The sequence below is a fragment of the Ruegeria sp. AP11 genome (genome assembly GCF_056535865.1).
Window position 1 is genome coordinate 3,498,344 of record NZ_JBQFJB010000001.1, and the last position, 54,573, is coordinate 3,552,916.

The following is a 54,573-nucleotide window of genomic DNA, read 5'->3' on the forward strand; positions in this document are numbered from 1 at the left end:
GAAAAGCCCGGCCTCGCAATCATCGACTCGATCCAGACCATGTGGGCCGACAATGTCGACAGCGCACCGGGCTCGGTCAGTCAGGTCCGCGCCGCCGCGCATGAACTGACGACATTTGCAAAACGCCACGGCGTGTCGATCATCATGGTCGGCCACGTCACCAAGGAAGGCCAGATCGCAGGCCCCCGGGTGGTCGAACACATGGTCGACACCGTGCTCTATTTCGAAGGCGAGCGCGGCCACCAGTTCCGTATCCTGCGCGCGGTCAAGAACCGCTTTGGCCCGGCAGATGAGATCGGCGTGTTTGAGATGACCGGCAAGGGCCTGGCGCAGGTCACCAACCCTTCGGCGCTGTTCCTGTCGGAACGTGGCACGCCCAGCCCCGGCTCGGCGGTGTTCGCGGGTATCGAAGGCACGCGGCCCGTTCTGGTGGAATTGCAGGCACTTGTAGCCCCATCGCCCCATTCGCAGCCCCGCCGCACCGTGGTGGGCTGGGACAGCGGCAGGCTGGCGATGATCCTCGCAGTACTCGAGGCGCGCTGCGGCATCCCCTTTGCCGGGCTCGATGTCTACTTGAACGTGGCCGGAGGGCTGAAAGTCTCGGAACCCGCCGCCGATCTGGCCGTTGCCGCCGCGCTGCTGAGCGCCCGCGAAGACACGGCCCTGCCCGCAGATACCGTGGTTTTCGGAGAAATCTCGCTATCCGGGGCACTTAGACCGGCCCCGCAGACCGAAAACAGGTTGAAAGAGGCGCAAAAACTTGGTTTCACGGCGGCAATTGCTCCGGCAGGTGGCAAAACCGGCACTGTGGCAGGTCTGACACTCACCCGACCCTCTGATTTGGTGGGGTTTGTTGGCGAAACCTTCGGAGCAGGTTAAGGTCGCGCCCCGAGGGGCAGAAAAACGAACAGGCGAGGGCCATGGAAGGTTTTACAATAATTGACGGGGTTGTGGCCCTGATCATCGTGCTGTCGGGCTTGCTGGCCTATTCGCGCGGTTTCATGCGCGAGGTTCTGGCCATCGCGGGCTGGGTCGCCGCCGCCGTTCTGGCGTTCATCTTCGCGCCACAGGCGGTGCCTCTGGTCAAAGAGGTTCCGGTGGTCGGAGAGTTCCTGCGCGACAGTTGCGAATTGTCGGTCATTACCGGCTTTGCGGCGGTTTTCGCCATTGCGCTGATCGTGGTCAGCATTTTCACCCCGCTGTTTTCATCGCTGGTGCAACGCTCGGCGATTGGCGGTCTTGATCAGGCGCTTGGTTTCTTCTTCGGCATCGCCCGCGGCATCCTGTTGGTGGCGATCGCGTTCTTTGTCTACGACACCGTGATGACCGGTCAGTCCTACACGATGGTTGACGAAAGCCGCTCGGCCAAAGTGTTCGAACAGTTCAGCGGCAAGATCGAAGAACAAAACCCCGAGGCCGCTCTGGGCTGGGTCACGGCCCAGTACGAACAGCTGGTTGCCAGCTGCACCGCGGACGGTTCTTCGGAAGGTTGAAATCAGCCAGTCAGACCCTGATGAAAGCCCGGCCCCAACCGGGCTTTTTCATGTCTGGCACACCGGAATCAGAGGAACCCTTCGCCCCCGCAAATAGTACAGCGGATGGATTTCAGCCCGAAACAGCCATCGCAGCGGTTGGGAATGGGCTTGCCAAACTGATCGCGGCTTTTGATCACTTCGCCGCTGCCCTTGCAGATCTCACAGGGCGCGCGCCCTGCCCCACGGCAGCGATGACACCGCCGCTTAACCGGTTCTTGTTTTGGCCTGTTCTGCTTGTGTTGCCACATAGCTGTCTTCTACCCGATGCTTCCGAACTGCCTGCAAGGGCGTGTGTCGACATATGACAGCATAGGTCTGCGCAATTGTCACCTGAAACTCACGGTGCGGTGAAATCCCACCTGCGGCAAATCGCAGATGTGATCCTTTGATGACACACGCATCGTTTGGCAGTATGTGGAGGCCGAACCAAGATGGAATCGGAGCTGCCGATCTTGCTGTATCTGCTTTCTTTCGCACAGGCCGCCGTTGCGGCTGTGCCCGCTTTGCGCCCTTCTGGCCCGCATAATCCCGTTCAGATACCCAGCCGCAGCCGCCCCGACCTGACCGTCAGCCTGAACAAGTCATAGAAATTGGAGCCCGTTTATGTGTGGGATTTTGGGGATCGCAAGTCGGACACATGATGTCTTTGCGGAAATCTATGACGGGTTGCTGATGCTGCAGCACCGAGGTCAGGATGCCTCGGGGATCGTCACCTATAACGGCGAATTCTTCCGCGAGAAAAAGGCCAATGGTCTGGTCAAGGACGTGTTCAACGCCAATGACGCCGAAACCCTGCTGGGCAAGGTCGGCATGGGCCATGTCCGCTATCCCACCGCAGGATCGCTCAGCGCGGCCGAGGCGCAGCCCTTCTTCGTGAACGCCCCTTATGGCATCTATCTGGTCCATAACGGCAACATCACCAACACCGAAGAGCAGCGCGAAAAGGTCACCGCGAAATACAGCCGCCACCTGCGCACCACCTCCGACTCCGAGGTCCTGCTGAACGTGCTGGCCGACAAGGTGGCCGATGCGATCAAGGTGAACGGCAACGCCGATCCGATCCGCAACCTGTTCGCGGGCGTCAAGATGACCATGGAACGTATTCAGGGCGCCTATTCGGTGATCTGTCTGGTCGCCGGCGTCGGTATGCTGGCCTTCCGCGACCCCTATGGCATTCGCCCGCTGTCGGTTGCCAAACGTGCGGCGCAAGGCGAAGGCGACGATTATGCTTTTGCCTCCGAAGACGTGGCCTTTGGCATCAACGGCTTCGACAAGCTGCGCGATCTCAACCCCGGCGAGGCGATTCTGATCGACCTTGACGGTAACATGCATGAATTCCAGGCCGTCGAAGGCAAGCTGACGCCGTGTATCTTCGAATATGTTTATCTCGCCCGTCCGGATTCGCTGCTGGATGGCGTGTCGGTCTACAAAACCCAGATGCGCATGGGACAGACGCTGGCAAAACAGATTGAGGATTCGGGACTTCAGATCGACCGGATCATCCCGGTCCCCGACAGCGCCCGGCCTGTGGCGCTGGAAGCGGCCAAGATCACCGGCATCCCCTATCGTGAAGGTCTGGTAAAGAACCGCTATGTCGGGCGCACCTTTATCATGCCCGGTCAGGCCGAACGGCAGAAATCCGTCCGCCGCAAGCTGAACGCCGTTCCGCTGGAATTCGACGGCCATAACGTGCTGCTGATCGACGATTCGATCGTGCGCGGCAACACCATCAAGAAAATCGTACAGATGTGCCGCGAGGCCGGTGCGAAAAAGGTCTATATCGCCAGTGCTTCGCCACCGGTGAAGTATCCCAATGTCTATGGCATCGACATGCCCACCCGGCATGAACTGATTGCCCATGGCAAAGAGATCGAAGAAATCCGCAAGGAACTGGGTGCAGATGCCCTGTTCTATCAGCGGCTTGACGATCTGATCTGGGCGGCCAAGGAGGGCAACCCAGAGATCGAGGCGTTTGACTGTTCCTGCTTTGATGGCAATTACATCACCGGCGTCGATCAGGAGTATCTGGACAGCCTGGAGAACAGCAGCCGGGTCAGCAAAAAGCGCGAGGATATGCAGGTCGTCGGCAGTTCGTGGAACGCGGCGAAACTGGCCTCGGGCTAAACGTTTCCGACAAGCGATTCGGGACGCATTGACGTGGCTGGCCCCGCCAATGGTCAGCCGCGCTAATCGGTCAGAATCCGCCTACTGTTTTTTCTGATTGGGCAGTGACTTGCACAGGTGGAAACTTAAGCCGTCGCAGCACTCTTGCGTGTCTCTTCAGGTCGCCTACATGCCGTGATACGCGAACGCTTCAAACCACTCAAAACACGGGGTTCGGGCACCTGACCCGACCGCAGATCATGCCAAACACAACGGTCACAGGTGCAGCCACGCAGGCGGGTGCGCTGAAAAGAAATTCGGTTTCGGTGTTGGGGGTTTTTGGCCCCAAAGCCGAGCTGCAGGCGCTGGTCCGAACGTCTTCGGGTCGAGTGAAAAAGGTGAAACCCGGCAGCCGCGTGGGGTCAGGCCGTGTGCTGGCCATTGATGAACAGGGCGTCGTGCTGCGACAAAGCGGCCAGAACCTGCGGATCGGCATTCCCGGCGGCTGATCCTGACTTGACGCTTTGCGCGCGCGGGTTCAAACCCTCCCTCATGACCGATCAGAGCAAAATCGCCCTCGTCACCGGGGCCTCACGCGGGTTGGGCGCGGCATTGGCCGAAGCGCTGGCCCCAGAATACCACATCGTCGCCGTTGCCCGCACCACAGGCGGGCTGGAAGAGCTGGACGACCGCATTCAGGCCAAGGGCGGCTCGGCCACATTGGCGCCGATGGACATTGCTGACCCGAATGCGATGGCAACCCTGTGCCGGGGCATTCACGACCGCTGGGGCAAGGTTGATCTGTGGTTGCATACGGCCATCCACACCTCGGCCCTGACGCCCGCGCATTTTGTCGACCCCAAGGAATGGGCCAAGGCCGTCAACATCAACGCGACGGCCACCTCACTGCTGATCTCGTATGTGACGCCCTTGCTGGGGGATGCCGGTCATGCGGTATTCTTCGATGATCCCAAGGCGGGCGAGAAGTTCTATGGCATCTACGGCGCCACCAAAGCGGCGCAGATGGCACTGGCGCGCAGTTGGGCGGCTGAGACCGAACGGACAGGGCCGCGCGTGTCGATTGTCGAGCCTTCGCCGATGCCCACAGCCGTTCGCGCCCGGTTCCACCCCGGCGAGGATCGGGATGCACTGACCAGCCCTGCAGATGAAGCGGCGCGAATACTGGCGCAGCTGTAGCGGATGGCCCTGACGGGCCATGCCTCCGGCGGGGATATTTTTGGCCAGATGAAGCGGGCGGATTACGCGATATGGACGCCGTTGCGCCCGGCGAGATCGACGAAGAACTGCCAAGCCACGCGGCCCGAGCGCGACCCGCGCGTGGCTTGCCATTCGATGGCTTCCGCGCGCAGGGTTTCAGCGTCGACCGTGACGCCATGGGCGGCGCAGTAGCGGTCGATCATCGCCAGATATTCGTCCTGATCGCAGGGGTGGAAGCCGAGCCACAGGCCAAACCGATCGGAGAGTGAAACCTTTTCCTCGACCGCCTCGGACGGGTTGATTGCGCTGGAGCGTTCGTTTTCGATCATGTCGCGCGGCATCAGATGGCGCCGGTTCGAGGTGGCGTAGAATACCACGTTTTCCGGGCGGCCTTCGATACCACCATCCAGCACCGCCTTGAGAGATTTATAGTGCTGGTCATCATGGCTGAACGACAGATCATCGCAGAACAGGATGAACCTATGCGGCGCAGAGCGCAGGTGGTTCAGCAGGCGCGCGACCGAGGCCATATCCTCGCGCTGCAGTTCCACCAGTTTCAGGTCCGGGTGCTCAGCCTGCAAGGTGCCATGGACGGCTTTGACAAGGCTGGATTTCCCCATTCCGCGCGCACCCCACAAAAGCGCGTTGTTGGCCTTGTAGCCAGCGGCAAAGCGGCGCGTGTTGTCCAGCAGCGTGTCGCGGGATCGGTTGATCCCCACCAGCAAATCCAGATCGACCAGGTTGACCTGCGTGACGGGTTCAAGCCGGTCGGGTTCCACATGCCAGACGAAGGCCGGCGCGGCGTTGAAATCGGGCGCAGCCAGCGGTGCGGGCGCGATGCGTTCCAGCGCGTCGGCGATACGGTTCAGGGCTTGGTCGTCCATCGGCTCCTCCGGGGTGGTCCTGCGGCGTTCAACCATGTTCCGTTCGGCACAACAAGGGCCGCACATGAAAAAGGCGCGCCGAAACCGGGCGCGCCTTTTCCGTTGTTTGCTCAGATTACTTGGTCTCTTCGTAATCCTGCATCATGTCCGCATCGGCTTCGGCCTCTTCATCGTCATAATAGCCATCGGCACGCAGCTGTTCTTCGCGTTTCTTCTCAACCCGGGCGACCAGGAAGATCGAAATCTCATAGAGGCCATAAACCACCACAAACAGGATGATCTGAGTGATCACATCCGGCGGTGTCACGATGGCGGCCAATACCAGAATGCCAACCACCGCATATTTACGCACCGCGCCCAGACCTTCGGCACTGACCAGACCCGCCTTGCCCATCAGGGTCAGCAGGACGGGCAGTTGGAAGCACAGGCCAAAGGCCACAATGAACTTGATGGTCAGGTTCAGATATTCCTGTGCCGAGCCCTGGAACACCACGCTCAGCGGGGCGGTAGCGCCTTCGGCGACGGCCTCACCTTCGGCTCCGAATTGCTGGAACCCTAGAAAGAAATCATAGGCCAGCGGTGTGACGACATAAAACGCAAAGCTTGCGCCCAGCAGGAACATGAAGGGCGAGGCCAGCATGAACGGCAAAAATGCGTTTTTTTCCGATTTGTACAGGCCCGGCGCCACGAACCGCCACATCTGCATCCCGATATAGGGAAAGGCCAGAATGAAGCCGCCCAGCAGCGACACCTTGATGGCGACAAAGAACCCTTCCTGCGGAGAGATGAAGATCAGCCCGCAATCCTGCCCACGCTCAGTCAGTACCTCGCACAAAGGCTGCGTGAGGAAGTTGAACAGCGGCGTGGCCACGGTGAAACAGATGATCATGCCGATCAGGAACGCCACAACGCAGTGGATCAGCCGTGTGCGCAGCTCGGCCAGATGCTCGATCAATGGGGCCGAGCTGTCCTCGATCTCGTCGGTCTTGGTCATGTCTTGCTTTCGGTTTTCAACGCGGCTTCGGCCTCTTCCGCCTTGGCCAGCGCATCTGCAGCCTCTTTGGCTTTGCGCTCCGCAGCCGCGCGGGCCGTTGTGGCCTGAATCTTCTTGGCTTGTTCGGCCCGCTCAGCAGCCAGCTTGCCCGTTTCGCTGTCAGGGTCGAACTTGGTCGGATCGAGGGACTTGGCCACATCGCGCGCGGCCTCGTTGATGCCGTCCATCGCGCTGCCCACGGGGTTGGTTGCTGCCTTCAGGCCCTTCTTGATCTCGTTGACGCCAGCCTCATCCGCCGCCTCGTTCATCGCGGTGCTGAACTCGCGCGCCATGCCGCGCGCCTTGCCGACGAACCGTCCGACATTGCGAAACAGCACAGGCAGGTCCTTCGGCCCCACCACGATCAACGCGACGATGCCGATGACCAGAAGCTCGGTCCAGCCCAGATCAAACATCTAGGCTCAGACCTTGTCTTTGTCGGTCTCGGGGGTGACGTCTTTGGCCAGTTCGGACGCGTCCTGTTCCAGTTCCTCCGAGCCGTCCTTGACGCCCTTCTTGAACGCGGTGATGCCTTTGCCCACTTCACCCATCAACGAGCTGATCTTGCCGCGGCCAAACAGCACCAGAACCACAACGGCGATCAGCAGCAGGCCGGGAAGGCCGATATTGTTGAGCATGTCTTGTCTCCTTCTAGGTCAGCGCAGTGCGCCGGAAATATGATCTGGCCCCGTGTCTACGCCTGCACGCGCGGCAGCAAAAGTGCGCCGGCCCCGATCTACGCGCAAATTTGAACAGATCGCGCATTTTTTGCGGGCTGGCTATTTCCAACTGACAGGTTTATGTCAGTTGGAAAGCCCTAGAAAGACGATATCGAAACCAGGTCAACGGAGAACCACATGACCCATGTCGCAGAAATCGTCACCTTTACCCTCACCGACGGCACCACGCCTGAGGAGTATGTGAAACTCAGCCAGGCCTCCGAGGCTTTCGTCCGCGCCGCCCCCGGCTTTGCCCACCGACAACTGAGCCAGGGCGATGACGGTCGCTGGACCGATTATGTCGTCTGGACAGACATGAAATCCGCACAGGACGCTGCGGCTGCCTTCATGCAGCAGGATTGCGCCGCCGCGATGATGGCCGTGATCAACCCAGACAGCGTCCAGATGCGCCACGAGAATGTGCTATGGAACATGACCGCCTAAGACCGGGCAAGGCAGTGTCAGATGCGCCGCACTGACCGCCTGTTCGACATCATCCAGATCCTGCGCGACGGCAAACTGCACCGCGCGCAGGATATCGCGGACCGGCTCGAAGTGTCGGTCCGCACGATCTATCGCGATATGGATACGCTGGTTGCCTCGGGCGTCCCGGTCGAGGGCGAACGCGGCGTAGGTTACATGGTGCGCGAGCAGATCACCCTGCCCCCGCTGAACCTGACACCGGCAGAACTCGAAGCGCTAAACCTCGGCATGGCCATCGTGGCCGAAGCCGCCGACCCCGATCTCAAATCCGCCGCCGAGTCGCTGGCCGAAAAGATTGATGCCGTCCTGCCAACTCAGGTCATCGCCGAGGCAGATAGCTGGAAATTCGCCGTCTACCCCTTTGCCGATGCCGCGCGCGGGCTGGCCCATATGGCCCCGATCCGCGCCGCCATCAAATCGCGACAGAAATTGCACCTCAGCTACCGCCGCATCGACGGCACCCTGACCGACCGCACCATCCGCCCGCTACACATGGAATATTGGGGCCGCGTCTGGACCCTCACCGCGTGGTGCGAGCTGCGCAACGGCTTCCGCGTCTTTCGCATCGACTTGATCGAAACCGTCGCCGCCCTGCCCGAGCTTTTCACCGACGAACCCGGCAAACGGCTCAGCGACTACGACCCTCACGGGTGATCCGCCCTTCATCTGGCCCAAAATATCCCCGCCGGAGGCATGGCCCGGAAAGGGCCATTCCGGTCACTTCAGATAGGGCTCGGGATCGACCGACTCGAACCCCTGACGCACCTCAAAATGCACATAGGCATTGTCGCCCCCGCGCAGGGCGGCGATCTTCTGCCCCCGCCGGACCCGATCACCCTTCTTGACGGTGATGTTGTCGACATTGGCATAGACCGTCAGCAGGTCATTGTTGTGCTTGACCACAATGATCGGCACCTGATCCGCATCCGCGGTGATAGCAGCCACAGTCCCGGCCTCCGCGGCCTGCACCGCGGTTCCCGGAGAGGCTGCGATATCAATGCCCTCGTTCTTGCCCTTGTCATAGGTCCGAATGATCGTCCCGCCGACCGGTGCAGCCAGGGCCGAAGATCCCGAATTCGTGGGTGCCTCGGCAGTGACGTCCGGTGCAGGCGCGGCTGCGGCGACCTTTTCATCCGGCAAGGGTTGCGTCGCACTTGGCGGTGTCGGCGTCGGAGACCCCTGGCCCGGCTGCGTTACAGCCGTCGCCGTCGCCGCCGGAGCAGCGGCGCGCGGTGCGGACTGATCCTTGACCGGGATCAGCAGGTACTGATCTTCACGCACTGCGAAATCAGATCCCAGCCCGTTCCATTCGGCCAGCGATTCCACCGACACTTGATAGAGACGCGCGATGGTATACGCAGTCTCGCCACGCTTGACCTTGTGCCGGATCGGCTCGGGTCCGGCAGGCGCAGGGGCCGGTGCGGCCGGCGCCGGGTTCAGAGATGTGGTCTGAACCGTATCCGACTGCGGCGCTTCGTCAATCGCGGTTCCGGCGATCGAGGCAATATCGACATTGCTGGTACCACCGACCGAGCGCGGCAAGGCCAGAACCTCACCCTCACGCAGCGAGTCATTGGGTTGCAACCCGTTGAACCGGGCCAGTTCAGTGACCGGCATGCCAATGCGGCTGGCGACATCGCCCACCGTGTCGCCCCGGCGCGCAACGGCAACCTGATAGTTGGGATAGCTGATCACACCACGCGCATCCGGCGTGGGCCGATTGGTGGTCGCGGCCAGCGCCGCATCGGCGGTCGAAAACCCGCCGACATTGCCGCGCAGGTCATAGTCATATGGCCCCTCGCACCCGGCCAGAATAGCCAGGGCAGCCACACCCGTCGCACAGCGACGCATTGCTGATTTAGAAACTGCTCTCATTTTACTGTCCTCAACACCTGCCCCTGTTATTCGGGGTTCCAGCGCATAATTCTGAATATACCTTTAAACTCCGTCTTTTCCCAGCCCCTCCAGCAGGGGTACGAAACGAACGGGCAAGAGTTCGTCATAGTCCAGTCCGGTTTCGGTGCGGGTCACCCGGATCAGGGTCTGAACCGCATCCGACTGTCCCACCGGCAACACCATGATACCGCCGATTTTCAACTGCGCCAAGAGCGGCCCGGGCGGGTCCTCAGCGGCTGCGGTTACAATGATACGATCAAACGGCGCCTGCTCGGACAGGCCAAACGATCCGTCCGACAACATCGCGGTCACGTTGGTCAGGCCCAGCTCACGGAACAACTGCCCGGTTTCGCGCACCAACCGCTTGTGCCGCTCGACCGTGTAGACGCGGCGCGCCAGCTTGGACAGGATGGCCGCCTGATAACCCGACCCGGTCCCCACCTCCAGAACCGTATCCCGAGGGCTTACCTTCAACGCCTGCGTCATCAGCCCCACGACCGAAGGCTGGCTGATCGTCTGCCCGCAGGCAATCGGCAGCGGCGTATCTTCATAGGCCCGCTCGGCAAACAGGCCTTTGACGAACTGCCCCCGGTCCACCTGCTCCATCGCCGCCAGCACACGCGCATCCGTCACCCCGCGCGAACGCAGGGCAAACAGGAACTGCATGATGGTCTCCGCGCTTGGTCCCGTCATTCGATGACCTTCAACGCCTCAAGCGCATCATGCGCCGTCAGATCGGCCCGCATCGGCGTGACCGAGATATACCCGCCCAGATTCACCGCCGCATCGGTGCCCGGCGCGGTCGGATTGTGCTGATACCCGCCCTTGATCCACAGGAACCGCCGCCCCGAGGGCGAGCTGTGCGGCTCGACCGAAAAATGGGTGTCGCGGCGAAAGCCCTGCGGGGCGACACGGGTGCCCAGAACCTCATCCGCCGGAACCGGCGGGAAGTTTACATTGTAAAACAGCCGGTAATCGCCCTGCTCTTTCGGCGTGGCCTCAAGAATGCGACGCACCAAATCGGCACCAAAGCGCCCCGCGCTTTCAAACGGATCATCCAGACCCAGATTGCGTGGCCCAAAATACTGCGACAGTGCGATGGCGGGAACGCCTTGCAACGCAGCCTCCATCGCCCCGCCGATGGTTCCCGAATACAGGGTATTTTCAGCCGAGTTGTTGCCCCGGTTCACCCCCGACAACACCAGATCGGGAGGCGCGTCTTTCATCACATCATGAAGCCCCGCCAACACGCAATCCGCCGGAGAGCCCTCGGCCGCGAACCGGCGCTCACCCAGTTTGGCAAGCATCATCGGATGGGTGTAGCTGATGCAATGCCCGACGCCCGATTGCTCAAAGGCCGGGGCCACGATCCAGACCTCTCCGTCCGGTCCGGCCAGTTCTGCGGCAATCGCCTCCAGCACGATCAGGCCCGGCGCGTTGATGCCGTCATCGTTGGTCAGAAGAATGCGCATGCCCGTTCCACCCCTGCGTTTCGCCCTTGATAGACCCGCCCCCGGGCTGCGGCAAGCGACGGGCGTGCTCAATCTGCGGCATTCCAGCACCACTTGAGGGGAAATCGTTGTCCAAAGGCCTCAGGTCGGGAATACAAAGCACCTGTCGCGGCGAATGGTCAGCCACATGACCCGGCCCTCTTTCGGCACAAAGACATTCGGAACTGTCGCCTTGAGGATCGATCCGTCATGATCCATGCGAAACTCGACAAGGCTTTCATTGCCCAGAAACCGCGCCCGTTCGACCACGCCCCGCGCGGCGACGCCATCGGTGGGCGTTGGCACCGGGCCTTTGCCGTTGCGGTCGAAATCCAACTTCACGTGCTGGGGCCGGAACACGATCTCAACTGCGGTGCCATCCGGCACGCCCGGCGCCAGAAACCGGCCAAAGGGCGTTTGCGCCAGTGCTCCGTTAACCTCGGACTGCAATACGTTGATATCGCTGAAAAATGCCACCGCCGCCTTGTCTGCGGGACGGGTATAGACGTTATAGGGCGCACCCTGTTGCACGATCTTGCCGCGCCGCATCAGCGCGATTTCATCGGCCATCCGCATCGCCTCTTCCGGCTCATGCGTAACCAGCAGTACGGCGGCATCTTCTTCCTTGAGGATCGCCAGCGTCTCATCCCGAATGCCATCGCGCAGACGGTTGTCGAGGCCCGAGAACGGCTCGTCCATCAGCATGATGCGCGGACGCGGCGCCAGGGCCCGCGCCAGGGCCACCCGCTGCTGCTCACCGCCCGACAGCTGATGGGGGAAGCCGTCGATGAAGCGCATCAGATCGACCTTGGTCAGCAGTTCTTCAACCCGGACGCGTTTCTCGTCCTTGCTGCCCTTCAGGCCAAAGCCCACATTGTCGGCAACGCTCAGATGCGGAAACAGAGCAAAGTCCTGAAACATCAAGCCAATCTCGCGCCGCTCGGGTGGCACCCGGAACACCGTGTCGCAGATCAGCTTGCCATCCACGAAAATCTCACCCGAGGTCTGCATCTCGACCCCTGCGATCATCCGCAGCGTTGTCGACTTGCCGCAACCCGACGGCCCCAGAAGGCAGGTCACCTGCCCCGCCTGCACGGTCAGCGAGACATCGTCCACAACGGTCCGCCCGCCAAAGCGCGCCACCATATTGCGGATCTCCAGTCGCGGAGGAGCTGTATTCACTGTCACCGATGGACCCCGTAGCCTTATCCCGATCAAATCCATCGGGCTTAGGCGGGGATAACAACCCCGCCCCTCAGGCGCAAGTGATCAGCAGCACCCGGTGGACGCTGCTTCGCCCTGAACCACAAACGGGCTGTCGCCGCCGCAGCCTTCGAAGATGCCGTAATGGGTCTTGAAATCACCGATGAACTGGAAATGCCGGGCAAACCGGGTGTCCTGCAGCATCATCCATGTATTGCCGCAGACAGGAAAGACCTTGCCGGTTTCAATGAAATGGTGATCGTCCAGCGCAAATTCATGCGGTGCATGCGGGATGGTCCCCCTGTAGATCACCGCCTGACCATAATCCTCACAGGCCGGTTCCAGCGCCGGAAGCTTGAACAGACGATAAGTGGCCGAGATGAAGCTCAGCGGCGCAACACGTTGTTCCAGCAGTGGATTCTCGATGGTCAGCGGACGGTGCGTAACCCGGCGCGGGTCGCCAAACCCGGCATCGCGCGACATCGACAGGAAGTCATTCCAATACAGCGCGCCGGACAGGCATTCGCCATACAGCACCTCATCCTCGGCCATCGCCTTTGGCACGCGACGGTCGGCATAGACGTCCGAGAAATACATCTCGCCGCCTTCTTTCAGCAGCCGATGCGCACCGCGCAGAACCGCAGCTTTGTCGGTGGCCAGATTGATCACGCAGTTCGAGACGATGATATCGAACGAACCCGGCTCAAGGTCCAGCTCATCCAGCTTTTCGATATAACCGTGGTGGAATTCCACATTGCTGGCTGCATGGCCAAAGGCCTTGGCGTGATAATCCTGATGTGCACGGGCAACGTCCAACTGCTCGGGCGTCATATCCACCCCCACCACGCGGCCCGTTTCCCCCACCATTGCGGACAAGGCATAGACGTCACGGCCCGCACCGCAGCCCAGATCCAGGATCGACATGCCTTCAAGATCCAGCGGCGCAATCAACCCGCAGCCATAGTAACGTGTCAGCACATCATCATGAATTTTCGACAGAATCTTCTTCACATGATCCGGCATGTCATCCGGCGTACAGCAGGCATTGGTCTGAAGATCGGCGCTGCCCTGCAGGACCTCACCATAGTAATTCTGCACAGCTTCATGCTTCATCCGAGCTTTCCTTCCGCGACTGTTTCGATTGCAGCTAGTGCAACCCGCAGTGCGGCGCAATCCGCCACCCCCTGTTCTGACGAAACCGTGAGAGAGCGTTTGTGTCCGGAGCGAAATCTAGCTGGATTCGCCCAGCAGATCGAAATCAACACCGGCGCGAATACGGCCGTTGACCTGAACTTCAAGCCTGTGCGCACCGGGGATCAGCGTGAAGGTTGTCGCGTTGGCCTTCAGTTTGTGACGCTTGCTCAATCGCAGGGAGTCCGCATTGATTTTGCTCTGCTTCAGCTTATGCACCTTGGCCGAAGTTTTTCCGCCAGGTCTTTGGAAATGAATGATATAATCAACCAACACAGGCTGGTCCCTGTCACCGACAATCTCAACTGTGAATTCCAGCGCCCCACCGATGCGGGCCGCACCGTCCAGCGTGATCTGGACATCCATCCGCGCCTCGGGATCGAACCCCAGCACTTTCATCGCCTCGGGATGCCCGGCTTTGACCAGCCCCCGCAACGCATGAGATGTCATCCACGTCAGTTCCTTAGCGTTTTGTGCCCCTGATTTGTCCCAATCCTGCAGGCGATCCAGCACAAGGTCGGGCGATTTCTTGGTGATGTCATTAAGGTGATTGGCCACCGAGCGTGTGACATAGCGCGTCGGGTCACTGTGCAATCGATCCAGCAGAGGCAACGGGTCCGTCAGCGCCAGACCCACCGCTTCACCCCAGGGCAGTCTTGGCCGTGTGCCTTCGCTGACCAGCCTGCGCACGTGATAGCTGGAATGCCCACACCAGTCCTGCATCCGCTCCATCACCCGATCCGGGTGACGGTTCAGAAATGGACGGATCGCCCATTCCATCGAAAACCGCTGGGTCAGTTCCTCCAACACATCCAGAGCCAGATCAGGATGATCCAACCCGACCGAGAACACCCAGTCGCCCAGGGGCGCAAAGATGAAATCACCGAAATCGTCGTCTGTTTTGTCCGGATCAAGTGGCGGCGGCAGCGCGCGCAGGATCACCGGCGCCACCTGCGGCAGCGCGCCTGGAACCGCCTGTTGCAGGCAGTCTGCGATCCAGGCCATCCGCTCTTTCAATTCCAGTTCAGGAAGGCGCGACATCACCTGCGATTCGAATGCAGGGGCATCGAAGCTCGGTTCAGCTTGCGAAAACAACCCGCTGAGATAGCGTGTCTTTTCCGCGTTGAATAGCTGGTCTTTCAGTGAATACCCCTGCGCCATGCTTACATCGTCAGATTGGTGGCGCCGCCATCCAGCAGGATGTTCTGCCCGACGATGAACCCGGCATGTTGCGAACACAAAAACGCGCAGGTGGCCCCGAATTCCTGCCGCTGGCCATAGCGGCGCACCGGAATGGTCGCCGCACGTTCAGCCCGCGCCTCATCGATCGTGATGCCTTTCTGTGCGGAGACCCCACCATCCAGCGCATCTGCCCGGTCGGTGGCATGGATACCCGGCAACAGATTGTTGATCGTCACCCCGCTTGGCGCAACCTGTCGCGCAGTGCCCGCGACATAGCCGGTCAACCCGGTCCGCGCCGCGTTCGACAGACCCAATACGGCAATCGGCGCGCGCACGGATTGCGAGGTGATGTTCACCACACGGCCCCAGCCCTTATCCATCATTCCCGGCAGCAATGCCTTCATAAACGCAATCGGCGTCAGCATATTGGCATCCAGCGCCTTGATGAAATCATCCCGCTCCCAGTCCCGCCACATGCCCGGAGGTGGGCCGCCCGCATTTGTCACAAGGATATCAACACCCTGCGCGGCGTTAATCACCTGCTCCTGACCCTCGACCGAGGTCACGTCGCACGCCACCGTCTGCACGTCGACGCCATGTTCGGCCCGCAGCCGTGTGGCTTCGGCCTCAAGCGCTTCAGTTCCGCGGGCGTTCATCACCAGATCGACGCCCGCCGCGGCCAGCGCTTCGGCGCAACCCAAACCCAAGCCCTTGCTGCTGGCGCAGACCAGCGCCCGTTTTCCGCGTATTCCCAAATCCATCGGGTCCTCCCTGTCCGTCATTTCTGCCTGTCTAGCATCGGCAAGACAGGGAAGACCAGAAACGGATGTTTGATCAGTAGAAGAACTCTTCCCGAACGATCTTGCCGTCTGTTACGTGATAGACACCGACCTCTTTCATATCAAAGCTTTCGCCGGTTTCTTTCACCTTTCCCTGCACTTCAAAGATCACGGCAAAGCGATCCTCGCCATGCGGGTACGGCCCACTGACTGACGCGCCCGATACTTCATGCGCGCTTTCCCACCAGTCATGCTTGCCCCGGATGGCCTCAACCCCGTGCGTCTCGCGCCCCATACCGGCAAAATCCTGTCCCTCGACCGAAACGGCATCCGGCGCATAGAGTTTTTCAAGGTTCTCCTTGGCCCGGTTCTCTCGACATCCGGCAACCAGTTCGTCTGCGATTTCTTTCAGATTCATTGGTCCACTCCACTATTTGTTCACTATATGTTCTTATTGCCATAGCGGACCGATTCGAACCAGTCCCTTTGTCTTGCCTCGGCAGGATTCCCCGCCTATACGCGCCTCTATGCTTGATACCTCGAACCAACCCTCCCTGCCGCCCGAGATCGCTCGTCGCCGGACATTCGCCATCATCTCGCACCCGGACGCGGGCAAGACGACGCTGACAGAGAAATTCCTGCTGTACGGCGGTGCCATCCAGATGGCCGGTCAGGTGCGCGCCAAGGGTGAGGCGCGGCGCACACGGTCGGACTTCATGCAGATGGAGAAGGATCGCGGCATCTCGGTCTCAGCCTCGGCGATGTCGTTCGACTATGGGAACTTCCGGTTCAATCTGGTGGACACGCCCGGCCACAGCGATTTCTCGGAAGATACCTATCGCACGCTGACCGCCGTGGACGCGGCAGTGATGGTGATTGACGGCGCGAAAGGCGTGGAAAGTCAGACGCAGAAACTGTTCGAGGTCTGCCGACTGCGCGATCTGCCGATCCTGACCTTCTGTAACAAGATGGACCGCGAAAGCCGCGATACGTTCGAGATCATCGACGAAATTCAGGAAATGCTGGCCATCGACGTCACGCCCGCCGCATGGCCGATTGGCGTAGGTCGCGATTTCATCGGCTGCTATGACATGCTGCGCGACCGGCTGGAGCTGATGGACCGAGCCGACCGCAACAAGGTGGCCGAAAGCATCCAGATCGACGGTCTGAACGACCCCAAGCTGGCCGAGCATGTGCCCGAACATCTGCTCGAGAAACTGCTGGAAGAGGTCGAGATGGCACGCGAGCTACTCCCGGCGCTCGACCCTCAGGCGGTGCTTGAAGGGCACATGACCCCGATCTGGTTCGGTTCGGCGATCAACTCGTTCGGTGTTAAGGAACTGATGGAAGGCATCGGCGCTTATGGCCCGCAGCCGCAGGTGCAATCGGCACAACCGCGTCAGATCGCGCCGGATGAAAAGAAAGTCGCAGGCTTTGTCTTCAAGGTGCAGGCCAACATGGACCCCAAGCACCGCGACCGGGTGGCCTTTGTGCGTATGGCCTCGGGGCACTTCAAGCGCGGTATGAAGCTGACGCATGTGCGGTCGAAAAAACCGATGGCGATCTCGAACCCCGTCCTGTTCCTCGCCTCCGACCGCGAACTGGCTGAAGAAGCCTGGGCGGGCGACATCATCGGCATCCCCAACCACGGCCAGTTGCGTATCGGCGACACGCTGACCGAGGGCGAGGCGCTGCGCGTGACCGGCATCCCCTCCTTCGCGCCGGAACTGCTGCAAACTGTGCGCGCAGGTGATCCGCTGAAAGCCAAGCATCTGGAAAAGGCGCTGATGCAGTTTGCCGAAGAAGGTGCCGCCAAGGTGTTTAAACCCTCCATCGGATCGGGTTTTATCGTCGGCGTCGTCGGCGCGCTGCAATTCGAGGTGCTCGCCAGCCGGATTGAGATGGAATACGGCTTGCCGGTGCGGTTCGAAGCGTCGCAGTTCACCTCGGCCCGCTGGGTCAGCGGTGACAAGGCGGAGGTTGAGAAACTCGTCAATGCCAACAAGCAGCACATCGCCCATGACCATGATGGCGACATCGTCTATCTGACGCGGCTGCAGTGGGATATCGACCGGGTTGTGCGGGATTACCCCGAACTGAACCTGACCGCGACCAAAGAAATGATGGTCTGATCGGCAAAAGATGGCCCGCCCATGACCAAAGGTCATCCAACCTGGGGCATCGTTTCGATGGTCCGTGGCGAGGCCCGGGATATCCTGCGCTTCGTCGCCCATCACCTCGATCTGGGCGCGGACCAGATGTATGTCTATCTGGACGAACCCAACCGCCGCGCCTTTCGCGCGCTGCGGCAGCATCCCAAGGTACGCGTGCGCATCTGCGATGACGCTTTTTGGGAAAAACGCAAGCGCAACCGCCCGGAAAAGCACCAGTTGCGCCAGACCGTCCACGCGACGTTTGTCTATCGCAACACCCATCTGGACTGGCTGGCCCATATCGATGTGGACGAGTTTTTGTGGCCCGCAAAGCCCATCACCGAACTGCTGTCGGAGATCCCGGCAGAGCCCCCCGCCGTTCGAATGCGCCCGATCGAAGCGATTGCCGGGGACGAGGACCTCTTTAAGGCGCATATCCCCAGAGGCCCGAACCGCGAAGCATTGGTCGAAACCCTCTATCCCAACTACGGCGGATTTGTTCTGGGCGGGTTTCTCAGCCATACGCAGGGCAAGCTGTTCGTGCGCACGGGGATGGAGAACCTCAACTACCGCATTCACAACCTGTTTCAGAACAAAGTGCTTCTGCCGGTAAAAACGGAACTGCCGCAGATTGACCTGTGTCACCGCCATGCACCCAGTTGGGATCACTGGCAGGCGCATCTGCGCTTTCGGATGGATCGCGGGTCCTATCAGGCGGGCATGTCGCCGAATGTGCCCCGCGAACGCGGCGGGCTGAACATGCACGAACTTCTCAGCTGGATCGAGGCGGAACATGGCCCCGACGGGCTGCGTGCTTTTTATGATGAGATGAGCGCCGCCGATGAAGATGTGCGCACCCGGCTGGAAGATTACGAGCTGATCCGGCACAGGCCGCTGAATCTGGATCAGAAAGTGGCGAAACACTTCCCCGGAAGCATCTGAATTGTTGCGGTAAATCGCGCATTCGACAAAGAAGCGGCAAGTTAAGACCTCTTCATTTGACCCTGCCCCACGTTTTTGTTATGCCCCGCCTCAGCCGTTATGCGCACTGGGCGCATGGCCATCCGGGCCCGGCATTTTTCAGACGCGCGGGCCAGGTCAAGTGTCCGCATGAACCGGACATACATGACAAAGTTTAGCGAACTGAACCTGAACCCGAAGGTCCTCAAAGCCATTGAGGAAGCCGGATACGAAACCCCCACTCCGATCCAGGAAGGCGCGATTCCCCCTGCGCTGGAAGGGCGCGATGTTCTGGGCATTGCCCAGACCGGGACAGGCAAAACCGCCAGCTTCACGCTGCCGATGATCACCCTGCTGGCCCGTGGCCGCGCACGGGCGCGGATGCCGCGTTCGCTGGTGCTGTGCCCGACGCGGGAGCTTGCGGCACAGGTGGCGGAAAACTTCGACACCTACGCCAAAAATGTGAAGCTGACCAAGGCGCTGCTGATCGGCGGCGTCAGCTTCAAGGAACAGGACGCCCTGATCGACCGCGGCGTCGACGTGCTGATCGCTACTCCGGGCCGCCTGCTGGACCATTTCGAGCGTGGCAAGCTTCTGCTGACCGGCGTGCAGATCATGGTGGTGGACGAAGCCGACCGGATGCTGGATATGGGCTTTATCCCCGATATCGAACGCATCTTCTCGCTGACGCCGTTCACACGTCAGACGCTGTTCTTCTCGGCCACCATGGCTTCGGAAATCGAACGCATCACCGACACGTTCCTGTCCGCCCCGGCACGGATCGAGGTTGCCCGTCAGGCCACCGCATCCGAGACCATCGAACAGGGCGTGGTCATGTTCAAAGGCGGTCGCCGCGACCGCGAGGCCAGCAACAAACGCAAGGTCCTGCGGGCGCTGATCGACGCCGAAGGCGACAAGTGCACCAACGCCATCATCTTCTGCAACCGCAAGACCGATGTGGATATCTGCGCCAAGTCGCTGAAGAAATACGGCTACAATGCCGCCGCCATCCATGGCGATCTGGACCAGTCGCAGCGGATGAAAACGCTGGATGGGTTCCGCGATGGATCTTTGCGTCTGCTGGTGGCCTCGGACGTGGCCGCGCGGGGGCTGGATATCCCGTCGGTCAGCCACGTGTTCAACTTCGACGTTCCCGGCCATGCCGAGGACTATGTGCACCGCATCGGCCGTACCGGCCGCGCCGGGCGCGAGGGCAAGGCCGTCACGATCTGTTCGGGCCGCGACGAAAAGGCTCTGGATGCGATCGAAAAGCTGATCCAGAAGGACATTCCGCGCCTCGACAACCCAGTCAAGGAAGAACCGAAGGCTGAAAAGCCCAAGCCCGAAAAGAAAACCAAACCCGCCGAAAGCAAGAAAAGCGAAGGCAAGAAGGATCGTGAGCCCAGAGGCCGTGGTCGTGGCCGTCGCGAAGACAGCGGCCCGGCGGTTGTGGGTATGGGCGACCACCTGCCCAGCTTCATCGCGCTCAGCTTTGAAGAACGGCGCGCAGGCACCTCGGCCCTGGTGGACGCTGACGCGTCCTAAATCGCCAGCACCAGCGCCAGTATCGACAGACCCAGCAAGGCCATCCCGGCGATCTCGCGCCGGGTGATGCTCTCGCGGAAGAACAGCAGCGAAGCAAACAGGCTGAGGATCAGTTCCACCTGCCCCAGCGCCTTCACATAGGCCGCGTTTTGCAGCGTGAAGGCGAAGAACCAGCAGAACGATCCGCTGAGGCTGGTGAGCCCGACAAAGACACCAGTGCTCCGTGTCTGCCACACCGCCCGCAACTCGGCCCGGTTGCGCCACACCAGCCACAGGCCCATGCTGACGAACTGGAAGCTTACCACCACGGCCAGCGTCACCAGCGCCCGGAACCACGCGTCGATTTCCCCAAGCTCCAGCGAGGCACCGCGATAAGTGACCGAGGAAAAGGCAAACAGCACCCCGGACCCCAGCCCAAGACGCGAGGCCTTGTTGGTCAGATTATGCCACCAGGCCCCATCGCCACCGGGGGTTTTCGACAGCAACAGCACCGCCATGAGCCCCAGCAGAATGGCCCCCAGCGCGCCGGTCGAAACCTGATCCCCGAGGATGAGGTAACCCACGATAGCGGTCTGAATAACCTCAGTTTTCTTGAAAGTGATCCCGACTGCAAAATTTCGCTGCTTGAACAGGGCCACCACACAGATTGTCGCCAAAATCTGCGATGTCCCGCCGATCACCGCAAACACCCAGAACCGCGTCGTCAGCGACGGCAGCTCAAATCCGGTCACTTGCAGCGCGATGAACAGGCCCAGCAGTGCCAGCGGCATGGAATAGGCGAACCGCGCAAATGTTGCACCTGCAGCCGACAGTTTCACGCTGCTCAGCGATTTCTGCAGCATGAACCGCACGGTCTGAAACGTGGCGGCGGCGATGGTGACGGGAATCCATAAGCTCATGGCTTCCCTTCTGTCCTCAAATCAGGGCTTTGGCCAGAGCGGATGCGCCACCGGGTCCTTGGCGCGCCAGAAATAAGCCCGGAAGATGTCGGCGTAAGAGCGGTAGACATAAGCCTCGTTGCAGGCCAGATAGCGTTCTTTCCCGGCGCGATAGAGCGAGGGCAGACGGTACCACGGGGCCGCTGGATTCATGTGATGAACGACATGCAGATTGTTGTTCAGAAACAGAAAAGCCAGCAGGCCACGGTCTTCGACGATAACGGTTCGCGCACGGGACTTTTCATGTGCGCGATGTTCCAGAAAAGTGCGGATCTTGACCAGCCCCAACCCGATATAGGCCGACAAAACAAAGGCCCAGACCGGCATTGGTGACAGGGAGACAATCCAAAGAACCACGGCCATTCCGGGCAGATGCAAGGCCCAGGCTAGCAGGATATCCCGATTCCCGCGCCGCGCGCCGCGCCATTCATCCCTCAGAAACGCCGCCTGCCCGATCGCAGGCCCCAGAACCATGCGGCCCAGCAGAGTGTTGTTGATCCGGTACAACCGCCGTTGCCACCCTGTCAGCGCGGCCCAGACCTGCGGGTCGAGGTAGTTGGTTTCCGGGTCGTCATATGGATCAGTCAGGTTGGCATCACAATGATGGGCCAGATGCAGGTCCCGGAAACGGTTGAACGGGATGAACAGCGTCAGGGGCAGCGCCATCAGCGCCTCATTCAACCACTTTTGCCGGAATGGATGCCCGTGCAGCGCCTCATGCGTCAGCGACGAGTGCAGCGCCGCGATCAGCCCCATCGCCGGAACGGCCAGCCACAAGGTTACGCCCGCCAGCCAGAACACGGTGCCCAGCCAGACAAGGTAACATCCCACGATCAGGCCAAAAGTAACCCATTCAGGCGATTTCGGTGTCGTGGGTTCAGCCATTGCGACCCCACGCGATACCGGCCCAGATGCGCTCGTAAATAACGTAAAGGGTCAGGCCTATCGCCGTATTGACCAGCGCCAGCACCCCGCCCACTGCGGCTGATCCCGTCGCGATCAGGCCCACCAGCGTCATCACCGCCAGCCCCATCGCATTCCACACCACAGCCTTCACGACCGATCTTCGTCGCGTCTCCATTCCGGACCCCATGTATTGTTTTTGTCATTTCAGCGTTACAGACAGGGCCATGGTTCGGGAATTCTGAATATGATTAACAATTTTCAACATCTGTGATAATTTACACCACATGACGGATAATATCGACAAACGCGACCGCGCGGCGCAGTTTCGCCAACGTCTTGCCCGCGCCATGCAGGACCGGGATATCAGCCAAAGCGCCCTTGCCCGCGATATCGGCGTGGACCGCTCGACCATTTCGCAACTGCTGACCGGAGCGGGCGCGCGCCTGCCCAACGCGCATGTGGTGGGCAGCTGCGCCTCGGCGCTTGGTGTCTCGGTGGACTGGTTGCTGGGCCTCTCTGACCGTCCCGAAAGCGCGGCTGAACTGCTCGCCAGTTCCCTGACGTTGACCGAAGCCGCCCGAGCCCTGGTCGATGAGCGTATCTTCGAATGGCATCAGGAGGCCGCAGGCTACAAAATCCGCTATGTCCCCGCCACCCTGCCCGACATGCTGAAGACCCGCGCCGTGCTGGAATGGGAATACGCCCCGCATCTGGGCCGCACCGCCGATCAGGCGATTGGCGCGTCCGAAGATCGCCTTTCATGGATGCGCAGCGCGCAATCGGATTATGAGATCGCAATGCCGCTCTATGAATTGGAGAGCTTTGCGCAGGCGACCGGTTACTACGAGGGGCTGCCGTTGCAGGCACGACTGGACCAGATCGACCATCTGCTGGCGCTTTGCGAACAGCTCTATCCCCGGCTGCGTATCTATCTGTTTGATGCCAAGCGGCTCTATTCCGCGCCGGTCACGATATTCGGCCCCTTGCTCTGCGTATTCTATGCGGGCAGCCACTATATGGCCTTCCGCGACCGCGACCGGATCGAGGTGTTTACCCGCCATTTCGACCGTTTGGTGCGCGAGGCAGACATGACCGCCCGTGAAATCCCCTGTTATCTGAACCAGTTACGGGCCGAAATCATCCGGACATGACCTGAGCCATAACCTGTAGTATAGTCGTTTGGCGCGAACCATCAGACATTCCGATCTGAGATGGAGGATGACAGGAATGGACGCACTCAAGACCGCTCAATACGCACGAGCCCTCTATGCCGCCCACGGGGATCGGGCCGAGGCCGAAGCCGCGCAGAAAATGCGCGAATGCGAAGCCGCCGGAAACAAGCAGGAGGCGCAGGACTGGCAAGCCGTTCGCGGCGCAATCCGCCAGATTCGCGGCCCCAATCAGGGCTGAGCTACAGTTTCGGGTCGGGATTGACCGTATGACCATCCACCGCGATCACCTGACCCGACACCAGCCGCGCCGCATCTGACGCCAGAAACACGGCCATATTCGCGATGTCCCGCGCTTCGACAAAGCGGCCCATTGACGTGCCCGAGGCATAGCCTTGATAAACCTGATCGCGGGTCATGCCCTTGGCGTCGGCCTCGCGTTGCAATACACCCTCCATCCGGGGGCCTTCGACTGAGCCGGGGCAGATGACGTTGCAGCGGATGCCATGTGGCCCAAGCTCCATCGCCAGTGTCTTGCCAAGCCCCACCATGCCCCATTTCGCCGCCGCATAGGGCGCGCGGTTGGGATAGCCATACTGACCCGCCGTCGACGACGTGATCAGAACTGCGCCGCTGCGCTGCCGTTTCATGATCGGGGTGGCGTATTTGCTGCACAGAAACGCACCTTCAAGGTTTACGGAAAGGCAGGACTGCCAATCGCTTAGCGCCACATCCTCAACCGCAGCCGTCGGCCCGGCAATGCCGGCATTGGCGCACAGCACATCCAACCCGCCCCAATCGGCCTCAATCTCAGAGAACAGCGCCGCCACCGCCGCCTCATCCGAGACATCCAACTGACTGCATTTCCAATGCGCCGGACAATCGGCCAGCGCCTCCGGGTCCATGTCGGCAACCCAGACCTGCGCCCCCGCAGCATCGAACGCCTCGGCCATCGCCCGTCCGATGCCCGAAGCCCCTGCCGTGATCAGAACCCGGCCGCTCATGCGGGTTTGCGGATCGCAGCGCCTGCGCCATCCGGATAGGGCAACCCGGCCTGCGCCTCGGCAATCCGCGCCATCGCAGCCTCGATCTCGGGCGATGGCGCACTGGGGCGACGGGTTTCCAGACTGACATGCAGCAAAAAGCTCTCGCCCGTCGCCAGCAGCGTATCGCCCGCAAACATCTCATGGAACACATGCAGCTTCTTGCCCTGCCCCAGCAGCATCTGCGTGCGCACTTCGATCTTCGCGCCCGCGTGGACCTCGTTCATGTAACGAATGTGATTTTCAGCGGTGAAATAGCTGCCGCCCGTCTGGATATAGTCCATGTCGCAACCGATGATCTCCATGAACCGGTCGGTCGCGGCGGCAAAGGCTTCCAGATACTTCGCCTCATTCATGTGACCGTTGTAATCGGTCCAATCCAGCGGCACGGCACGGGCCAGCGTCAGGATCGGCTTGCTCAGATCCGCCTGATCCAGCGTCGGCAACGCGCCGGGCTTCAGCATCGCATCATGCTGGTTCAGCACCGCACCCGCCCCGTAATTCTGCGCCTTAAGCGCCCGCATCATGCCCACCAGATTGTTGTCGCGGATACGCTCCAACTCGCGGATCGAGTGCATTCCCGATTGCGCATCCGATTGGTCGGCAATCAGGTCGACCAATTCATCGGTAAACTCGGGCACATCCATCAACTTGGTCCAGGGCCATTTCAGCGCGGGGCCGAACTGCGCCATGAAATGCCGCATCCCGGCCTCGCCACCCGCCACGCGATAGGTCTCGAACAGTCCCATCTGCGCCCAGCGGATGCCAAAGCCCATGCGGATCGCCTCATCGATCTCTTCCGTCGTGGCGATGCCGTCCTTGACCAGCCACAACGCCTCGCGCCAGACCGCCTCAAGGAACCGGTCGGCGATATGGGCGTCGATCTCTTTCTTGATGTGAAGCGGGAAGAACCCGACCAAAGTCAGCAATTCCCTGGCCCGTTCGACCATCTCGGGAGGGTTCTTGTCTGTTGGCACCAATTCGATCAGCGGCAACAGATAGACCGGATTGAACGGATGCGTCACCACGATCTGCTCGGGCCGCAACGCGCCTTCCTGCAGTTCCGATGGCTTGAACCCGCTGGTCGAGGACCCGATGATCGCCTCCGGCTCACACGCCGCCTGCAACCCTTTGTAAACCTTCAACTTCAGGTCCAGCCGCTCTGGCACGCTCTCCTGAATCCAGACGGCCCCCTGAACCGCGTCAGCCATATCCTCATGAAAACTCAAGGCCCCCTCGGGCGGCAACGGCACATCACTCAACCCCGGCAAAGACCGCCGGGCATTGTCCAGAACCTCACCAATCTTGCGCTCGGCTTCGGGGTCCGGGTCAAACACCCGCACATCCCAGCCATTCAGCAAGAACCGCGCGGCCCACCCGCCGCCGATAACTCCACCACCGATGATTGCCGCCGTTTTCATCCAGTCACGCCCCAAACTTCATCTTTTCAAAAATACTCCGGGGGTTTGGGGGCTGGCCCCCAACCCGCCCTTACTTCGCAACCGGCGCCCGCTTGACCAGCCCCAGCTTCTCACGCACTTCCTGCGGCCCGATCACCCGCGCGCCCATATTCTCGATGATGGTGCCCGCCCGTTCAACCAACTGCCAGTTCTCGGCCAGCACGCCCTTGTCCAGCCACAGATTGTCCTCCAGCCCGACCCGCACATTGCCGCCCGCCAGCACGGTCGCCGCCACATAGGCCATCTGGTTCCGCCCCAGCGAAAACGCACTGAAGGTCCAGTCATCCGGCACATTGTTCACCATCGCCATGAAGGTGTTCAGATCGTCGGGCGCGCCCCACGGCACGCCCATGCAGAGCTGAACCAGAGCGTTCGGCTCCAGAATCCCCTCCTTCACCAATTGCTTGGCAAACCACAGATGACCGGTATCGAAGGCCTCGATCTCGGGTTTGACGCCCATGTCGGTCATCATCTGCCCCATCGCCCGCAGCGCGCCGGGGGTGTTGGTCATCACGTAATCGGCTTCGGCAAAATTCATGGTGCCACAATCGAGCGTGCATATCTCGGGCAGACATTCCGCGATATGCGCCACCCGCTCGGACGCGCCAATCATGTCGGTCCCTGCTTCATTCACCGGGAACGGGCTCTCGACACCGCCAAACACGATGTCGCCCCCCATCCCTGCGGTCAGGTTCAGCACCACATCCACATCGGCGTCCCGAATACGGTCGGTGACTTCGCGATACAGATCCAGCCGACGGCTGGGCGCGCCGGTCTCGGGGTCGCGCACATGGCAATGCACCACCGCCGCACCGGCCTTGGCCGCGGCAATCGCGCTGTCAGCGATCTGCTGCGGCGAGCGCGGCACATGCGGGCTTCGATCCTGCGTCCCGCCTGACCCGGTGACGGCGCAGGTGATGAAGACTTCGCGGTTCATTTCCAGAGGCATGGTGTTTTCCCCAACTTATACCCGGTTTCGCCATGGGTTTTCCCCAGACTTCTCCCCGGATTCCGATTTGCGTCACGACAAACTCTGACGCAGCCTTGTGGAAACACTTGCCAGAATGCGAATCGAACTTGATGAAATCCGCAAAAAACATACTCCAGCCTGAACACCGCGCGCTGAAAACGGCGGTGCTGGTGCTGGACGAATGCAACACGCTCAGCTTCGCCGCAGCGGTCGATCCGATGCGCGCCGCCAATCGTCTGGCCGACCGCCCCGCGTTCGACTGGGATTATGTCACCGCCACCGCGGAACCGGCCATGCTGACCAGCGCCCTCAATGTACCCGGCATCCCGCTGGCGCGGCTGCAGGGCTGCGACCTGATGATTGTCGTGGCCGGGTTCCAACTCGCGCGCCACGCCACCCCCAGCCTGTTGGCCGGTCTGCGCCGCATTGCCGGTACCGGCGCCACCATGGCCGGCATCGATGGCGGCCCCTGGCTGCTGGCCGAAGCCGGGCTTCTGGACGGTCACGCCGCCACCACCCATTGGGAGGATCTGGACAATTTCGCCGCCCGCTTCCCCGAGGTGACGGTCCGGCCCGACCGGTTCACCGTTTCCGATAACCGCCTGACCTCGGGCGGCGCAATGCCGGCGGTCGAGATGATGCTGCACATCATCGCTGCCCGCCACGGCGCAGGGTTCGCTGCCCGTGTCTCGGGCCTGTTCCTCTATGAAGGCGCGCCCGAGCCGTCGAAACCGCAAAGCCGCACCGGTATTCCGCACCGCCACACGGCGCTGACGGCCAAGGCCAACACGCTGATGGAATCGTCGCTGGATGACCCGCTGCCACTGGCCAATATCGCGGAAACACTGGGCACCAGCCCGCGCACCCTGCAACAGCAATTCCGCCTGCGCCTGAACACCACCCCGCAGGATCATTACCTGCAACTCAGACTGGCCGAGGCCCGACGTCTGGTCACCGACACCGACATGCCGCTGTTCGAGGTGGCACTGGCCACCGGCTTCGCTTCGCAATCCAGCTTCGCCCGCGCCTTCCGCACCGCCCACGGCCTCTCGGCCCGCGACCTCAGACAAGACCGCACGCAACCCACCCATCACTGACGGGATCCCAGCTTCATCTGGCGAAAAATATCCCGGGGGAGTCGCCTCAGGCGACGGGGGCAGAGCCCCCTCTGCCCTAGTAAGGCATTGGAAACGCCCGATGGGCCGCGCTGATCTCGGCCAGCACCTCGGGCGACAGCACCAGATCCTTGCCCGCCAGAATATGCTCCAACTGCGCGGTCGTCGTTGCCCCGAAAATCACCGACCCCATGAACGGGCGGCTCTGAGACCAGGCCAAGGCCATATGCACCGGGTCCAACCCATGCCGCGCGGCGATATCCAGATAGGCGGCAACCGCATCAAACGCCCTCGGCGAGGTGCGCCCGCCCATCTCCGGCACCAACGACATGCGCGATCCTTCAGGCACCGCACCATCCTGATACTTGCCCGTCAGAAACCCTGCCGCCAGAGGTGAGAACGCCAAAAGACCCACATCCTCGAACATGCACAGCTCGGCCAGATCAGTGTCGAACAGGCGGCACATCAGCGAATACTCGTTCTGAATCGACGCGACGCGCGGACCTCCGACCTCATCCGAGGCGCGCAGCCATTGCGCCGTGCCCCAGGCGCTTTCGTTCGACAGGCCAAAGGCGCGGATATTGCCCTTGTCGACCTGCGCCTGCAGCGCGATCAGACTCTCCTGCATCTCGGCCACGACCTCATCGCGGTTGTGACCCGAAGGTGTGTAATCCCAGTTCTGCCGGAACATATAGCTTCCGCGATTGGGCCAGTGAAACTGATAGAGGTCGATGCAATCCGTCCGCAGCCGCCGCAACGAGCCTTCGATGGCTTCCGGGATGGTCTCTTTCGAAATCGGCGCCCCGTTCCGCGCATGAACGAACCCCTCGCCCGAATGCTTGGTGGCCAGCACATATTCTCCACGTCGGGACGGGTTGGCAGCGTTCCAGTTGCCCAGAATCTCTTCGGTGCGTCCCACGGTCTCTTTCGAGATCGGGTTCACCGGGTACATTTCCGCCGCATCGACAAAATTGATGCCGCCCGCAAGCGCCATATCCATCTGTCGATGCGCATCCGATTCCGAGGTCTGCGTGCCAAAGGTCATCGTACCCAGACACAGATCCGACACGACAATATCCGTGCGGCCCAAAGGCTTCATTTTCATCCGAAATCTCCTGAATAAATGCAGCCGATCAAGCCTCGGCTTTCTTCTCCCAACGTCCTGATTCCTCAGACCAATATTGCGCCGTGCACCCGGCACCAGTCAGCGTCTTCCACTGACCGCGCGCGCGCTGCACCGCTTCCGGATCGGTCCCGTCAAACAGGATACAAACCCGCTCCAGCGCCTGCACCTCGTCGACCTCGACAGCAGCGCCATCCACCGCCATGACGCAGGTCGCGCCGTTGACGGCATCCGGTCCGGTGGTCAGCAAAATGGGCTGTGCCGCATCATGCGGCCCACCGGCGCGGCCATGCGGCAGGAATCCCTCCTCAGACCCCAGCCACAATCTTTCATCCAGCCAGTCCATCCGCGCAGGATCAACACCCCGCACGGCAATCCGCCACCCGGCCTGCCGTGCCTTGTCCAGCAGCACTGGCAAAGTGTGCTCCAGCGGCTGACGGGTCAGGTGATAGAAATAGACGGCCCCCACGGGATCACTCTTCCGCGGTTTCGAAATTGTCCTGCACGAACCGGCTCAGCGCGCGCACGCCCCAGCCGGTGGCCCCTTTGGGTGCATAGGACGTCTCGGCCGAGACCGAGGCCACACCAGCGATATCCAGGTGAATCCACGGCGTCTCTTCCTTGACGAAGCGCTGCAGGAACTGGGCTGCGGTGATCGACCCTGCTGCACGCCCGCCCACATTCTTCATATCGGCGATGCGCGATTTCAGCAGTTCGTCATATTTCGCACCCAGAGGCATCCGCCACGCGCCCTCATCCTCGGCCTTGGCCGATTTCAGGAAGGCATCGCAGAACGTGTCATTGTTCGAGAACACCCCGGCATTCTCATGCCCCAGACCAACAACAATTGCCCCGGTCAGGGTGGCCAGATCGATCATGCCGACCGGATTGAACCGATCCTGCGCGTACCACATGACGTCGCACAGAACCAAACGGCCCTCGGCATCGGTGTTGATGATCTCAACCGTGTCGCCCTTCATCGACTTCACTACATCGCCCGGGCGGGTGGCGTTGCCGGATGGCATATTCTCGACCAGCCCGACCAGACCCACGACATTGGCCTTGGCCTTGCGCTTGGCCAGCGCCCGCATGGTGCCCGCGACCACACCGGCGCCGCCCATATCCATGGTCATGTCTTCCATACCGCCCGCAGGCTTCAACGAAATCCCCCCGGTGTCGAACACCACGCCCTTGCCGACCAGCGCCAGCGGCGCGTCGTCCTTGTCTCCGCCGTTCCAGTGCATCACCACCACTTTTGAGGGGCTCTCGGACCCCTGCCCGACGCTTAGCAGCGTGCGCATACCCAGCTCGGCCAGCTTGCCCTCGTCCAGAACCTCGACCTTCAGGCCCAGCGATTCCATCTCGGCCAGACGGCTGGCGAATTCGGTGGTGGTCAGGACATTCGCAGGTTCATTGGTCAGATCACGGGTCATGCGAACGCCATCGGCCACCGCATAAAGCGGCGCAAAGGCCGCCCCGGCCTCATCCGGTTTTGCATGGGCGATCACAATCGCGCCGGCGGGATCAGCCTCTTTGGTCTTGTGTACGTCGAAATCATAGGCCCGCAGCGCCATGCCCAAGGCCAGATCCTCGATGCGCAGCTGATTGGCCGCCATCACCAGAACCGGCTTGCCTGCGGCCAGCTTCGCCAGCTTGGCCCCGGCCTTGCGCGCCTCATCACTGTCGGCGCGGCGCGGCAGCACCAGCACGTCCAACGCAATCGCCTCCATCCCCGCAGGCCATGCCATAGGGATTACATCGCCGGTCTTGGCCTTTCCGAACCGTTCGCTTTCGACCAGGCGTGCAACGGCCCCCTTGGTCAGGCGGTTGGCACGGCGGGCGGCGGGGTTCATCTTGCCATCATCGGGGATGATGATCGCGACGCGGCCCTTGGCGGTGGCCATGGCATCCAGATCAACAGCGGTAAAACGGACGGGGACCAGACTGCTCATATCATTCTCCTGAAAAATGCGTTGCCCAAGACCTAGCCCGCGCGGTCGCAGTTGACCAGATAGCAGTTTTCCCCGCCCGTCATTTGCATTATGGTTGCGCCAAAATAACGGCAGGCTCGGGGGAGATTACGTGGCATCAATCGGCAGGCATAGGCTGTCGGGCATGGGTCCGGCGCGGTGTGCGAATCTCCAATGCCGGGATCGGGCGGAGATGCCTGCGTGACCCTAGACCGTTATTTTGCCCGGCGTTTCATCCAGAGCTTTCTGGTGATCGGCGGAATTTTTCTGACCCTGATGATCCTGATCGACCTGATCGAACAGGTGCGCCGCTTTGACGGGGTTGGCCTGTCCTTCGGACAGCTTCTGCGGCTGACCCTTCTGAACACACCTTCAGCCATCAGCGAGATGCTGCCCCTGCTGATGATCCTGGCCACAATCGCGCTGTTCGTTGGCCTTGCCCGCAGCTCGGAACTGGTGGTGACGCGCGCCACCGGTCGATCGGGCATCCGGGCGCTGCTGGCCCCGGTGATGCTGGCGCTGGTCATCGGCGCACTGGCGGTTGCACTGCTTAACCCCATCGCCGCGGCCACCTCCGAAGAATACCAGCGCCTGTCGGATGACTTTCGCAACAACGGCAGTTCCGCCCTGTCGATCAGCCGCGACGGGCTGTGGCTGCGGCAAGGTTCGGCCAGCGGGCAATCGGTCATCCATGCGCGCAGTACCGCCAATGGCGACAGATTCGCCCTGCGCAACGTGACGATCACAACCTTCTCGCCCGATGGCAAACCAACCGAACAGATCGCAGCCCGGCGCGCCGAGTTGAAAAACGGACACTGGGCTTTGCAGGATGCCAAGGTCTGGACGCTCGAAGATGACCTCAACCCCGAAACCAACGCGGTCTCCCATGAGGTGCTGAATCTGCCGACCACCCTGACCCGCGACCGTATTCTGGACACGCTGGGGCAGCAGAATTCGGTCTCGGTCTACGACCTGCCGCAGTTGATTCGAGACCTGCAAGAGGCCGGATTCTCGACCAAACAATATGAGGTCTGGCTGCAGGTACAGTTGGCACGTCCGCTGTTTCTGGTCTCGATGGTGCTGATCGGCGCGGCCTTCACCATGCGCCATGTGCGCTTTGGCGGAACCGGTGTGGCGGTGCTGACTGCCGTGCTGCTGGGGTTTGGTATCTATTTCATCCGCAATTTTGCTCAGATTCTCGGGGAAAACGGGCAGTTGCCTATTCTGGTCGCCGCCTGGGCTCCACCTTGCGCCGGGATCATGCTGTCCCTTGGCCTTCTACTTCATGCGGAGGACGGCTGATGCGCGCACTTCTTCCCCTGCTGCTGTCCAGCGCCCTGATCCTGTCGCTGCCCGTTGCGACGACGGCCCAGACCGACGGCACGTCTGGTGCAACCGACGCTGCGGAACAGAACCAGCCTGCGCTGCTGGTGGCCGATCAGATCTTCATCACGCCGGATCGCAAACTGGTCGCCGAAGGCAATGTCGAGGCCTATCAGGGCGATATCAAGCTCAGCGCCCAAAGCGTAACCTATGACCGTGAAACCGGAGAGCTGACGCTGACCGGCCCGATCCGCATCGATCAGGGCGGGCAATCCACGCTGCTGGCCGATTCCGCAGAGCTGGACAGTGGCATTCAGAACGGATTGCTGACCGGCGCGCGGATGGTGTTCGACCAGCAGATACAAATCGCCTCGGTTCAGGCGACGCGGGCGGCGGGACGGTATACGCAGTTCAGCAAGGTCGCCGCGACCTCGTGCCATGTCTGCGCGAACGGCAAACCGCCGCTTTGGCAAATCCGCGCCCGCAAGGTGACCCATGATCAGCTTGAGCGGCAACTGTATTTCGAAGGCGCCCAGTTCCGTGTACTGGACGTGCCGGTCTTCTATCTGCCCTATCTGCGCCTGCCCGATCCGACGCTTGAAAGGGCCACCGGCTTTCTCGTACCGTCAATCCGTACCACCTCGCAACTGGGGACCGGGGTGCAGGTTCCGTATTTCTTCAAGCTGGGCGATCACAAAGACCTGACAGTCACGCCATATGTGTCCTCCAAAACCCGCACCCTTGGCCTGCGCTACCGCCAAGCCTTCAAAAGGGGCCGTATTGAGCTGCGCGGGGCCTTCACCCGCGATGACATCCAGCCCAATCAGGACCGCGGCTATTTCTTCGCCGATGGCTATTTCAATCTGCGCAACAGCTACCGGCTGACTTTTGATATCAAGACCAGTTCGGACGACGCCTATCTGGCCGATTACGGCCTGCCTGATTTCGACCGGCTGCGCAGCGAGATCGCGCTGGAACGGATCAAACGCGACACCGCGTTCCGCACCAGTTTCATCCATTACAAAACCCTGCGCGACAGCGAAGAGCAGGACGAGATCCCCTCGCGCATCTTCGATATCGACTACCGCAAGCGTTACTTCCCCAAAGCCCTGGGCGGCGAGATCGCGCTGGCCTTCAACGGGCATACACATACCCGTACCAGCGATGCGGATATCATCGGCCGCGACGTGGCCCGCGCCACGGCCGATGCGGAATGGCTGCGCAGCTGGACGCTTCCTGCCGGGTTTCGCGCCGATGCGCGGCTGGGTGCGGCGGTCGATACGTTCAATATCCGCAACGACAGCGATTTTCCAAACGATGTCACCCGCATCACCCCGCGTGCTGCTTTGACACTGCGCTATCCGCTGCAACGGCGGGAACAAACCGGCGCGACCCAGATTCTGGAGCCCATCGTTCAGGTCGGATGGACCGACGTCTCGGACACCGATGTGCCCAATGACGAAAGCACCTTTCAGGAATTCGATCAGGGCAACCTTCTGTCCCTGTCGCGGTTCCCCGCCGTGGACCGCCGGGAAAATGGGACCACGGCTGTCGTCGGTGTGAACTGGGCCCGCTATGCCACCAATGGCTGGCGGGCGCTGGCCACGGTCGGTCAGGTCTTTCGCAGCGATGCCGATCCCGATTTCACTCTGACTTCGGGTCTGCAGGGCACCCAGTCGGACCTGCTGCTGGCCGGTCAACTGGACAACGGCAACGGCCTGACCCTTGCGGGTCGCGGCCTGCTGAACAGCGATTTCAGCTTCACCAAGGCCGAGCTGCGCGCCGCCTGGAGCAAAGGTCAGACATCGCTCAGCGCGGGGTATGTCTGGCTTGAACCCGATCCGGCCGAGCTCAATACAGATGAAATCTCTGAACTCAGGGTTGCAGGACGCTACCGGATCGACCAAAACTGGCGGACGCGCGCGAGCGCGCGGTATGATCTCGCGCAATCCGAACCACTCCGCCTGGGCTTCGGGCTGACCTACAGTAACGAATGTGTACAGGTTAACATGACCGTCAACAGGCGCTTTACATCGACATCAAGTATTGAGCCTTCGACAGAATTCGGCTTTACCGTAGCCCTCACAGGGTATTCCGTCAAAGGCGATGGGAAGAGTTTCAAAAAAAGATGCAGTTGATCTCAGGTTTCACCACAATTCTCCGTTCCGGCTGGCGCGCCGCATCCTTCGCCCTGATCCTTGGGGTCATGACTGCACCACAGGCTTTCAGTCAAAGCCCCTTCTCGCCCGCCATCCGCGTCAATCAGGACATCGTGACCTGGTATGAGCTGCAGCAGCGCCAACAGTTTATGGAACTGCTCGGCATTCCCGGCAGCTCCGAAGAGGAAGTACGGCGCGCCCTGATCGACGACCGCCTGCGCAAACAGGCGATGCGCGAAGCCGGAATTCAGGCCGCGCCCGAGGACGTTCAATCCGGAATCGACACGCTCGCCTCGCGCGGCAATTTCAGCGCTGAAGAATTCCTCCGACTGCTCGGCGACGAGGGGATTTCACGCGAAACCGTGCGCGATTTCGTCGCCGATCAGCTGTCCTGGCGCGATTTTGTCGCTGCGCGCTACCTGTCCCAGGCCCGCCCCACCGAGGATGAGATCAACCGCGCACTCGGTCAGGGCGGCGGCGGTGGCCTACAGGTCCTGATGTCCGAGATCATCATCCCCGTGACCCCGCAAACACAGGCTCAGGCCGAAGCATTGGCCGAGGAAATCGCCCGCCTTCCGGACCAGGACAGCTTTTCGGCTGCCGCAACGCAATACTCTGCGGCTGCAACACGAGAAAATGGCGGTCGTCTCGACTGGCTGTCCCTCAACGATCTGCCGCCCGCTCTGCAACCGGTGATTCTGAGCCTGAAGAACGGTGATATCACCGATCCGTTGACCCTGCCCAACGCAGTCGCCCTGTTCCAGATGCGTGGGATACGCGAAGTTGCCGCCGGCGCACCAAACTATTCCGAAATCGACTATGCCATCTACTACCTCGCTGGTGGCCGCAGCGCCGAAACCCTGGCAGAGGCGGCCAAGCTGAAGGAAGAGATCGATACCTGCGATGATCTCTACGGCCTCGCCAAGGAACAGCCCACCGAGGTACTGGAACGCGTCACCGCCAAGCCTTCGGAAATCCCGCGCGACGTCGCGCTGGAACTGGCCAAACTGGATCCGAACGAAGTCTCGACCACGCTGACCCGCAACAACGGCCAGACACTGATGTTCCTGATGCTGTGCAACCGCACCCGCGATCTGGGCGAGGACACCACCCGCATCGACGTCGCCAACGCGCTGACGCAGCAGCGACTGCAGGCCTTTGCCGACAGCCTTCTGGAACAACTCCGGGCAGACGCCGTTATCGTCGAGCAATGACTGGCCCGATCGCGCTCAGCTGCGGCGACCCTGCCGGTGTCGGCCCCGAGATCGCGGCCAAAGCCTGGGACGCGCTGCGCGACAACTGTCCGTTCTTCTACATCGGCGATGACGCGCACCTGCCCGACGGCACACCCGTTACCCGGATCGCCGACCCTGCCGAAGCTACCGCCGTCAGCGCATCGGCCCTGCCCGTGTTGCAGGTCGATTTCCCGGCCCCCAATCGTCCCGGTCACCCAGACCCGGCCAATGCGCCCTCGGTCATCGATTGCATCGAAAAAGGCGTCACTTGGGTCCAGTCCGGCGCGGCCTCGGCCCTCTGCACGGCGCCGATCAACAAAAAGGCCCTGATCGATGGGGCGGGCTTCGCTTATCCGGGCCATACCGAGTTCCTTGCAGCCCTTGCAGGGCGCAAGCAAGTCGTCATGATGCTCGCCAGCGATCAGCTGAGGGTGGTGCCGGCCACGATCCACATCCCGCTGCGGCAAGTTCCCTCGGCACTCACCCCCGACCTGCTGCGTGACACCATCGAAATCACCGCCAACAGCCTGCGCACCCAATTCGGCCTCCCGCACCCCCGGATCGCCGTCGCGGGCCTCAACCCCCATGCGGGCGAAGGTGGCAAAATGGGCACCGAAGAGATGGATTGGATTGCGCCTCTTCTGGCCGATCTGAATGTCGAAAACACCACTATCACCGGACCCCACCCGGCTGACACGCTGTTTCACGCCGCGGCGCGCGCCAGCTATGACGCGGCCATCTGCATGTATCACGATCAGGCCCTGATCCCGATCAAGACGCTGGATTTCGACAAGGGCGTCAACGTCACGCTGGGCCTGCCCTTCATCCGCACCTCGCCCGATCACGGCACCGCACTGGACATCGCAGGCAAAGGCATCGCCAACCCCACCAGCCTGATCGAAGCCCTGAAACTCGGCCAAACCATGGCGCAAACCCGCTAATGCTTCATCTGGCCATAAATATCCCCGCCGGAGGCAAGAAATCTCTGGCACTCCGGCCTCAACCCACGCAACGGTGAAGCCATGAGCGCCATCGACTCCCTCCCCCCCCTGCGTGAGGTCATTGCAACCCACCAGCTCTCGGCCCGCAAATCGCTGGGCCAGAACTTCCTGCTCGACCTTAACCTGACCGCCAAGATCGCACGCCAGGCCGGGGATCTGACCCAATGCGACGTGCTGGAGATCGGCCCCGGCCCTGGTGGCCTGACCCGAGGACTGCTGTCCGAAGGCGCGCGCAAGGTCGTGGCGGTGGAAAAGGACACCCGCTGCATCGCCGCCCTGAACGACATCGCCGCCGCCTATCCAGGGCGGTTGGAAGTCATCAACGGCGATGCACTGGAAATCGACCCGCTGGCGCATCTGACGCCGCCCATCCGCGTGGCTGCCAATCTGCCCTACAATGTCGGGACCGAGCTTCTGGTCCGCTGGCTCACCCCACCCCAATGGCCGCCCTTCTGGCAAAGCCTGACGCTGATGTTCCAACGCGAAGTGGCCGAGCGCATCGTCGCCCAACCCGGCAGCAAAGCCTATGGCCGCCTCGCCATCCTTGCCCAATGGCGGGCCGAGGCGCGCATCGCCCTGTCACTACCGCCCGGAGCCTTCACACCGCCGCCCAAGGTCTCCAGCGCCGTGGTCCACCTGACCGCCCTGCCTGAACCGCGCTATCCGGCGGACGCCGCCACGCTGTCTCGTGTCGTGGCAGCTGCCTTCAACCAACGCCGCAAGATGCTGCGTGCTTCGCTGAAAGGCGTCGCACCAGATATCGAAGATCGTCTTCTGGCCGCTGGTATCCAGCCCACGGAACGCGCCGAACAGGTTCCGCTGGAAGCCTTCTGCGCGCTGGCCCGCGAAGTCCGAAAAAGCTGACACCATGAAAAAAGCCCCGGGTCGAAACCTCGGGGCTTTGTCTCTTCTGAGGCTGGCTTCACTCCGCCGCTTCAGGCGTATCACCATCAGCCTTGGGCGCAGCCTCTTCTGCCGGTGCAGGCTTCGGCTTACGCGCGCGCGGCTTGCGCGCAGGCTTCTCTTTCTTTTCCGGAGCCTCTGCGCCTTTGTTCTCGGGCGTCTCGACCAAACCGCTCTCGGGTGACGGCTCGGGCTCACCGAAATCCATCACATCGGGCTGCGGCGCTTCTGCAGGATCGGCCTGGCGGGCCGCTTCACGTTCTTGACGCTCGGCGCGCTCGCGGTCACGCTCGGCCTGGCGTTCGCGGTTCTGGCGCTCCTGCTCTTCGCGGCGGGCTTCGATCTCGCGCTGCGCCTCGCTCAGCATGCGCAGATAATGCTCGGCATGCTGTTGAAAGTTCTCGGCGGCCACGCGGTCATTGGACAGCTGCGCGTCGCGCGCCAGCTGGTTGTACTTGTCAATGATCTGTTGCGGCGTACCACGCACCTTGCCCTCGGGACCCGAGCTGTCAAAAACCCGGTTTACGACGTTGCCGCCGGAAGGACGATTGCGGTTGTTCTTGGCCCGCGAACGGGATTTGGAGGATCTCATCTTACTTCACGTCAGCCTTGTCAATTCTCTGTCGATCAACCCGTACCTTACGCTGCTCAGTGGCTTGTGCCGTAACGCGTCATCGACTTTTTTGGGCTTGGCGTCAGGGGCGCGCTGAAACAGCGTCAACCTCTCCGACTAATCCTGAGTAAACATGTCCTGCGCATTCAGACAAGGGCTTTGTCCGATATTTCGCAGCTTTTTTACATCAATCGGCGCATTTCAGCCTCAGATGCACTGCCTATTGCGGCATTCTGGCGCCGACGACACGATCCCGACCGTCCAGATCAGGGATTATGCGCGTTTCCACCAACCCTGCCGCATCGAACAAAGCCGCGACATAATTGCCCTGCGTCGGCCCGATCTCGACCAGCAACCGCCCGCCCGGCATCAGAAAATCCGGCGCCGAGGCAGCAATCCGGCGATACGCGCCCAACCCGTCCCCTTCATCGGTCAGGGCCATGCGCGGCTCATGCTCGCGCACCTCAGGCGACAGATCATCCATTTCCTCAACGGAAATATAGGGCGGATTTGAAACAATGAGGTCAAATTGCCCCTCAATGTTCTCAAACCAATCGGATTGCCGAATCTCCGCCCGCGCCTGCACCTGATGTTGCACCGCATTGGCGCTGGCCTGCAGGCAGGCAGATCGCTCAGATCCACTCCCAGCCCCGAGGCGCTGCTGCGCTCGGCCAGCAATGTGATCAGGATACAGCCCGAGCCCACGCCCAGATCCAGCAGATGGTCAAACGGCTCGCTCAGCGCCGCTTCGATCAACGCCTCCGTCTCGGGACGCGGATCAAGCACATCGCGGCTGACCCGGAACCGGCGACCGTAGAATTCGCGCTCACCCAGCAGATGCGACACCGGTACCCGAATGGCCCGCAACGAGATCAGCTGATCATAGCGCTCCGCGATATCGACAGGCAGTTCTTCGGGCGCAATCAATGTCACCCGGCTGGCTTCGATCCGCGCCGCATGGGCCAGCAAAACCCGCGCATCCCGTGCCGGATCGGGCACGCCCGCCGCGCGCAAACGCGCCGTGGCGGCAACCATCGCCTGCGCCGCTGTCAGTGCCGCAATCATTGCGCCATCTCAGCCAGCAGCCGGGCCTGATCATCCGCGGTCAGCGCGTCGATCACCTCATCCAGGTCGCCCTGCATCACCTGATCCAGCTTATACAGCGTCAGGTTGATTCGGTGATCCGTCATGCGGCCCTGAGGGAAATTATAAGTCCTGATCCGCTCCGACCGGTCGCCCGACCCCACCTGACTGGCGCGATCGGCAGAGCGTTCACTGTCGATCCGCTGCCGTTCCAGATCATAAAGCCGCGTCTTCAGCACCTGCATCGCGATCTCGCGGTTGCGATGCTGGGATTTCTCGGAACTGGTCACCACGATGCCGCTGGGCAGGTGCGTGATCCGCACCGCCGAATCCGTCGTGTTGACGTGCTGCCCCCCTGCGCCCGAGCTGCGCATCGTATCGATCCGAATGTCGTTGGCGTCGATCTGAATGTCCACATCCTCAGCCTCGGGCAGCACCGCCACCGTCGCCGCCGAGGTATGAATCCGCCCACCGCTTTCGGTTTCGGGCACCCGCTGCACCCGATGCACGCCGGATTCGTACTTCATCCGCGCAAAGACGTTGTCGCCCTTGATATGGGCCACCACCTCTTTGATCCCGCCCAGATCCGAGGCCTGTTCCTCGATGATCTCGAACTGCCAGCCCCGCGCCTCAGCGTATCGCTGATACATCCGCAGCAGGTCTCCGGCAAACAAAGCCGCCTCATCCCCGCCGGTGCCGGGCCTGATCTCCAGCATCGCCGGGCGCGCATCGGCGGCGTCCTTGGGCAACAGCGCCAGTTGCAACGCATGCTCGGCCTCGGGGATACGGGCCTGCAGGTCGGGGATTTCCTCTTCGGCCAGCTCTTTCATGTCCGGATCGGCCAGCATCGCCTGCGCCTCGGTCAGATCAGCGGTCAGCTGCCGCCACGCCATGATCTGATCAACCACCGGCTTGAGGTCGGAATACTCTTTGGCCAAGGCCGCAATATCGCCTCCCGAGGCGCCATCGGCCATGGCCGCTTCGAGGTATTGGAATCGCTGGGTGATCTGTTCAAGGCGTTCTTCGGGGATCATCCGCGGGGTGTCTCTCATCCGTGGGCTTTGGTCAAGGCCCTGCCTTGTGCTAGGTTTAAGGTATGAGACGACTGATCCTGGCCCTAACCCTTTGTTCAAGCCCGGCAATGGCGGATTACACCGGCCCCGATGGCAAGGTCCGCGACTGCTATTGCACCGACAAATCCGGCACCCGCGTCGAGTTGGGACAGATGATCTGCCTGCAGGTCGATGGCCGCATGTTCATGGCCCAATGCCAGATGTCGCTGAACGTGCCCATGTGGCGCGAGGTTCAAGAAGGGTGCTTGTCGTCAGGGTTGCAGCAAAGCCAGCCAACCGGCGACCCGGTCCCGATTGACGCCAAAATCCTTTCGGCCAAATCTTGAACGCGCGTAAATGCGCAGCGTATCGCCGTCCTGCTGCACGGTCGTGTAGTCGGGAAAACCGAACACCATTGAACGGGTGACATAGGTTATCATTCCATCTTCGATAGAACCCGCCAGCACCGTGGTGCGCGGCGCCGTGCGGGCTATCTGATCGAGTTGCTCCATCCCCCTCGGAGCAGCCTCTACGATCCGGATTACGCCATTCCTAAGATCTCGGTCCACACCCTCGGGTGCTACATGCCAGCGCGTTGGGTCGGAGGGGCCAGACGGATATAGGCCGCCATCGCAACGCCCAACGCAATCACCAGCCACAGCACCATTTTCATCGGCCCTCCGATCCCTTTGCATATAACCTATCCGCTCCGGGCGTCGCGCTCATCCCTATCGCGACGTCACGCCGGGCAGAATACACAGCATCTCGAACAGCAGATTCGCCGCCGTCAGCGCCGTGTTGCCAGACGGATCATAGGGCGGAGACACCTCGACCAGATCGCAGCCCACCACGTTCATGCCCGCCAGCGCATGGATCAGTTGCAGCGCCTGCGACGTGGTCAGTCCCGCAATCTCGGGCGTGCCGGTGCCGGGCGCATAAGCCGGGTCGAGGCTGTCGATGTCATAGGTGATGTATACGGGATGATCCTCGACCGTCTTGCGGATCAGCGAGCCGATCTCGGTCAGGTTCTGCTGCCACAGCTCCCACGCGGGATACTGGCGAAAGCCCCAGCCCTGCGCCTCGGCGAAGTCGCTGGCCGCATAGCCCGAGCCGCGAATGCCGATCTGGAAGGTCTTGTCAGGAACGATCAGCCCTTCCTCATAGGCGCGGCGGAAGACGGTGCCGTGGGTTTCCTTCTCGCCGAACATCTCGTCATTGACGTCAGCATGGGCATCTACATGGACCAAAGCCACCGGACCATGCCTGGCCGCCATTGCCCGAAGGATCGGCAGAGTGATCGAATGATCCCCACCCATCGCCACCGGGGTCACGCCCTGCGCCAGAATGCCATCATAACTGTCCTTGATGATCTTCAGACTGTCGGCCAGCGAGAAGGTGTTGATCGCCAGATCCCCGATATCTGCGATCTGCAGATGGTCGAACGGCGCTGCGCCATTGGCCATGTTATAGGGCCGGATCATCGCGCTTTCGCTGCGGATCTGCTTGGGGCCAAACCGCGTGCCCGACCGCCACGAGGTGCCGATATCCATCGGAACCCCCAAAACCGCCACATCCAGCCCTTCAAGCGAAGACGCCTGCGGCAGCCGCATGAACGTGTTCGGCCCCGAGAACCGCGCCAGATCGTTGCCGCCAATGGGTTGGTTGTATTGGGTCATGTGATGTCTCCGATCCGATCCCTGACCAAGCAGATACCGGGATTATGCCTAACCAAAGGTTAAGGCTTCACCAGCTTGTTCCACCCCAGCAAACAAATGATCTGCGTCGCTACATGCGCCCCCGCAATCGCCGTCGCGCCCGAGGTATCGTAGGGCGGAGACACCTCGACCACGTCACCGCCCTTGATATTGATCCCGGCAATGTCGCGCAGGATGATCTGCGCCTGGATCGAGGTCAGACCACCCCAGACCGGCGTCCCTGTACCGGGCGCAAAGGCCGGGTCCAGACCGTCGATATCAAAACTCAAGTAAACGGGGCTGTCGCCCAGAATGCCCTTGATCTTCTGCGCCACGGCGGCGGGGCCGGATTCGTAGACCTCGCGCGCGTCGATGATGTTGACGCCCAATGTGTCCTCGTTGGTGGTGCGAATACCCACCTGAACCGAGCGTTTCGGATCGACCAGCCCCGATTTTACCGCCTTGTAGAACATCGTGCCATGGTCCACGCGGGACATGTCGTCATCGGCCCAGGTATCCGTATGCGCATCGAATTGCAGCAACGACATCGGCCCGTATTTCTCGGCATAGGCTTTCAGGATCGGAAAGCTGATATAGTGATCCCCGCCCAACGTGACCGAGGCCACATCCGCCGCCAGAATGGTTCGGATGTGATCGGTCAGTGTATCGGGAAAGGCCGGGATATTGGCATAGTCATAGGCCATATCCCCATAATCCACGATGGCCAGCTCGCTGAGCGCATCAAAAGGCCAGCCATAAGGCGCATCCGGCGATTGCAACGCACTCGCCTCACGGATGGCGCGCGGTCCCAGCCGGGTTCCGGGGCGGTTGGTCACCGCCTGATCGAAGGGCACGCCCGTCACCGCGATATCAACGCCCGCAAGGTCCTTGGTATAGAGCCGCCGCAGAAACGACGTGGCGCCGCCGAATGTGTTCTCATAGGACAGCCCCTTGAGATCGGGGTTGGTGAACGCCTCATCCACCTGGTTCTTTGCGTCTTCCAGTGCCATGTCTTTCCCCTGTCAGCGCAGCGGCTGCGCCGTTTCGACGAGACGCGCGAAAAAGGATGCGCCCACCGGGGCGATCTCGTCGTTAAAGTTGTATTTCGGATGGTGCAGCCCGGCGCCCTCGCCCTGTCCAAGGAACAGATAAGCACCCGGACGCGCCTGCAGCATGTACGAGAAATCCTCAGCCCCCATCTCGCGCCCCGCATTGGCCTTTACACGTTCCGCCCCCGACACATCCCGCGCCACTTCGGCCGCAAAGGCGGCCTTGTCGGCGTCATTGATGGTGGCAGGATAGCCCTCTTGATAGTCCAGCTTTGCCTCAACACCATATGATGCCGCCTGCCCCGCAACGATCTGCTCCATCCGCTCCATCACCATCTTCTGCACTGCCGGATCAAAGGTGCGGACAGTGCCGTTCAGATAAGCCGTATCGGGAATGACATTATTGACCGTCCCGGTGTGTATCTGCGTGACCGACACCACCAGATCATCCAGCGCATAGTGATTGCGGCTGACGATGGTCTGTATCGCCTGCGCCATTCCGCAGGCTGCCATGACAGGGTCCTTGGTCTCATGCGGCATGGCCCCGTGGCCGCCAACACCCTGAATGTGGATCTCGAACGTGTCCACTGCCGCCATCAGAGGCCCCGGCGTAGTCTCGAACACCCCCTCGGGCCGACCCGGCGTGTTATGGATGCCATAGACCTGAGAGATATCGAACCGATCCATGATGCCCTCGTCGACCATCACGCCCGCACCGCCGCCCTCTTCTTCAGCAGGCTGAAAGATCAGCGCCACCCGGCCCGCGAAATTTCGCGTCTCGGCCAGATAACGCGCCGCACCTAACAGCATCGTGGTGTGCCCGTCATGACCGCACGCATGCATCTTGCCGGGGTTCTGCGAGGCATACTCCACCCCGTCTCCTCGGTGATCGGCAGCGCGTCCATGTCGGCGCGCAGGCCGATGGTCGGGCCGTCCCCCTGCCCGTTGATGATCGCCACCATACCGGTCTTGGCGATCCCCTCGTGCAGCTCGTCCACCCCGAATTCGCGTAGACGCTCGGCCACAAAAGCGGCGGTTTCATAGCATTCGAACTCAAGCTCGGGGATCGTGTGCAGGTGCTGGCGCCATGCGGCCATATCGGCGGCGTAATCGGCAATTCGGTTTACGACGGGCATCTGGGGTGGACTCCTGATCGTGACTGCGGGATGGATGCATCTGACACCGGAACGAAAGGGTTCGCAATGGCCGAAAATCCTCTGATCCACGATACGGACGCGGGTATCGAACGCCTGCTAGAGATCATGCGCCGCCTGCGTGACCCGCAATCCGGCTGCCCGTGGGATATCGAACAGGATTTTTCGACGATTGCCCCCTATACGATCGAAGAGGCCTATGAGGTCGCCGATGCCATCGAAAGGCAGGCTTATGACGAGTTGAAGGGAGAGTTGGGCGACCTGCTGTTCCAATCCGTCTTTCACGCGCAAATGGCTGAAGAAGCAGGGCATTTCACCTTTCAGGACGTGGTGCGCACCATGTCCGACAAGATGGTCGACCGCCATCCGCATGTGTTCGGCGACGAATCCCGTGACAAGTCCGCTGAACAACAGACACGCGACTGGGAAACCATCAAGGCCGCCGAACGCGCAGGCAAGGAACAGAAAGGCGCGCTCGACGGTGTTGCGGCCAACCTGCCCGCCCTGCTGCGCGCCCACAAACTGCAGAAACGCGCCGCGCGCGTGGGCTTTGACTGGCCCGATGCCAGCCATGTCCTCGCCAAGATCACCGAAGAGGCTGCCGAACTGGAAGAAGCGCGCGACACTATGGATGCCGACGCACTTGAGGATGAATTCGGCGATCTGCTGTTCGTGATCGTCAACCTCGGCCGTCATCTGGGCATCGAGCCCGAGGCCGCTCTGCGCCGCACCAACGCCAAGTTCACCCGCCGTTTTGAGAAGGTCGAGGCACGCCTTGCCGAACGCGGAAAAACGCCCGCGCAAAGCGATCTGGCCGAGATGGATGCGCTGTGGGATGAGGTGAAAATCGAGGAACACCGCGCCAACGGCAAACTCCCGCCGGTAGATGCCCCGGCGGACGTGTAAATCTGGTAGACAAGTGCCGCGACACTTGCGAGTGTCCGACCTTCATGCCCCCCGGAGACCACCATGCCCCGCAAGATCATCATCGACACCGATCCCGGTCAGGACGACGCCGTTGCCATCCTGCTGGCACTTGCCAGCCCCGAAGAGATCGAGGTTCTGGGCATCACCGCTGTCGCCGGAAACGTGCCGCTGGAACTGACCGCCAAGAACGCCCGTATCGTCTGCGAACTGGCTGGTCACACGCATATTCCAGTCTATGCAGGCTGCGATCGTCCGCTGAACCGCGCGCTGGTGACCGCCGAACACGTGCATGGTAAAACCGGCCTCGACGGTCCCGACCTGCCCGATCCGCAAATGCCACTGGCCGACGGTCACGCGGTCGATTTCATCATCGACACCTTGCGCGCGCATGAGCCCGGCACCGTGACGCTATGCCCGCTGGGGCCGCTGACCAACATCGCGACCGCCTTCCGCAAGGCCCCCGATATCATCGACCGGGTGCAGGAAATCGTCCTGATGGGCGGGGCGTATTTCGAGGTCGGAAACATCACGCCAGCGGCGGAATTCAACATTTACGTCGACCCGGAAGCTGCTGATATCGTGTTTACTTCCGGCATTCATATCGTCGTTATGCCGCTGGACGTGACCCATGACGCGCTGGTTACCAAACAGCGCAACGACGCCTTCCGCGCGCTCAACAGCGAAGTCGGCCATGCGGTCGCCGAGATGACCGATTTCTTCGAACGTTTCGACATGGAAAAATACGGCTCGGAAGGCGCTCCGCTGCACGATCCCTGCGTCACCGCCTATCTGATCCGGCCCGAGCTGTTTAAGGGCCGACATATCAATGTCCAGATCGAAACCGGATCCGAGCTGACGCTTGGCATGACCGTCGCGGATTGGTGGCGCGTCACCAACCATGAACCCAACGCCATGTTCATGGGCGAGATCGACGCTGACGGTTTCTTCACCCTGCTCACAGAAAGACTGGCCCGCCTATGACCGCCGCACTCCGCCTCGCCCGCCCCGACGATCTGGATCGCCTGATGGCGCTGGTTGCGGCGTTTCATTCGGAATCCGGCATCGCGCAGGATGACGAGAAACGCCGCAACGCGCTGGCTCCCTTGCTGGACGGCATACCGCATGGGTGCGTGTATCTTGTCGGGCCGGGCCGGGCGCCACTGGGCTATGTCATTCTGACATTCGGCTGGTCGGTCGAGTTTGGCGGCATGGACGCCTTCGTCGATGAAATCTATATCCGCCCCGCCGTCCGCGGACGCGGCATCGCCACCGAAGTTCTGCACGATCTGCCCAAGGCACTGGCCGAGGCCGGGCTGACCGCGCTGCATCTCGAGGTCGACCGGACCAATGAGACCGCGCAGAAACTCTATCTGCGGTCAGGCTTCAGAGCGCGCGACCGCTATATGTTGATGAGCAAAACGCTCTAGCGCGATTCCCCCCGGAAGATCACCGCCGGATTGTACATCTGTTGCACCGGATCATCCTGCGAGACCTCCATCCCCGTGATCGGATAGGTTCCCGGCTCGGTACATGCCGCAAGAGCCCCTGCGCAAAGTATTGAAATTACAAGAAAGACCTTCGAAGCAGACATCATGTCCCCCTTTCTGCAATACAGATAGGATACCGGAAGTCACGTTCCGGCAATAGGAACAAGTTCACACATATTGATTTTTATGTCGGCTTAGATCGCCCTTTACAGGCAGTTCTTCCGCTGCCCCCGCTCCAGTTTCTTGAACTGCTTTTGTACCCGCTTGGGCTGCGGCAACGCTTCCAACTGCTCGGTCACGTTCTCTCCGGTGAACCAGGATCGAAACATCAGCGCCTTGATATCATCGTCCAGAACCGTGTCGGCGACGTTATAGGTGCACAGGCATTCCTCCATCGTGATCTGTCCGCTGGGGTCGCCTTCCACCATCTTCTGGCACACCGCCTCGGGCGGAACCTGCGCCCAAGCAAGCTGAGGCAGGATGAAAAGCGCAGCCGCGCCGGCGATGTGTTTGAATGCAACCATAAGAAAACCCTCTCCCTAATGTCCGGCGCAGCATGGCACGCGACGCTTGAATCGAACTTAGCACATGGGCCGCCACCCTACAGGGTGAGAAGATTAAGACAATTCCACCGATTCTTTCCCCGTGACGCCTCGCAGCCCGGTCGAATACGAGCACGCGCACAGAACCAACGTTTATTACAGGGAACGCGATATGGAACAGATTATCGGCCAATTGATCGGCGGCGCATTGGGCGGCACAGGCGGCGGTAAGGCCGTCAAGGGCTCTGACATGGGCAGTATTGGCAACGCTCTGGCAGGTGCCGTGGGCGGTGTCGGCGGCGGTCAGCTGCTCAGCGGATTGCTGGGGGCCGGAGGGGCTGCCGGAGGTATGGATATCGGCGCATTGGCCGCGAACTTCGTCGGCGGTGGGGTCGCCGGCCTGGTGGTTCAGGTCGTTGTCGGCATGATCGTCAAGAAGATCAGAGGCTGATACCTTGCAATCACCAAAGCGAAACGGGGGCCAGGCGGCCCCCGTTTCTTTTATTTCAGGATCGACGCGCCTGCGAATTCCGCAACCTCGCCCAGCGATTCCTCGATCCGGATCAGCTGGTTATACTTGGCCAACCGGTCCGACCTCGCGAGGCTGCCGGTCTTGATCTGACCGCAATTGGTTGCCACGGCCAGATCGGCAATGGTGGCATCCTCGGTCTCGCCCGAACGGTGCGACATCACGTTGGTATAACGCGCCCGGTGCGCCATATCGACGGCACGCAGCGTTTCGGTCAACGAACCGATCTGGTTCACCTTCACCAGCATCGAGTTGGCGCAACCGCGCTCGATCCCTTCGGCCAGACGCGCGGGGTTGGTCACGAACAGGTCATCACCCACAAGCTGCACCTTGTCGCCAATGGCGTCGGTCAGCGCTTTCCAGCCGTCCCAGTCATCCTCGGACATGCCGTCCTCGATCGAAATGATCGGATAGTCATTGACCAGCGCCGCCAGATAAGCCGCATTTTCCTCGGACGACAGCGAGATGCCCTCACCCGCCAGAACGTATTTGCCGTCCTTGTAGTATTCGGTCGCCGCGCAATCCAACGCCAGGTGAATTTCCTCACCCGGTTTGTAGCCTGCCTTTTCGATGGATTTCAGGATGAAATCCAACGCCTCGCGGGTCGATGCGATATTCGGGGCAAAACCGCCCTCATCGCCCACACCGGTAGCCAGACCAGCAGCCGACAGCTCTTTCTTCAGCGTATGGAACACCTCGGAGCCCATGCGCACCGCCTCGCGGATATTCGCGGCCGAGGTCGGCATGATCATGAATTCCTGAATGTCGATCGGGTTGTCGGCGTGCTCACCGCCGTTGATGATGTTCATCATCGGCACCGGCAGAACCCGTGCCGAGGTGCCGCCAACATAGCGGTACAGTGGTTGCGTGGTGAAATCCGCCGCGGCCTTTGCAGCGGCCAGCGACACGCCCAGAATGGCGTTCGCGCCCAGACGACCCTTGTTCTCGGTCCCGTCCAGCTCGATCATCGCCTGGTCGATGGCCACCTGCTCGGTCGCATCAAAGCCCACCAGTTCCTCGGCGATCTCACCGTTCACGGCGGCCACGGCCTCCAGTACGCCCTTGCCCATGTAGCGGGCCTTGTCACCGTCGCGCTTCTCAACCGCCTCATAGGCGCCGGTCGACGCACCCGAGGGCACAGCGGCGCGGCCCATGGTGCCGTCTTCCAGAATCACGTCCACCTCAACCGTCGGGTTGCCCCGGCTGTCCAGGATTTCGCGTGCGTGGATGTCGATGATGGTACTCATGAGGCCCGTCCCTGTGGCTGCAATCAGTTGCACGCCTCATAACAGCAACCGGCGAAAAGTAAACCGGTCACGTTAACGCTAACACGTATATTTTCCTGCCTTTAGGGCTAACAGTTCGCTGTTTGCGCCAACAGTAATCAGGCCGCGACCACCGCGCGCGCCAGACGGCGTTCGCGGATAAAGGTATACAGACCGGACCCGATGATCAGCGTTGCCCCCGCCATGGTCACCGCATCGGGGCGTTCCCCGAACATCAGCATCCCGGCAAGGATCGAAAAGACCAGTCGCGTATAACGGAACGGCATCAGGGCCGACGCTTCGCCCACCCGCATTGCCGTGACGATACCGTAATAGCCCAGCACGCCAAAGCCGATGGCCCCCAGATAGGGGCCGATTTGGCCTGCCTGCACAGGCACATAGCTGTGCGTGGACACCGCCATCATCACCACGCCGGTCAGCGCGATCGAGATATAGGCCTGCATCGCCACCACGGACGAAGCCACCCGCACATCCAACTTGCGAGTGATCAGGTCCCGCGCCGCAATGGCGAACACAGTGGCCACCACCAACAGCGTTTCCGGCTGGAACCCATCCAGCCCGGGGCGAATGATCAACAGCACCCCGGCAAAGCCCACGCCGACCGCGCTCCACCGCCGCCAGCCGACCTTTTCGCCCAGAAACAGCGCCGCCCCCATGGTCACCGCCAGCGGCATGGCCTGAAACACGGCGGCCACTGTGGACAGGTCGATCAGCGACAGCGCAGTCACGAAAAACAGCGCACCGACCGCCTCGGTTCCTGCGCGCAGCAGCGGCAGCAGAGACCAGGCGGCAGGATCGAAGATACGCTTGCGCGTGACAACCGACATCCCGGCAAAGGCAAGGCCGCAAAAGACACCCAGAAACAGCATGATCTGACCGGTCGGTACGCTGACCGACAGGTATTTGATGAACATATCCTCAAGTGCAAATGCCGCCATCGAACCGACAAGCAGCAGAATGCCGTTTACGTTATTCATGCGCGTTTCCGTTGAACCGGGCCCAAAAAGGGGACCTGACTGCACAAGAACCGCAAGCGGCGGCGCTTGGCAAGACGGAACCCGCCGCCTTTGATGAATTAACGTGCGGCGATCAATCGCGTTTGGTGATGGATCAGTCCTTGTCCAGCGGCACGCCGTACAGCTCCAGCCGGTGGCCTTTCAGCCGGTATCCCAGCTTGGCGGCGATCTTTTCCTGCAGCGCCTCGATCTCGGGATCGACGAATTCGATCACCTCGCCCGACTGCATGTCGATCAGGTGATCATGGTGGTCGCGCTCGGCATCCTCATAGCGCGCGCGCCGTCGCCGAATTCCAGCCGCTCCAGTATCCCGGCCTCTTCAAACAGCTTTACCGTGCGATAGACCGTGGCAATGGAGATACCCGCATCTTCGGCCGAGGCGCGCGCATACAGCTCCTCGACATCCGGGTGATCCTCGCTCTGCTGCAACACCTGCGCGATGGTCCGGCGCTGGCCGGTCATGCGCAGGCCCTTGGCCTCGCAACGGGCGATAATCGTATCGGACATGGTGACCCCCGGAATTGTTCGGACTTCTGTCTTAATATGTCCGCGCGCTGCGCCACCGACGATTTTACCTCAGGCCGCGCGGCGCAGATCGGCCCAGACTGGCAAATGATCCGAGGCGATATGCGCAGGCCGTATGTCATGAACCCCGTGCAAAGTGGCCTCAAGCCCCTGGCCCAGCGCGATTCTGTCCAATGCGCCCAGCGGTTGCGCGGCGGGGTAACTGGGAAGCGGCGGCAGAAACCGCATGTCCGGGGCCAGATGATCCAGCACCGGCTGACGCGACCATTCGTTAAAATCCCCGGCCCAGACCGTGGGCATCTGCTCCAGATCAGAATCACATCGGCGGATATGGGTGATCTGCTGCCGGCGCGACGCTGGAAACAATCCCAGATGCATCCCCATCACGCGCAGCGGGCCGATCTGCGTGTCGAACTCGACCCGCACGGCCCCGCGCGGCTCCAGCCCCGGCAGATCATGATGCCCGCTCTGGCGTACCTGAATGGCCTTCCCGCGCCAGATCACCGCGTTGCCATGCCAGCCCAGACTGCCCGCCCCGCCCAGATCGACGATCTGCCACCCGGCCTCGTCCAGCATGAAATGCGGCAGGGCGGCGGGGCGCGGCGGCAGGCGTTTGTCGGCCTCCTGCAGCACCACGATATCGGCCTGCATGCTGTCGATGACCTGCATGATCCGCTGCGGCTGCCGACGGAAATCAAGCCCCACGCATTTCTGGATGTTATAGCTGGCAAGGCGCAGGGTCTGGGTCATGAGCTTCCGAAATCCATTTGCGCCTTAGATTGCCATGAAACCCGGCAATCGCAAGCTGATGCTGCCGAAAACTGCCAGACGTTTCCCGCATTCGCACATCCCCGTCGCCAATTTGCGCAAAAAGCTTGCACTCACCGCATACCGCTTTAATCCCTGATCGGCACGCGTAACAAAGGATCCGACCCCTCATGGTCTCTACCGAAGCCCCCGGGCACACCACGACCAAGGCAAGCATCGTCCTCGTGGTCGGAGGCATGATGTGGGGCCTCTACTGGATTCCCGTGCGGTTCTTTCTGGACATTGGCCTGACCGGTCCGTGGCCGGGGATCGCGATGTACAGCGTTGCCCTGCTGTGCCTTGTTCCCCTGATCTGGCGTGAACGTCATCAGCTGGCCCTGCAATGGCGCGGCTTGCTGCTCAGCGGTATGTTCACCGGCGCGGCGTTCAGCCTCTATTCAATCAGCCTTGTCTATACCGACGTCGTGCGTTCGATCCTGCTGTTCTATCTGACACCGATCTGGGGCACGCTGCTGGGCCTGCTCTTTCTCGGAGAACGCCTCAGCTGGCAGCGTTTCTCGGGACTTGTCTGCGGCATGGCAGGCTTGTTCATCGTTCTGGGTGATGGCGGCTTCATACCCTGGCCAAGCAATGTCGGTGACTGGCTGTCCCTAGCTTCGGGGATTTGCTGGGCGCTGGGGACGCTGGGCCTCTACCGGGCCACACAGGTCTCGATTTTCGGGCAGATCTTCGCCTTTATTCTGGGCGCCATAATCCTGTCCCTGTTCAGCCTGCTGTTTCTGCAAGCCCCGGTCCTGCCTGCCATCGCACCAGAGGACATGATCTGGGTCCTGCAACTGGTCCTGCTGTCCGCGTTCTACACTCTGCCGATGATCTTTATGACGATCTGGCCCGCGACCAAACTCTCTCCCGGTCGCGTCGGGTTGTTGCTGATGAGCGAGGTCGTCGTCGGCCTCGCATCCGCAGCCGCATTCTCGGGCGAGCCGTTCGGCCTGCGCGAATTGCTGGGTGCCGTGCTGATCGTCAGCGCCGCGGTGCTCGAGATCGTGCGAAAATAGCTTTCAGACTCACGTCCCGCAGAACGTCGCCTGCACCACCTCATCTTCAGCAGGCGGGTGCGTCAGATCCTTGGCCTCCGGCTGATCCTCATAGGGCCGCGACAGCGCATCATTCAGCCGCTGGAACGGGGCATAATCCCCCTGCACCGCCGCCTGAATCATCTGCTCGACCCGGTGATTGCGCGGGATAAAGGCCGGGTTGGCCTGCGCCATCACCTGTTGCGGCCCCTTCTCGTGCGTCAAACGCGCCTGCCAGCCCTCTGCCCATTCATCAAACGCCGCCGGGTCGGTAAACTGATCCCGCGCGTTCTGACCGCCCAGCGCCCGGAACGTATTGGTGAAGTCGGCCCTGTTCTGCGCCATCCGCGTCAACAGGTCCGAGATCATCTCAAGGTCCCCATCCTCTGCCCGGGTCAGCCCGATCTTGGCCCGGAACCGCCGCAGCCATTCCGCCTGCATCAGATCGGGCATGGCATGGACGATCTCGGTCGCTTCCTCAACGGCGGCCTCTTTATCCTCATACTGCTGGATCAGAGCCGTCGCCAACTGCGCCAGATTCCACACCGCTATGTCCGGCTGGTTGGAATAGGCATACCGCCCCATCCGATCAATCGAACTGTAAACCGTGTTCGGATGATAGCTGTCCATGAAGGCGCAAGGCCCATAATCGATGGTCTCTCCCGCGATCGAGCAATTATCCGTGTTCATCACCCCGTGAATGAAGCCAACGCTCATCCACTGCGCAATCAACCGCGCCTGCGCATCCCGCACGGCGCGCAACAGGCCCATGGGGCCGTCGGCGTCAGGATAGTGCCGCGCTATCGCATACTCCGTCAGCCGCTTCAGGCTGTCCAACTGTCCGCGCGCAGCAAAAACCTGAAACGTCCCCACCCGCAGATGGCTCTGCGCCACGCGGGTCAGCACCGCTCCGGGCATCGGCCCTTCGCGCAGCACGATCTCTCCGGTCTCGACCGCCGCCAGGGCTCGCGTGGTCGGAATACCCAGCGCCTGCATCGCCTCAGACACAACATACTCCCGCAGTACCGGCCCCAGCCACGCCCGCCCATCACCCTGCCGCGAAAACGGCGTAGGACCAGACCCTTTCAACTGAATGTCGCGGCGGATACCATCCGATCCCACCGTCTCCCCCAGCAGCACGGCGCGCCCATCCCCCAGTTGGGGATTATAGGTGCCAAACTGATGCCCGGAATAAAGCTGAGCCAGCGGCTGTGCCCCGTCCGGCACCGTGTTGCCCGCAAAGGCCTCGGCCATCTCCGTCACCTCGCCGGGGTAATCCTCAGCAGCTGCGCCAGATCGGCGTTGAAGGCGACCAGACGCGGCGCGCGCACCGGAACCGGCGCTTGCCGCGCATAGAACGTATCGGGCAGGCGGGCATAGCTGTTGTCGAAGGGGATCGTCAGAGTCATAGGGCAAACATATGGCCTGAGGGCACAATTGCCATAGCGGATTGCGCCCGCCCGTGCATAATCAGGCCGAACCCTCGAAGGACCGCCATGACCGCGCAAGACATCATCGATCACCTGGGCCTGCAACCCCACCCCGAGGGCGGCTGGTTCCGCGAGACCTGGCGCGCCGAAAATCAGGGCCGTGCTACCGGCACCTGCATCTATTTTCTGCTGGCCGAGGGAGAAAGCAGCCACTGGCACCGCGTCGACGCGACCGAAATCTGGCTCTACCACGCAGGCGCACCGCTGATCCTGTCGATCAGTGCCACCGATGACGGCCCCGCTACCGAGCATCTCCTGACCTCGGACCTGACCGAAGGCGCGCCACAACGGATCGTGCCGGAAAACCACTGGCAGGCTGCCCGCAGCACCGGCGACTACACGCTGGTCAGTTGCACCGTCTCCCCGGGGTTCGAGTTCGACGGCTTCACTCTCGCCGCCCCCGATTTCGACATTCCCAAAGCCTGACCGGATGGACCACCGCAGCCTCATAGCAACCCTGCCACCCGAGGTGAAAACCCAACTGCAACAACGCGCCAACGGCGCAGGCCTGATCCACCTCACCCTTTATCTTGCGGCCCTCGGCCTCACCTCAACCGGAATCCTGCTGCAAATCCCACTCTGGCCGCTCCTGC

58 protein-coding genes and 4 pseudogenes (2 of these 62 only partly in view) are annotated in these 54,573 nt (G+C 61.4%); 27 read left to right on the forward strand and 35 right to left on the reverse strand.

Going from position 1 to position 54,573, the window contains the following annotated elements; genetic code table 11:
• The 6 genes from radA to ACR3E4_RS17490 all read left to right on the forward strand — a co-directional run.
• Positions 1-879 carry the 3' portion of a DNA repair protein RadA gene (gene radA, locus ACR3E4_RS17465; RefSeq protein WP_480532357.1) on the forward strand. Its footprint begins 486 nt before the window's first position, so 879 of the gene's 1,365 nt are visible here — the last part of the coding sequence; the start codon falls outside the window, past its left edge; its stop codon occupies positions 877-879.
• A gap of 41 nt (positions 880-920) precedes the next feature.
• Complete coding sequence (locus tag ACR3E4_RS17470) at positions 921-1,493, forward strand: CvpA family protein (RefSeq protein ID WP_480532085.1); 573 nt, start codon at positions 921-923, stop codon at positions 1,491-1,493.
• A 473-nt stretch (positions 1,494-1,966) separates the two neighbouring features.
• Positions 1,967-2,122, forward strand: coding sequence for a hypothetical protein (locus ACR3E4_RS17475; protein ID WP_480532083.1), 156 nt, complete (start codon positions 1,967-1,969; stop codon positions 2,120-2,122).
• Positions 2,123-2,138: 16 nt separating this feature from the next.
• On the forward strand, positions 2,139-3,659 hold the full coding sequence (gene purF / locus ACR3E4_RS17480) for an amidophosphoribosyltransferase (protein ID WP_480532081.1): 1,521 nt from the start codon (positions 2,139-2,141) through the stop codon (positions 3,657-3,659).
• Positions 3,660-3,898: 239 nt separating this feature from the next.
• Complete coding sequence (locus ACR3E4_RS17485; RefSeq protein ID WP_480532080.1) at positions 3,899-4,147, forward strand: pilus assembly protein PilP; 249 nt, start codon at positions 3,899-3,901, stop codon at positions 4,145-4,147.
• A gap of 43 nt (positions 4,148-4,190) precedes the next feature.
• Positions 4,191-4,835, forward strand: a complete 645-nt coding sequence (locus tag ACR3E4_RS17490; protein WP_480532079.1) for an SDR family NAD(P)-dependent oxidoreductase — start codon at positions 4,191-4,193, stop codon at positions 4,833-4,835.
• A 62-nt stretch (positions 4,836-4,897) separates the two neighbouring features.
• Here the strand turns inward: ACR3E4_RS17490 and ACR3E4_RS17495 are convergent, their stop codons facing one another.
• From ACR3E4_RS17495 to ACR3E4_RS17510, 4 genes are all read right to left on the reverse strand, one after another.
• Complete coding sequence (locus tag ACR3E4_RS17495; RefSeq protein WP_480532078.1) at positions 4,898-5,740, reverse strand: ATP-binding protein; 843 nt, start codon at positions 5,738-5,740, stop codon at positions 4,898-4,900.
• 115 nt (positions 5,741-5,855) lie between these two features.
• Positions 5,856-6,734, reverse strand: a complete 879-nt coding sequence (tatC, locus tag ACR3E4_RS17500; protein ID WP_480532076.1) for a twin-arginine translocase subunit TatC — start codon at positions 6,732-6,734, stop codon at positions 5,856-5,858.
• Positions 6,731-7,189, reverse strand: coding sequence for a Sec-independent protein translocase protein TatB (tatB, locus tag ACR3E4_RS17505; protein WP_480532074.1), 459 nt, complete (start codon positions 7,187-7,189; stop codon positions 6,731-6,733). The genes tatC and tatB overlap by 4 nt, the downstream gene beginning before the upstream one ends.
• Positions 7,190-7,195: 6 nt before the next feature.
• Positions 7,196-7,411 (reverse strand): twin-arginine translocase TatA/TatE family subunit, encoded by a 216-nt coding sequence (locus ACR3E4_RS17510; RefSeq protein WP_008758019.1) that lies wholly within the window; start codon positions 7,409-7,411, stop codon positions 7,196-7,198.
• A 219-nt stretch (positions 7,412-7,630) separates the two neighbouring features.
• Here ACR3E4_RS17510 and ACR3E4_RS17515 point away from each other — a divergent pair, with 219 nt between their 5' ends.
• Positions 7,631-7,936 carry a hypothetical protein gene (locus tag ACR3E4_RS17515; protein ID WP_480532072.1) on the forward strand — a complete coding sequence of 102 codons (306 nt, stop codon included), beginning with the start codon at positions 7,631-7,633 and terminating at the stop codon, positions 7,934-7,936.
• A gap of 21 nt (positions 7,937-7,957) precedes the next feature.
• Entirely contained in the window at positions 7,958-8,629 is a 672-nt protein-coding gene (locus tag ACR3E4_RS17520; protein ID WP_480532070.1) for a helix-turn-helix transcriptional regulator, read from the forward strand.
• Positions 8,630-8,692: 63 nt separating this feature from the next.
• Here the strand turns inward: ACR3E4_RS17520 and ACR3E4_RS17525 are convergent, their stop codons facing one another.
• From ACR3E4_RS17525 to ACR3E4_RS17560, 8 genes are all read right to left on the reverse strand, one after another.
• Positions 8,693-9,850, reverse strand: coding sequence for a LysM peptidoglycan-binding domain-containing protein (locus tag ACR3E4_RS17525; protein ID WP_480532068.1), 1,158 nt, complete (start codon positions 9,848-9,850; stop codon positions 8,693-8,695).
• 63 nt (positions 9,851-9,913) lie between these two features.
• Positions 9,914-10,564 carry a protein-L-isoaspartate(D-aspartate) O-methyltransferase gene (locus tag ACR3E4_RS17530; protein WP_480532066.1) on the reverse strand — a complete coding sequence of 217 codons (651 nt, stop codon included), beginning with the start codon at positions 10,562-10,564 and terminating at the stop codon, positions 9,914-9,916.
• Positions 10,561-11,343 carry a 5'/3'-nucleotidase SurE gene (gene surE, locus ACR3E4_RS17535; RefSeq protein ID WP_480532064.1) on the reverse strand — a complete coding sequence of 261 codons (783 nt, stop codon included), beginning with the start codon at positions 11,341-11,343 and terminating at the stop codon, positions 10,561-10,563. The genes ACR3E4_RS17530 and surE overlap by 4 nt, the downstream gene beginning before the upstream one ends.
• Before the next feature lie 120 nt (positions 11,344-11,463).
• A complete protein-coding gene (locus ACR3E4_RS17540) occupies positions 11,464-12,507 on the reverse strand; it encodes an ABC transporter ATP-binding protein (RefSeq protein WP_480532355.1) in 1,044 nt (347 codons plus the stop codon).
• A gap of 123 nt (positions 12,508-12,630) precedes the next feature.
• The gene (locus tag ACR3E4_RS17545; protein WP_480532062.1) at positions 12,631-13,677 is read right to left on the reverse strand and encodes a methyltransferase domain-containing protein; all 1,047 of its coding nucleotides are present in this window, start codon (positions 13,675-13,677) and stop codon (positions 12,631-12,633) included.
• Between the two features lie 117 nt (positions 13,678-13,794).
• A complete protein-coding gene (locus ACR3E4_RS17550; protein WP_480532060.1) occupies positions 13,795-14,916 on the reverse strand; it encodes a DNA alkylation repair protein in 1,122 nt (373 codons plus the stop codon).
• A 2-nt stretch (positions 14,917-14,918) separates the two neighbouring features.
• Entirely contained in the window at positions 14,919-15,698 is a 780-nt protein-coding gene (locus ACR3E4_RS17555; protein ID WP_480532058.1) for an SDR family oxidoreductase, read from the reverse strand.
• A gap of 73 nt (positions 15,699-15,771) precedes the next feature.
• Positions 15,772-16,134: a SnoaL-like domain-containing protein gene (locus ACR3E4_RS17560; RefSeq protein ID WP_480532056.1), complete on the reverse strand. Its 363-nt coding sequence runs from the start codon at positions 16,132-16,134 to the stop codon at positions 15,772-15,774.
• A 109-nt stretch (positions 16,135-16,243) separates the two neighbouring features.
• Between ACR3E4_RS17560 and ACR3E4_RS17565 the strand changes: the two genes are divergently transcribed.
• The 3 genes from ACR3E4_RS17565 (at position 16,244) to ACR3E4_RS17575 (ending at position 20,374) form a co-directional block, all read left to right on the forward strand.
• Positions 16,244-17,848, forward strand: a complete 1,605-nt coding sequence (locus tag ACR3E4_RS17565; RefSeq protein ID WP_480532054.1) for a peptide chain release factor 3 — start codon at positions 16,244-16,246, stop codon at positions 17,846-17,848.
• A gap of 21 nt (positions 17,849-17,869) precedes the next feature.
• Positions 17,870-18,811: a glycosyltransferase family 2 protein gene (locus ACR3E4_RS17570; protein WP_480532052.1), complete on the forward strand. Its 942-nt coding sequence runs from the start codon at positions 17,870-17,872 to the stop codon at positions 18,809-18,811.
• 183 nt (positions 18,812-18,994) lie between these two features.
• On the forward strand, positions 18,995-20,374 hold the full coding sequence (locus ACR3E4_RS17575; RefSeq protein ID WP_480532050.1) for a DEAD/DEAH box helicase: 1,380 nt from the start codon (positions 18,995-18,997) through the stop codon (positions 20,372-20,374).
• Here ACR3E4_RS17575 and ACR3E4_RS17580 read toward each other — a convergent pair.
• The 3 genes from ACR3E4_RS17580 to ACR3E4_RS17590 are packed head-to-tail and all read right to left on the reverse strand — an operon-like array spanning position 20,371 to position 22,393.
• Positions 20,371-21,273: an EamA/RhaT family transporter gene (locus ACR3E4_RS17580; protein ID WP_480532048.1), complete on the reverse strand. Its 903-nt coding sequence runs from the start codon at positions 21,271-21,273 to the stop codon at positions 20,371-20,373. The genes ACR3E4_RS17575 and ACR3E4_RS17580 overlap by 4 nt on opposite strands.
• A 21-nt stretch (positions 21,274-21,294) precedes the next feature.
• The gene (locus tag ACR3E4_RS17585) at positions 21,295-22,197 is read right to left on the reverse strand and encodes a fatty acid desaturase (RefSeq protein WP_480532046.1); all 903 of its coding nucleotides are present in this window, start codon (positions 22,195-22,197) and stop codon (positions 21,295-21,297) included.
• Positions 22,190-22,393 (reverse strand): DUF2061 domain-containing protein, encoded by a 204-nt coding sequence (locus ACR3E4_RS17590; RefSeq protein ID WP_480532044.1) that lies wholly within the window; start codon positions 22,391-22,393, stop codon positions 22,190-22,192. Before ACR3E4_RS17590 ends, ACR3E4_RS17585 begins: the two co-directional genes overlap by 8 nt.
• A 109-nt stretch (positions 22,394-22,502) precedes the next feature.
• Between ACR3E4_RS17590 and ACR3E4_RS17595 the strand changes: the two genes are divergently transcribed.
• On the forward strand, positions 22,503-23,369 hold the full coding sequence (locus ACR3E4_RS17595; RefSeq protein ID WP_480532042.1) for a helix-turn-helix domain-containing protein: 867 nt from the start codon (positions 22,503-22,505) through the stop codon (positions 23,367-23,369).
• Between the two features lie 76 nt (positions 23,370-23,445).
• Complete coding sequence (locus ACR3E4_RS17600; protein WP_480532040.1) at positions 23,446-23,628, forward strand: hypothetical protein; 183 nt, start codon at positions 23,446-23,448, stop codon at positions 23,626-23,628.
• Between the two features lies 1 nt (position 23,629).
• Here ACR3E4_RS17600 and ACR3E4_RS17605 read toward each other — a convergent pair whose 3' ends face one another.
• The 3 genes from ACR3E4_RS17605 to bcoG all read right to left on the reverse strand — a co-directional run bounded on the left by ACR3E4_RS17605 (position 23,630) and on the right by bcoG (position 26,839).
• Positions 23,630-24,391 carry an SDR family oxidoreductase gene (locus ACR3E4_RS17605; protein WP_480532038.1) on the reverse strand — a complete coding sequence of 254 codons (762 nt, stop codon included), beginning with the start codon at positions 24,389-24,391 and terminating at the stop codon, positions 23,630-23,632.
• A complete protein-coding gene (locus ACR3E4_RS17610) occupies positions 24,388-25,851 on the reverse strand; it encodes a carnitine 3-dehydrogenase (protein ID WP_480532036.1) in 1,464 nt (487 codons plus the stop codon). Before ACR3E4_RS17610 ends, ACR3E4_RS17605 begins: the two co-directional genes overlap by 4 nt.
• Positions 25,852-25,921: 70 nt before the next feature.
• Positions 25,922-26,839 (reverse strand): 3-dehydrocarnitine:acetyl-CoA trimethylamine transferase BcoG, encoded by a 918-nt coding sequence (bcoG, locus tag ACR3E4_RS17615; protein WP_480532034.1) that lies wholly within the window; start codon positions 26,837-26,839, stop codon positions 25,922-25,924.
• A gap of 131 nt (positions 26,840-26,970) precedes the next feature.
• Here bcoG and ACR3E4_RS17620 point away from each other — a divergent pair, with 131 nt between their 5' ends.
• Positions 26,971-27,957 (forward strand): GlxA family transcriptional regulator, encoded by a 987-nt coding sequence (locus ACR3E4_RS17620; protein ID WP_480532032.1) that lies wholly within the window; start codon positions 26,971-26,973, stop codon positions 27,955-27,957.
• A gap of 76 nt (positions 27,958-28,033) precedes the next feature.
• Here the strand turns inward: ACR3E4_RS17620 and ACR3E4_RS17625 are convergent, their stop codons facing one another.
• Genes ACR3E4_RS17625 through ACR3E4_RS17635 form a run of 3 tightly spaced genes read right to left on the reverse strand, consistent with a single transcriptional unit; the run spans position 28,034 to position 31,050 of the window.
• Positions 28,034-29,080: an aldo/keto reductase gene (locus ACR3E4_RS17625; protein ID WP_480532030.1), complete on the reverse strand. Its 1,047-nt coding sequence runs from the start codon at positions 29,078-29,080 to the stop codon at positions 28,034-28,036.
• A 28-nt stretch (positions 29,081-29,108) separates the two neighbouring features.
• On the reverse strand, positions 29,109-29,567 hold the full coding sequence (locus ACR3E4_RS17630; RefSeq protein ID WP_480532028.1) for a DNA polymerase III subunit chi: 459 nt from the start codon (positions 29,565-29,567) through the stop codon (positions 29,109-29,111).
• Between the two features lie 4 nt (positions 29,568-29,571).
• Positions 29,572-31,050 carry a leucyl aminopeptidase gene (locus ACR3E4_RS17635; RefSeq protein ID WP_480532026.1) on the reverse strand — a complete coding sequence of 493 codons (1,479 nt, stop codon included), beginning with the start codon at positions 31,048-31,050 and terminating at the stop codon, positions 29,572-29,574.
• 219 nt (positions 31,051-31,269) lie between these two features.
• Between ACR3E4_RS17635 and lptG the strand changes: the two genes are divergently transcribed.
• The 5 genes from lptG to rsmA all read left to right on the forward strand — a co-directional run bounded on the left by lptG (position 31,270) and on the right by rsmA (position 37,650).
• Positions 31,270-32,370, forward strand: a complete 1,101-nt coding sequence (gene lptG, locus ACR3E4_RS17640) for an LPS export ABC transporter permease LptG (protein WP_480532024.1) — start codon at positions 31,270-31,272, stop codon at positions 32,368-32,370.
• A complete protein-coding gene (locus ACR3E4_RS17645) occupies positions 32,370-34,529 on the forward strand; it encodes an LPS-assembly protein LptD (RefSeq protein WP_480532022.1) in 2,160 nt (719 codons plus the stop codon). The genes lptG and ACR3E4_RS17645 overlap by 1 nt, the downstream gene beginning before the upstream one ends.
• Positions 34,520-35,764 carry a peptidylprolyl isomerase gene (locus ACR3E4_RS17650; protein ID WP_480532020.1) on the forward strand — a complete coding sequence of 415 codons (1,245 nt, stop codon included), beginning with the start codon at positions 34,520-34,522 and terminating at the stop codon, positions 35,762-35,764. The genes ACR3E4_RS17645 and ACR3E4_RS17650 overlap by 10 nt, the downstream gene beginning before the upstream one ends.
• Positions 35,761-36,726 (forward strand): 4-hydroxythreonine-4-phosphate dehydrogenase PdxA, encoded by a 966-nt coding sequence (pdxA, locus tag ACR3E4_RS17655; RefSeq protein WP_480532018.1) that lies wholly within the window; start codon positions 35,761-35,763, stop codon positions 36,724-36,726. Before ACR3E4_RS17650 ends, pdxA begins: the two co-directional genes overlap by 4 nt.
• Before the next feature lie 81 nt (positions 36,727-36,807).
• Positions 36,808-37,650, forward strand: coding sequence for a 16S rRNA (adenine(1518)-N(6)/adenine(1519)-N(6))-dimethyltransferase RsmA (gene rsmA / locus ACR3E4_RS17660; protein ID WP_480532016.1), 843 nt, complete (start codon positions 36,808-36,810; stop codon positions 37,648-37,650).
• Between the two features lie 58 nt (positions 37,651-37,708).
• Here the strand turns inward: rsmA and ACR3E4_RS17665 are convergent, their stop codons facing one another.
• From ACR3E4_RS17665 to prfA, 3 genes and pseudogenes are all read right to left on the reverse strand, one after another.
• On the reverse strand, positions 37,709-38,281 hold the full coding sequence (locus ACR3E4_RS17665) for a DUF4167 domain-containing protein (RefSeq protein ID WP_480532014.1): 573 nt from the start codon (positions 38,279-38,281) through the stop codon (positions 37,709-37,711).
• A 241-nt stretch (positions 38,282-38,522) separates the two neighbouring features.
• Positions 38,523-39,367, reverse strand: a pseudogene (gene prmC, locus ACR3E4_RS17670) (peptide chain release factor N(5)-glutamine methyltransferase).
• The gene (gene prfA / locus ACR3E4_RS17675; RefSeq protein ID WP_480532354.1) at positions 39,364-40,419 is read right to left on the reverse strand and encodes a peptide chain release factor 1; all 1,056 of its coding nucleotides are present in this window, start codon (positions 40,417-40,419) and stop codon (positions 39,364-39,366) included. Before prfA ends, prmC begins: the two are co-directional and overlap by 4 nt.
• 62 nt (positions 40,420-40,481) lie before the next feature.
• On the opposite strand from prfA, the gene ACR3E4_RS17680 reads away from it, so the two are divergent.
• Positions 40,482-40,784, forward strand: coding sequence for a hypothetical protein (locus ACR3E4_RS17680; protein WP_480532010.1), 303 nt, complete (start codon positions 40,482-40,484; stop codon positions 40,782-40,784).
• On the opposite strand, the gene ACR3E4_RS17685 is transcribed toward ACR3E4_RS17680, so the two are convergent.
• The 4 genes and pseudogenes from ACR3E4_RS17685 to ACR3E4_RS17700 form a co-directional block, all read right to left on the reverse strand.
• On the reverse strand, positions 40,710-40,949 hold the full coding sequence (locus tag ACR3E4_RS17685; protein WP_480567111.1) for a DUF1499 domain-containing protein: 240 nt from the start codon (positions 40,947-40,949) through the stop codon (positions 40,710-40,712). The two genes, ACR3E4_RS17680 and ACR3E4_RS17685, sit on opposite strands and share 75 nt — an antisense overlap.
• A 216-nt stretch (positions 40,950-41,165) precedes the next feature.
• Positions 41,166-42,113 (reverse strand): agmatinase, encoded by a 948-nt coding sequence (gene speB / locus ACR3E4_RS17690; protein ID WP_480532006.1) that lies wholly within the window; start codon positions 42,111-42,113, stop codon positions 41,166-41,168.
• Positions 42,114-42,172: 59 nt separating this feature from the next.
• Positions 42,173-43,141: an agmatinase gene (gene speB, locus ACR3E4_RS17695; RefSeq protein WP_480532004.1), complete on the reverse strand. Its 969-nt coding sequence runs from the start codon at positions 43,139-43,141 to the stop codon at positions 42,173-42,175.
• A gap of 12 nt (positions 43,142-43,153) precedes the next feature.
• Positions 43,154-44,316, reverse strand: a pseudogene (locus tag ACR3E4_RS17700) (M20 aminoacylase family protein).
• 66 nt (positions 44,317-44,382) lie between these two features.
• Between ACR3E4_RS17700 and mazG the strand changes: the two are divergent.
• The 3 genes from mazG to ACR3E4_RS17715 all read left to right on the forward strand — a co-directional run bounded on the left by mazG (position 44,383) and on the right by ACR3E4_RS17715 (position 46,688).
• On the forward strand, positions 44,383-45,240 hold the full coding sequence (gene mazG / locus ACR3E4_RS17705) for a nucleoside triphosphate pyrophosphohydrolase (protein ID WP_480532352.1): 858 nt from the start codon (positions 44,383-44,385) through the stop codon (positions 45,238-45,240).
• A 63-nt stretch (positions 45,241-45,303) separates the two neighbouring features.
• A complete protein-coding gene (locus tag ACR3E4_RS17710) occupies positions 45,304-46,242 on the forward strand; it encodes a nucleoside hydrolase (RefSeq protein WP_480532000.1) in 939 nt (312 codons plus the stop codon).
• Positions 46,239-46,688, forward strand: coding sequence for a GNAT family N-acetyltransferase (locus tag ACR3E4_RS17715; RefSeq protein WP_480531998.1), 450 nt, complete (start codon positions 46,239-46,241; stop codon positions 46,686-46,688). Before ACR3E4_RS17710 ends, ACR3E4_RS17715 begins: the two co-directional genes overlap by 4 nt.
• Here ACR3E4_RS17715 and ACR3E4_RS17720 read toward each other — a convergent pair.
• The gene (locus ACR3E4_RS17720) at positions 46,685-46,852 is read right to left on the reverse strand and encodes a hypothetical protein (RefSeq protein ID WP_480531996.1); all 168 of its coding nucleotides are present in this window, start codon (positions 46,850-46,852) and stop codon (positions 46,685-46,687) included. The genes ACR3E4_RS17715 and ACR3E4_RS17720 overlap by 4 nt on opposite strands.
• Positions 46,853-46,954: 102 nt before the next feature.
• A complete protein-coding gene (locus ACR3E4_RS17725) occupies positions 46,955-47,272 on the reverse strand; it encodes a hypothetical protein (RefSeq protein WP_480531994.1) in 318 nt (105 codons plus the stop codon).
• A gap of 190 nt (positions 47,273-47,462) precedes the next feature.
• On the opposite strand from ACR3E4_RS17725, the gene ACR3E4_RS17730 reads away from it, so the two are divergent.
• A complete protein-coding gene (locus ACR3E4_RS17730) occupies positions 47,463-47,741 on the forward strand; it encodes a hypothetical protein (protein WP_480531992.1) in 279 nt (92 codons plus the stop codon).
• A gap of 50 nt (positions 47,742-47,791) precedes the next feature.
• Here ACR3E4_RS17730 and eno read toward each other — a convergent pair whose 3' ends face one another.
• From eno to ACR3E4_RS17750, 4 genes and pseudogenes are all read right to left on the reverse strand, one after another.
• Positions 47,792-49,066: a phosphopyruvate hydratase gene (gene eno, locus ACR3E4_RS17735; RefSeq protein WP_480531990.1), complete on the reverse strand. Its 1,275-nt coding sequence runs from the start codon at positions 49,064-49,066 to the stop codon at positions 47,792-47,794.
• A 137-nt stretch (positions 49,067-49,203) separates the two neighbouring features.
• A complete protein-coding gene (locus ACR3E4_RS17740; protein WP_480531988.1) occupies positions 49,204-50,082 on the reverse strand; it encodes a DMT family transporter in 879 nt (292 codons plus the stop codon).
• 133 nt (positions 50,083-50,215) lie between these two features.
• A pseudogene (locus ACR3E4_RS17745) lies at positions 50,216-50,628 on the reverse strand (Fur family transcriptional regulator).
• A gap of 69 nt (positions 50,629-50,697) precedes the next feature.
• The gene (locus tag ACR3E4_RS17750) at positions 50,698-51,396 is read right to left on the reverse strand and encodes an endonuclease/exonuclease/phosphatase family protein (RefSeq protein ID WP_480531984.1); all 699 of its coding nucleotides are present in this window, start codon (positions 51,394-51,396) and stop codon (positions 50,698-50,700) included.
• Positions 51,397-51,584: 188 nt separating this feature from the next.
• Between ACR3E4_RS17750 and ACR3E4_RS17755 the strand changes: the two genes are divergently transcribed.
• Positions 51,585-52,472, forward strand: a complete 888-nt coding sequence (locus tag ACR3E4_RS17755; protein ID WP_480531982.1) for a DMT family transporter — start codon at positions 51,585-51,587, stop codon at positions 52,470-52,472.
• A 9-nt stretch (positions 52,473-52,481) separates the two neighbouring features.
• On the opposite strand, the pseudogene ACR3E4_RS17760 reads toward ACR3E4_RS17755, so the two are convergent.
• A pseudogene (locus tag ACR3E4_RS17760) lies at positions 52,482-53,899 on the reverse strand (protein adenylyltransferase SelO).
• A gap of 87 nt (positions 53,900-53,986) precedes the next feature.
• Between ACR3E4_RS17760 and ACR3E4_RS17765 the strand changes: the two are divergent.
• Together ACR3E4_RS17765 and ACR3E4_RS17770 are read left to right on the forward strand one after the other, a co-directional pair.
• Positions 53,987-54,406, forward strand: coding sequence for a cupin domain-containing protein (locus tag ACR3E4_RS17765; protein WP_480531978.1), 420 nt, complete (start codon positions 53,987-53,989; stop codon positions 54,404-54,406).
• A 4-nt stretch (positions 54,407-54,410) separates the two neighbouring features.
• On the forward strand, positions 54,411-54,573 hold the 5' end (the start) of the coding sequence (locus ACR3E4_RS17770; protein ID WP_480531976.1) for a fatty acid desaturase. It continues 728 nt past the right edge of the window; the window shows 163 of its 891 coding nt (coding positions 1-163); the start codon lies at positions 54,411-54,413; its stop codon lies beyond the right edge, outside the window.

What these genes read in the sequence shown, in the direction of transcription:
- ACR3E4_RS17720 (WP_480531996.1), bottom strand. Translation starts at nt 46,852, where the DNA reads ATGTCTGCTTCGAAGGTCTTTCTTGTAATTTCAATACTTTGCGCAGGG.
- ACR3E4_RS17560 (WP_480532056.1), bottom strand. Translation starts at nt 16,134, where the DNA reads ATGAATCTGAAAGAAATCGCAGACGAACTGGTTGCCGGATGTCGAGAG.
- ACR3E4_RS17645 (WP_480532022.1), top strand. Translation starts at nt 32,370, where the DNA reads ATGCGCGCACTTCTTCCCCTGCTGCTGTCCAGCGCCCTGATCCTGTCG.
- ACR3E4_RS17520 (WP_480532070.1), top strand. Translation starts at nt 7,958, where the DNA reads ATGCGCCGCACTGACCGCCTGTTCGACATCATCCAGATCCTGCGCGAC.
- ACR3E4_RS17620 (WP_480532032.1), top strand. Translation starts at nt 26,971, where the DNA reads ATGAAATCCGCAAAAAACATACTCCAGCCTGAACACCGCGCGCTGAAA.
- ACR3E4_RS17470 (WP_480532085.1), top strand. Translation starts at nt 921, where the DNA reads ATGGAAGGTTTTACAATAATTGACGGGGTTGTGGCCCTGATCATCGTG.
- ACR3E4_RS17530 (WP_480532066.1), bottom strand. Translation starts at nt 10,564, where the DNA reads ATGACGGGACCAAGCGCGGAGACCATCATGCAGTTCCTGTTTGCCCTG.
- ACR3E4_RS17475 (WP_480532083.1), top strand. Translation starts at nt 1,967, where the DNA reads ATGGAATCGGAGCTGCCGATCTTGCTGTATCTGCTTTCTTTCGCACAG.
- speB (WP_480532004.1), bottom strand. Translation starts at nt 43,141, where the DNA reads ATGGCACTGGAAGACGCAAAGAACCAGGTGGATGAGGCGTTCACCAAC.
- ACR3E4_RS17635 (WP_480532026.1), bottom strand. Translation starts at nt 31,050, where the DNA reads ATGAGCAGTCTGGTCCCCGTCCGTTTTACCGCTGTTGATCTGGATGCC.
- ACR3E4_RS17680 (WP_480532010.1), top strand. Translation starts at nt 40,482, where the DNA reads ATGAGACGACTGATCCTGGCCCTAACCCTTTGTTCAAGCCCGGCAATG.
- prfA (WP_480532354.1), bottom strand. Translation starts at nt 40,419, where the DNA reads ATGATCCCCGAAGAACGCCTTGAACAGATCACCCAGCGATTCCAATAC.
- tatB (WP_480532074.1), bottom strand. Translation starts at nt 7,189, where the DNA reads ATGTTTGATCTGGGCTGGACCGAGCTTCTGGTCATCGGCATCGTCGCG.
- ACR3E4_RS17510 (WP_008758019.1), bottom strand. Translation starts at nt 7,411, where the DNA reads ATGCTCAACAATATCGGCCTTCCCGGCCTGCTGCTGATCGCCGTTGTG.
- purF (WP_480532081.1), top strand. Translation starts at nt 2,139, where the DNA reads ATGTGTGGGATTTTGGGGATCGCAAGTCGGACACATGATGTCTTTGCG.
- mazG (WP_480532352.1), top strand. Translation starts at nt 44,383, where the DNA reads ATGGCCGAAAATCCTCTGATCCACGATACGGACGCGGGTATCGAACGC.
- ACR3E4_RS17750 (WP_480531984.1), bottom strand. Translation starts at nt 51,396, where the DNA reads ATGACCCAGACCCTGCGCCTTGCCAGCTATAACATCCAGAAATGCGTG.
- ACR3E4_RS17495 (WP_480532078.1), bottom strand. Translation starts at nt 5,740, where the DNA reads ATGGACGACCAAGCCCTGAACCGTATCGCCGACGCGCTGGAACGCATC.
- ACR3E4_RS17540 (WP_480532355.1), bottom strand. Translation starts at nt 12,507, where the DNA reads ATGGTGGCGCGCTTTGGCGGGCGGACCGTTGTGGACGATGTCTCGCTG.
- ACR3E4_RS17485 (WP_480532080.1), top strand. Translation starts at nt 3,899, where the DNA reads ATGCCAAACACAACGGTCACAGGTGCAGCCACGCAGGCGGGTGCGCTG.
- pdxA (WP_480532018.1), top strand. Translation starts at nt 35,761, where the DNA reads ATGACTGGCCCGATCGCGCTCAGCTGCGGCGACCCTGCCGGTGTCGGC.
- speB (WP_480532006.1), bottom strand. Translation starts at nt 42,113, where the DNA reads ATGACCCAATACAACCAACCCATTGGCGGCAACGATCTGGCGCGGTTC.
- ACR3E4_RS17625 (WP_480532030.1), bottom strand. Translation starts at nt 29,080, where the DNA reads ATGAAAATGAAGCCTTTGGGCCGCACGGATATTGTCGTGTCGGATCTG.
- ACR3E4_RS17555 (WP_480532058.1), bottom strand. Translation starts at nt 15,698, where the DNA reads ATGGATTTGGGAATACGCGGAAAACGGGCGCTGGTCTGCGCCAGCAGC.
- ACR3E4_RS17765 (WP_480531978.1), top strand. Translation starts at nt 53,987, where the DNA reads ATGACCGCGCAAGACATCATCGATCACCTGGGCCTGCAACCCCACCCC.
- ACR3E4_RS17580 (WP_480532048.1), bottom strand. Translation starts at nt 21,273, where the DNA reads ATGAGCTTATGGATTCCCGTCACCATCGCCGCCGCCACGTTTCAGACC.
- ACR3E4_RS17490 (WP_480532079.1), top strand. Translation starts at nt 4,191, where the DNA reads ATGACCGATCAGAGCAAAATCGCCCTCGTCACCGGGGCCTCACGCGGG.
- ACR3E4_RS17685 (WP_480567111.1), bottom strand. Translation starts at nt 40,949, where the DNA reads ATGGAGCAACTCGATCAGATAGCCCGCACGGCGCCGCGCACCACGGTG.
- ACR3E4_RS17545 (WP_480532062.1), bottom strand. Translation starts at nt 13,677, where the DNA reads ATGAAGCATGAAGCTGTGCAGAATTACTATGGTGAGGTCCTGCAGGGC.
- ACR3E4_RS17525 (WP_480532068.1), bottom strand. Translation starts at nt 9,850, where the DNA reads ATGAGAGCAGTTTCTAAATCAGCAATGCGTCGCTGTGCGACGGGTGTG.
- eno (WP_480531990.1), bottom strand. Translation starts at nt 49,066, where the DNA reads ATGAGTACCATCATCGACATCCACGCACGCGAAATCCTGGACAGCCGG.
- ACR3E4_RS17665 (WP_480532014.1), bottom strand. Translation starts at nt 38,281, where the DNA reads ATGAGATCCTCCAAATCCCGTTCGCGGGCCAAGAACAACCGCAATCGT.
- rsmA (WP_480532016.1), top strand. Translation starts at nt 36,808, where the DNA reads ATGAGCGCCATCGACTCCCTCCCCCCCCTGCGTGAGGTCATTGCAACC.
- surE (WP_480532064.1), bottom strand. Translation starts at nt 11,343, where the DNA reads ATGCGCATTCTTCTGACCAACGATGACGGCATCAACGCGCCGGGCCTG.
- ACR3E4_RS17515 (WP_480532072.1), top strand. Translation starts at nt 7,631, where the DNA reads ATGACCCATGTCGCAGAAATCGTCACCTTTACCCTCACCGACGGCACC.
- ACR3E4_RS17650 (WP_480532020.1), top strand. Translation starts at nt 34,520, where the DNA reads ATGCAGTTGATCTCAGGTTTCACCACAATTCTCCGTTCCGGCTGGCGC.
- ACR3E4_RS17730 (WP_480531992.1), top strand. Translation starts at nt 47,463, where the DNA reads ATGGAACAGATTATCGGCCAATTGATCGGCGGCGCATTGGGCGGCACA.
- ACR3E4_RS17715 (WP_480531998.1), top strand. Translation starts at nt 46,239, where the DNA reads ATGACCGCCGCACTCCGCCTCGCCCGCCCCGACGATCTGGATCGCCTG.
- ACR3E4_RS17595 (WP_480532042.1), top strand. Translation starts at nt 22,503, where the DNA reads ATGACGGATAATATCGACAAACGCGACCGCGCGGCGCAGTTTCGCCAA.
- tatC (WP_480532076.1), bottom strand. Translation starts at nt 6,734, where the DNA reads ATGACCAAGACCGACGAGATCGAGGACAGCTCGGCCCCATTGATCGAG.
- ACR3E4_RS17755 (WP_480531982.1), top strand. Translation starts at nt 51,585, where the DNA reads ATGGTCTCTACCGAAGCCCCCGGGCACACCACGACCAAGGCAAGCATC.
- ACR3E4_RS17740 (WP_480531988.1), bottom strand. Translation starts at nt 50,082, where the DNA reads ATGAATAACGTAAACGGCATTCTGCTGCTTGTCGGTTCGATGGCGGCA.
- ACR3E4_RS17610 (WP_480532036.1), bottom strand. Translation starts at nt 25,851, where the DNA reads ATGAAAACGGCGGCAATCATCGGTGGTGGAGTTATCGGCGGCGGGTGG.
- ACR3E4_RS17550 (WP_480532060.1), bottom strand. Translation starts at nt 14,916, where the DNA reads ATGGCGCAGGGGTATTCACTGAAAGACCAGCTATTCAACGCGGAAAAG.
- bcoG (WP_480532034.1), bottom strand. Translation starts at nt 26,839, where the DNA reads ATGCCTCTGGAAATGAACCGCGAAGTCTTCATCACCTGCGCCGTCACC.
- ACR3E4_RS17725 (WP_480531994.1), bottom strand. Translation starts at nt 47,272, where the DNA reads ATGGTTGCATTCAAACACATCGCCGGCGCGGCTGCGCTTTTCATCCTG.
- ACR3E4_RS17590 (WP_480532044.1), bottom strand. Translation starts at nt 22,393, where the DNA reads ATGGAGACGCGACGAAGATCGGTCGTGAAGGCTGTGGTGTGGAATGCG.
- ACR3E4_RS17600 (WP_480532040.1), top strand. Translation starts at nt 23,446, where the DNA reads ATGGACGCACTCAAGACCGCTCAATACGCACGAGCCCTCTATGCCGCC.
- ACR3E4_RS17585 (WP_480532046.1), bottom strand. Translation starts at nt 22,197, where the DNA reads ATGGCTGAACCCACGACACCGAAATCGCCTGAATGGGTTACTTTTGGC.
- ACR3E4_RS17605 (WP_480532038.1), bottom strand. Translation starts at nt 24,391, where the DNA reads ATGAGCGGCCGGGTTCTGATCACGGCAGGGGCTTCGGGCATCGGACGG.
- ACR3E4_RS17710 (WP_480532000.1), top strand. Translation starts at nt 45,304, where the DNA reads ATGCCCCGCAAGATCATCATCGACACCGATCCCGGTCAGGACGACGCC.
- ACR3E4_RS17565 (WP_480532054.1), top strand. Translation starts at nt 16,244, where the DNA reads ATGCTTGATACCTCGAACCAACCCTCCCTGCCGCCCGAGATCGCTCGT.
- ACR3E4_RS17575 (WP_480532050.1), top strand. Translation starts at nt 18,995, where the DNA reads ATGACAAAGTTTAGCGAACTGAACCTGAACCCGAAGGTCCTCAAAGCC.
- ACR3E4_RS17570 (WP_480532052.1), top strand. Translation starts at nt 17,870, where the DNA reads ATGACCAAAGGTCATCCAACCTGGGGCATCGTTTCGATGGTCCGTGGC.